At 66.8% G+C, this 46,003-nt stretch carries 37 protein-coding genes and 2 pseudogenes; 21 read left to right on the top strand and 18 right to left on the bottom strand.

The window, feature by feature from the left end; translation table 11 throughout:
• Positions 1–87: 87 nt before the first annotated feature.
• Positions 88–954, bottom strand: a complete 867-nt coding sequence (locus QRO93_RS11460) for a methylglyoxal synthase (protein ID WP_053509524.1) — start codon at positions 952–954, stop codon at positions 88–90.
• A gap of 157 nt (positions 955–1,111) precedes the next feature.
• Here QRO93_RS11460 and QRO93_RS11455 point away from each other — a divergent pair, with 157 nt between their 5' ends.
• Positions 1,112–3,532, top strand: coding sequence for an ATP-binding protein (locus tag QRO93_RS11455; RefSeq protein ID WP_180878564.1), 2,421 nt, complete (start codon positions 1,112–1,114; stop codon positions 3,530–3,532).
• Here QRO93_RS11455 and QRO93_RS11450 read toward each other — a convergent pair.
• From QRO93_RS11450 to QRO93_RS11440, 3 genes are all read right to left on the bottom strand, one after another.
• Entirely contained in the window at positions 3,518–4,963 is a 1,446-nt protein-coding gene (locus QRO93_RS11450; protein ID WP_180878565.1) for an FAD-dependent oxidoreductase, read from the bottom strand. The two genes, QRO93_RS11455 and QRO93_RS11450, sit on opposite strands and share 15 nt — an antisense overlap.
• Positions 4,964–5,024: 61 nt before the next feature.
• A complete protein-coding gene (gltB, locus tag QRO93_RS11445; protein WP_180878566.1) occupies positions 5,025–9,479 on the bottom strand; it encodes a glutamate synthase large subunit in 4,455 nt (1,484 codons plus the stop codon).
• A 175-nt stretch (positions 9,480–9,654) separates the two neighbouring features.
• A complete protein-coding gene (locus QRO93_RS11440) occupies positions 9,655–10,044 on the bottom strand; it encodes an I78 family peptidase inhibitor (protein ID WP_040009243.1) in 390 nt (129 codons plus the stop codon).
• Between the two features lie 111 nt (positions 10,045–10,155).
• Here QRO93_RS11440 and QRO93_RS11435 point away from each other — a divergent pair, with 111 nt between their 5' ends.
• On the top strand, positions 10,156–11,208 hold the full coding sequence (locus QRO93_RS11435) for a DNA topoisomerase IB (RefSeq protein WP_180878567.1): 1,053 nt from the start codon (positions 10,156–10,158) through the stop codon (positions 11,206–11,208).
• A 33-nt stretch (positions 11,209–11,241) separates the two neighbouring features.
• On the opposite strand, the gene QRO93_RS11430 is transcribed toward QRO93_RS11435, so the two are convergent.
• On the bottom strand, positions 11,242–11,550 hold the full coding sequence (locus tag QRO93_RS11430; protein WP_053448409.1) for a hypothetical protein: 309 nt from the start codon (positions 11,548–11,550) through the stop codon (positions 11,242–11,244).
• A 196-nt stretch (positions 11,551–11,746) separates the two neighbouring features.
• Between QRO93_RS11430 and QRO93_RS11425 the strand changes: the two genes are divergently transcribed.
• The 16 genes and pseudogenes from QRO93_RS11425 to QRO93_RS11355 all read left to right on the top strand — a co-directional run bounded on the left by QRO93_RS11425 (position 11,747) and on the right by QRO93_RS11355 (position 26,367).
• On the top strand, positions 11,747–12,865 hold the full coding sequence (locus tag QRO93_RS11425; RefSeq protein ID WP_180878568.1) for an SDR family oxidoreductase: 1,119 nt from the start codon (positions 11,747–11,749) through the stop codon (positions 12,863–12,865).
• Positions 12,866–12,933: 68 nt separating this feature from the next.
• The gene (locus tag QRO93_RS11420) at positions 12,934–13,347 is read left to right on the top strand and encodes a hypothetical protein (RefSeq protein ID WP_097048126.1); all 414 of its coding nucleotides are present in this window, start codon (positions 12,934–12,936) and stop codon (positions 13,345–13,347) included.
• Positions 13,348–13,426: 79 nt separating this feature from the next.
• Positions 13,427–14,215, top strand: a complete 789-nt coding sequence (locus tag QRO93_RS11415; protein ID WP_180878569.1) for a hypothetical protein — start codon at positions 13,427–13,429, stop codon at positions 14,213–14,215.
• A 45-nt stretch (positions 14,216–14,260) separates the two neighbouring features.
• Positions 14,261–14,359: pseudogene (locus QRO93_RS21615) on the top strand (hypothetical protein); the annotation flags it as partial.
• 34 nt (positions 14,360–14,393) lie between these two features.
• Positions 14,394–14,588, top strand: coding sequence for a hypothetical protein (locus QRO93_RS11410; protein WP_049398575.1), 195 nt, complete (start codon positions 14,394–14,396; stop codon positions 14,586–14,588).
• Positions 14,589–14,971: 383 nt separating this feature from the next.
• Entirely contained in the window at positions 14,972–16,234 is a 1,263-nt protein-coding gene (locus QRO93_RS11405; protein WP_053448414.1) for an HlyD family secretion protein, read from the top strand.
• 69 nt (positions 16,235–16,303) lie between these two features.
• Positions 16,304–16,912, top strand: a complete 609-nt coding sequence (locus QRO93_RS11400; protein ID WP_141401631.1) for a 2OG-Fe(II) oxygenase — start codon at positions 16,304–16,306, stop codon at positions 16,910–16,912.
• Positions 16,909–17,508: a DUF6817 domain-containing protein gene (locus QRO93_RS11395; protein WP_053448416.1), complete on the top strand. Its 600-nt coding sequence runs from the start codon at positions 16,909–16,911 to the stop codon at positions 17,506–17,508. Before QRO93_RS11400 ends, QRO93_RS11395 begins: the two co-directional genes overlap by 4 nt.
• Positions 17,505–18,092, top strand: a complete 588-nt coding sequence (locus tag QRO93_RS11390; RefSeq protein ID WP_154582886.1) for a hypothetical protein — start codon at positions 17,505–17,507, stop codon at positions 18,090–18,092. The genes QRO93_RS11395 and QRO93_RS11390 overlap by 4 nt, the downstream gene beginning before the upstream one ends.
• Positions 18,089–19,132, top strand: a complete 1,044-nt coding sequence (locus QRO93_RS11385; protein WP_053448418.1) for an MvdC/MvdD family ATP grasp protein — start codon at positions 18,089–18,091, stop codon at positions 19,130–19,132. The genes QRO93_RS11390 and QRO93_RS11385 overlap by 4 nt, the downstream gene beginning before the upstream one ends.
• Positions 19,133–19,224: 92 nt before the next feature.
• On the top strand, positions 19,225–19,398 hold the full coding sequence (locus QRO93_RS11380; RefSeq protein ID WP_154582884.1) for a hypothetical protein: 174 nt from the start codon (positions 19,225–19,227) through the stop codon (positions 19,396–19,398).
• Positions 19,399–19,481: 83 nt separating this feature from the next.
• Positions 19,482–20,477: a 2OG-Fe(II) oxygenase gene (locus tag QRO93_RS11375; protein ID WP_053448419.1), complete on the top strand. Its 996-nt coding sequence runs from the start codon at positions 19,482–19,484 to the stop codon at positions 20,475–20,477.
• A gap of 181 nt (positions 20,478–20,658) precedes the next feature.
• The gene (locus tag QRO93_RS11370) at positions 20,659–21,642 is read left to right on the top strand and encodes a hypothetical protein (protein ID WP_180878570.1); all 984 of its coding nucleotides are present in this window, start codon (positions 20,659–20,661) and stop codon (positions 21,640–21,642) included.
• Between the two features lie 54 nt (positions 21,643–21,696).
• Positions 21,697–23,823, top strand: coding sequence for a peptidase domain-containing ABC transporter (locus QRO93_RS11365; protein ID WP_053448420.1), 2,127 nt, complete (start codon positions 21,697–21,699; stop codon positions 23,821–23,823).
• 153 nt (positions 23,824–23,976) lie between these two features.
• Entirely contained in the window at positions 23,977–24,363 is a 387-nt protein-coding gene (locus QRO93_RS11360) for a BlaI/MecI/CopY family transcriptional regulator (protein ID WP_180878571.1), read from the top strand.
• Positions 24,364–24,366: 3 nt separating this feature from the next.
• Entirely contained in the window at positions 24,367–26,367 is a 2,001-nt protein-coding gene (locus QRO93_RS11355; RefSeq protein WP_180878572.1) for a M56 family metallopeptidase, read from the top strand.
• Positions 26,368–26,409: 42 nt separating this feature from the next.
• Here QRO93_RS11355 and QRO93_RS11350 read toward each other — a convergent pair whose 3' ends face one another.
• From QRO93_RS11350 to QRO93_RS11335, 4 genes are all read right to left on the bottom strand, one after another.
• Entirely contained in the window at positions 26,410–26,724 is a 315-nt protein-coding gene (locus QRO93_RS11350; RefSeq protein WP_164241529.1) for an I78 family peptidase inhibitor, read from the bottom strand.
• A gap of 75 nt (positions 26,725–26,799) precedes the next feature.
• Positions 26,800–27,822 carry a ribonuclease H-like domain-containing protein gene (locus QRO93_RS11345; RefSeq protein ID WP_180878573.1) on the bottom strand — a complete coding sequence of 341 codons (1,023 nt, stop codon included), beginning with the start codon at positions 27,820–27,822 and terminating at the stop codon, positions 26,800–26,802.
• Positions 27,819–30,308, bottom strand: coding sequence for a DEAD/DEAH box helicase (locus QRO93_RS11340; protein WP_180878574.1), 2,490 nt, complete (start codon positions 30,306–30,308; stop codon positions 27,819–27,821). Before QRO93_RS11340 ends, QRO93_RS11345 begins: the two co-directional genes overlap by 4 nt.
• 93 nt (positions 30,309–30,401) lie before the next feature.
• Entirely contained in the window at positions 30,402–30,830 is a 429-nt protein-coding gene (locus QRO93_RS11335) for a hypothetical protein (RefSeq protein WP_180878575.1), read from the bottom strand.
• 236 nt (positions 30,831–31,066) lie between these two features.
• On the opposite strand from QRO93_RS11335, the gene QRO93_RS11330 reads away from it, so the two are divergent.
• Complete coding sequence (locus tag QRO93_RS11330) at positions 31,067–31,588, top strand: hypothetical protein (RefSeq protein ID WP_180878576.1); 522 nt, start codon at positions 31,067–31,069, stop codon at positions 31,586–31,588.
• Between the two features lie 40 nt (positions 31,589–31,628).
• Positions 31,629–32,303, top strand: coding sequence for a hypothetical protein (locus tag QRO93_RS11325; protein ID WP_053448428.1), 675 nt, complete (start codon positions 31,629–31,631; stop codon positions 32,301–32,303).
• 71 nt (positions 32,304–32,374) lie between these two features.
• Here the strand turns inward: QRO93_RS11325 and QRO93_RS11320 are convergent, their stop codons facing one another.
• The 9 genes and pseudogenes from QRO93_RS11320 to QRO93_RS11280 form a co-directional block, all read right to left on the bottom strand.
• Positions 32,375–34,183, bottom strand: coding sequence for a hypothetical protein (locus QRO93_RS11320; RefSeq protein WP_180878577.1), 1,809 nt, complete (start codon positions 34,181–34,183; stop codon positions 32,375–32,377).
• Entirely contained in the window at positions 34,180–36,336 is a 2,157-nt protein-coding gene (locus QRO93_RS11315) for a hypothetical protein (RefSeq protein ID WP_180878578.1), read from the bottom strand. Before QRO93_RS11315 ends, QRO93_RS11320 begins: the two co-directional genes overlap by 4 nt.
• Positions 36,333–37,454 (bottom strand): BatA domain-containing protein, encoded by a 1,122-nt coding sequence (locus QRO93_RS11310; RefSeq protein ID WP_180878579.1) that lies wholly within the window; start codon positions 37,452–37,454, stop codon positions 36,333–36,335. Before QRO93_RS11310 ends, QRO93_RS11315 begins: the two co-directional genes overlap by 4 nt.
• Complete coding sequence (locus tag QRO93_RS11305; protein ID WP_180878580.1) at positions 37,451–38,347, bottom strand: DUF58 domain-containing protein; 897 nt, start codon at positions 38,345–38,347, stop codon at positions 37,451–37,453. Before QRO93_RS11305 ends, QRO93_RS11310 begins: the two co-directional genes overlap by 4 nt.
• Before the next feature lie 7 nt (positions 38,348–38,354).
• Positions 38,355–39,338 carry a MoxR family ATPase gene (locus QRO93_RS11300; RefSeq protein WP_180878581.1) on the bottom strand — a complete coding sequence of 328 codons (984 nt, stop codon included), beginning with the start codon at positions 39,336–39,338 and terminating at the stop codon, positions 38,355–38,357.
• 16 nt (positions 39,339–39,354) lie between these two features.
• Positions 39,355–40,062, bottom strand: coding sequence for a DUF4159 domain-containing protein (locus QRO93_RS11295; RefSeq protein WP_180878582.1), 708 nt, complete (start codon positions 40,060–40,062; stop codon positions 39,355–39,357).
• Positions 40,062–41,396 (bottom strand): TldD/PmbA family protein, encoded by a 1,335-nt coding sequence (locus QRO93_RS11290; protein WP_053448434.1) that lies wholly within the window; start codon positions 41,394–41,396, stop codon positions 40,062–40,064. The genes QRO93_RS11295 and QRO93_RS11290 overlap by 1 nt, the downstream gene beginning before the upstream one ends.
• Positions 41,397–41,417: 21 nt before the next feature.
• A complete protein-coding gene (locus tag QRO93_RS11285) occupies positions 41,418–43,052 on the bottom strand; it encodes a TldD/PmbA family protein (RefSeq protein ID WP_053448435.1) in 1,635 nt (544 codons plus the stop codon).
• A gap of 30 nt (positions 43,053–43,082) precedes the next feature.
• Positions 43,083–44,714: pseudogene (locus tag QRO93_RS11280) on the bottom strand (TldD/PmbA family protein).
• Between the two features lie 653 nt (positions 44,715–45,367).
• Here QRO93_RS11280 and QRO93_RS11275 point away from each other — a divergent pair.
• On the top strand, positions 45,368–45,982 hold the full coding sequence (locus tag QRO93_RS11275) for a DUF938 domain-containing protein (RefSeq protein WP_180878729.1): 615 nt from the start codon (positions 45,368–45,370) through the stop codon (positions 45,980–45,982).
• Positions 45,983–46,003: the final 21 nt, after the last annotated feature.

Genomic DNA, 46,003 nt, shown 5'->3' with positions numbered 1-46,003 from the left:
CTGCATGGCTCACCCGCCCGGCCAAGCACGGCTTTGCCTTCAGATACCGCCAGCCACGAGGGGCTCAGCCGTTGGCCGAAACCTCCATCACCCCGCCCGCAGCGCCGCCGCCGTCGCCCAGCGTGCCGCCACCCGCGGCGCGGTAATGCACACCGCCTGGTCGGTCACCGTGGTCACCGCCCGCTCCAGCAGCTGGATGTCCGCCTCGTGCTGGCGCGCCACGTGTGGGTCCTCGAAGAAGATCGCGCGCTGGCAGCGGCCTTCCAGCACGCGGTCGGCAATCTGCGCATCGCCGCCCATCGGGCCGCTCTGGTAGCGCGTCACCCAGGGCGTGTCACTGGGCCAGCCGCGGCTCCAGGCCAGTTCATTCAAGCGCTGCCCGGTGGTGCCCGTCGCCACGCGTTCGCCGAATCGCGCCAGTACCGCGAAGTGCTCGTCGGCGAAGGCCAGCATCGCCGGCTTCATCGCATCGTGGGCGATCAGCGCCAACGTATGCCCTTCGAAGCCGTGCAGGTCATCGGCGCCGGCGTCTGCATCCAGGCCCGCATGGATACGCTCCACCTCCACCCAGTCGCGCGCAGTGGCCACGGTCGAAATGAACGGCTTGCCGTGGATCACGCACTGTCGCTTCAGTGCAGTGGCTTCCGGAAACACGGACGACGGATCGACCGGGTCGATCAGATAGATCGCACCATCCAGCGTCCGCTCCGGGCCCATGCCGACCACCTCGGCCACCAGCTTCATCAGGCCGCCTTCGCGTCCGTAGGGATAGCGGTGCAGGCCGTCGTACCCGGCCAGGAATCCCTGCCGCCCGATCGCGTCATGGGTGCGGCCGACCGCGTGCAGCGATACGCCGAGTTCACGCAGTCCGGACTCACTGGCACGCAACCAGCGGAACAGCGCCGCCCGCGCGTCGTGGTGGTGGAGACGGTTGGCAGCCAGGCCGATGCGCATCGAAAGCTCCGCAGGTACGGGTGAAAGCGGCAGTGTATGTCGGCATTAGCCCTGCCGGATGCATTTGCAACTTTCTTCATTGCCGCCTGCTGACACGCCGCTAGCGTGGCAGGCAGCGGTACCGCTGTGCGGCCGTTTCTCCCGCCGGCGAATGAGGATGCCTGCCGTGAACGTCGTTGGGTTTCCCGCCGCTGCCGTCATGGCATGCCTGCTGCTGCCAGCCACTGCCTCTGCCTCTGCCGCACGTTGCGGCTCGCCGCTGCGCATCGCCTGGCCATCCGACCGCGCGCCGTTGTCCGCCAATGTGCATGGACAGGCGAGCGGACCCGGCGCGGACTACCTGGCATTGCTGGCTGCACAGCGCCCGTTGCTGCCGCAGCCGCTGCCGGCCGTCGCGGTGGTCGAGGGCAGGGTGCCCGGCAACATCCAGGCCCTGCTGGGCTGGCCACGTTCGCAGCTGCCCCCGGGCTGGGTGGCCAGTGCCCCCTTCCTGCAGTTGCCGCAGGTGATCGTACGGCGCCGGGATGCGCCGCCGGTGCTGGGAATGGCGGCGCTGCGCGGGCGCACCGTGGCCAGTCCGGACCCCGAGCCGTTGGCCGCGCTGCTGGCCGAACAGGCACCCGGCGCACAGCTGCTTCCTCCGGCACCGCTCGATGACGCGCTCTCGCTGCTGGGCACCGGCCTGGTCGATGCGGTGATCGCCAATCTCGGTGAGGTCGAGGCCGCCCTGCGGCGCTACCGGGGAGATCCACTGGTCATCGCTGCACCGGCCGGCTTCGACGATGCGCTGGTGCTGGCCACGGTGCCCGACTGTGCGGGCGTCATCGATGAGTTCGAGCAGGCAGTGTCCAGTTTGAGTGGCGCACGACGCCAGGCGATGCGTGCGGCCTGGTTGCCGGCGGTGCCGCGAAGCCAGTCGTCACTTTCAGCACTGCACTGGCTGGTGCCGGCCTCGCTGATCCTGCTGGCGCTCGCGCTGGTGTACGCGTTCGGCTATTGGCGCGTGCACCGCGAAAGCGAGCGACGCCGCGTGGCCGCCCAGCGGCTGCAGGAGGTGACCTCGAATCTGCCGGCGGTGGTGTTCCAGGCGCGTCGCTCGGCAGAAGGCCACTACAGCATTCCGCAGATCGCAGGGGATGTACATGCGCTGTTCGGGATCAGCGTCGAGACCGCGCTGATCGATCATCGGCGTCTGCTGGCCGCGGTCCACCCCGACGATCATGCGCGGCTCACGGAAGCGGTCGATGCGGCCGCGCTGGCGCGCGAGCCGATCGATGTCCTCTTCCGGACGCAGTCGCCGCAGGGCTGGCGTTGGGTGCATTCGCATGGACGACCGCTGCCGCGTGGTGGCGGCGTCGTCGAGTGGAGTGGTTACTGGATGGATGTCAGCGAAGTGCAGTCGCGCACCCTTGCGCTGGCACAGGCCAGAGGCGAGGCCGAGCAGGTGGCGTTGGCCAAGACCCACTTCCTGGCGACGATGAGCCACGAGATCCGTACGCCGATGAGCACCCTGCTGGGGATGCTGGAACGGTTGGCCGACAGCGACCTGGATGCGCGCCAGCAGCAGGTGCTTGCCACGGTGGGCGATGCGGCGAGGATGCTGCGGCAGATCCTCGACGATGTGCTGCACAGCCAGCGCCTGCAGCCTGCGCCATTGCAGCTGCGGCCGACCGATCTGGCGGCGATGCTGCGGGCAGTGCAGCAGCTGCTGATGCCTGTTGCGGCCAGCCGGGGCCTGCATCTGCGCATCGAACTCGATCCGGCGTTGCAGGCCGGGCTGCTTGCTGATGGCCTGCGCCTGCGCCAGATCCTGTTCAATCTTGCCGGCAACGCGCTGAAGTTCACCGAGCACGGGAGCGTGGACCTGCAGGTGCGGGTGCTGCAGCACTTGGAGGATGGCCAGCGGCTGCGCCTGCAGGTGAGCGACAGCGGTGTGGGCATCAGTCCGGAACGGCAGCAGGCGGTGTTCGCCGCCTACACCCAGGCCGAGACGTCGACGACGCGCCGCTTCGGCGGAAGTGGCCTGGGCCTGGCGATCTGCCGCGAACTGGCGGCGTCGATGGGCGCCGAACTGCAGCTGCGCAGCAGGCCCGGCGAGGGCACGACGGTGTGGATGGAGCTGGACCTGGCGGCCTGCGAGCAGCCTGCGGAGGCATCACCGCCGCCGGCCGCAGCGGTGCCGGCGCTGCCGCCCGCCTGGGTGCTGGTGGCCGAAGACCATCCCACCAACCTGCACCTGCTGGAGCAGCGCCTGCGCGGCCTGGGGCTGCATGTGCATGCCTGCACGGATGGCCGCAGGGCCCTCGAGGCCTGGCAGGCGTGGCCGTTCGATCTGGTGATCACCGACTGCCACATGCCTGACATGGACGGATTCACGCTGGCGCGCGCGATCCGCGCCGATGCCTGTGCAGCCCGTGCGCGGGTTCCGATCATCGCGCTTACCGCCAGCGTGCTGGACAGGACGCGCGAGGCCTGCCGCGACGCCGGCATCGAGCATTTCCTGGCCAAGCCGGTAGAAGCGCCGTCGCTGCACGCGCTGCTGGCCGTACTGCTGGTACCGGACTCAACCCGCCAGTAAGCGCACGATGCTGGCGGCAGCGTCGCGGCCTTCGGCCACGGCGGTCACCACCAGGTCGGCGCCGCGCACCGCGTCGCCCCCGGCGAACAGGCGCGGATGCGCGGTCTGGAATGGCAGGCGGTCCTTGCCACCGGCCACGATGCGGCCGTTCGACCGGCCTTCCACGCCGTGCTCGGACAACCAAGTCGGCAGGGTCGGCGAGAAGCCGAAGGCGATGATCACCACGTCGGCTTCCAGCAGCGATTCGCTGCCCTCGATCGGCACGGCGTTCTGGCGGCCGTTTGCATCGGGTTCGCCCAGCCGGGTCTCGACCACGGTCACGCCGATCACCTCGTCATCGGCGCCGGCTTCGATCGACAGCGGCTGGCGGTTGAACAGGAAGCGCACGCCCTCCTCACGGGCGTTGGCCACTTCGCGCGCGCTGCCGGGCATGTTGGCCTCGTCGCGGCGGTAGGCGCAGGTGACCTTGGCCGCGCCCAGCCGCACCGCGCTGCGCACGCAGTCCATGCCGGTATCGCCGCCGCCGAGCACCACCACGCGCTTGCCGTTCAGATCGGGCAGGGCGATGGTGTCCTCCCAGCCGGCAATCGGCCGACCCTTCGGATCATCGCCGCCGACGATGCGGCTGTTCTGCACCAGGAACGGCAGCGCCGGCAGCACGCCCTTCAGGTCCTGGCCGTCCAGGCCGCCATCGGTGTAGCGGTAGGCACCGGTGCCGACGAACACCGCATCGTGGCTGTCCAGCAGCTGCTGCACGCTGACATCGCGGCCGATCTCCACGCCCAGGCGGAACTGCACGCCCATGCCTTCCAGTACTTCGCGGCGGCGGTGGATCACGTCCTTGTCCAGCTTGAAGCTGGGAATGCCGAACTGCAGCAGGCCGCCGATCTGTTCGTAGCGGTCGTAGACCACGGCGGTGATGCCGGCGCGCGCCAGGCGGTCGGCACAGGCCAGGCCGGCCGGGCCGGCACCGATCACCGCAACACTCTGGCCGGTGGGCTGCACCGCGCCCAGGTCGGGGCGCCAGCCGCTGGCCAGGGCGGTATCGACGATGTACTTCTCCACCGCACCGATGGTCACCGCGCCGAATTCCTCCAGCGTGCAGCTGCCTTCGCACAGGCGGTCCTGCGGGCAGACGCGGCCGCACACTTCCGGCAGCGGGTTGGTGCTGTGGCACAGCGTGGCCGCTTCGTGGATGCGGTTCTCCTGCACCAGCTGCAGCCACTGCGGGATGGCGTTGTGCACGGGGCACTTCCAGCTGCAGTACGGGTTGCCGCAGTCCAGGCAACGTCCGGCCTGGTACTGGGCGTCTTCCTTGCCGAACTTGCCGTACAGCTCGCCCCAGTCGCCGGAGGTGCGCAGTTCCACCGGGATGCGCTGCGGCATGGTGCGGGGCAGGTCGAGGAACTGGAAGGCGTGCTTGCGGCTCATGGCTGGCTCTGGAATGCGAGGGGGGACGTTGCCGGCCAGCGGCCGGCACTACCGGGCAAAATCACGCGGCGCGGCGCAGGGTTTCAGTCAGCGACTCGATGCTGGCGGCCTTGGGTTTGACCAGCCAGAACTTGCCGATGTAATCGCGGAACTCGTCGAGGATCTGCTGCGCCCAGATGCTGCCGGTCAGCTCGCGGTGGCGGCCGATCAGGCGATGCAGGTGCTGGCGATAGTTCTCGAAGCCCTCGGCCGACACGCGGTGGATGTCGATCAGCTCGTGGTTGTAGCGATCGACGAAATCACGGTCCACGTCCAGCACATAGGCCAGGCCACCGGTGAAGCCGGCGCCGAAGTTCAGGCCGACCTTGCCCAGCACCAGCACCACGCCGTCGGTCATGTATTCGCAGCAGTGGTCACCGGCACCTTCCACCACCGCCAGCGCGCCGGAATTGCGCACCGCGAAGCGCTCGCCGGCACGCCCAGCCGCGAACAGTTCGCCTCCGGTGGCGCCGTACAGGCAGGTGTTGCCGATGATGGCGGTGCTGCGTGCCTCGAAGCGCGCGCCGCGCGGCGGTCGCACCACCAGGCGGCCGCCGGCCATGCCCTTGCCGACGTAGTCGTTGGCCTCGCCTTCCACTTCCAGGTGCAGGCCGCCGACATTGAAGGCGCCGAAGCTCTGCCCGGCACTGCCACGGAAGCGCAGTTCCAGCGGTGCTTCGGCCATGCCCTGGTTGCCATGCGCGCGTGCCACCGCACCGGCCAGGCGGGTGCCGATGCTGCGGTCGGTGTTGTGGATCAGGAAGCGGTGTTCGCCACCGCGCTTGTGCTCGATGGCCGGGGCCAGCAGGCCATCCATCTGCGTGGCCAGGCTGTCCGGCGATTCGTACAGGCGCTGCGCGGCGCAGTGGCTGCCTTCGTAACGGGCATCGGCCAGCAGGCGCGACAGGTCCACGCGCACGCCATCGCGCGGCGCGGCCTCGATCTGCCGCAGCAGGTCGGTGCGGCCGACGATTTCCTCCAGCGAACGCGCACCCAGGTACGACAGCCAGCCACGCACTTCCTCGGCCAGCAGGCGGAAGAAGTTCTCCACGCGCTCGGGCTGGCCGGTGAAATGGTTCTCGCGCAGGCGCTCGTCCTGGGTGGCCACGCCGGTGGCGCAGTTGTTGAGGTGGCAGATACGCAGGTACTTGCAGCCCAGCACGATCATCGGCGCGGTGCCGAAGCCGAAGCTGTCCGCACCCAGCAGCGCGGCCTTGACCACGTCCAGGCCGGTTTTCAGGCCACCATCGGTCTGCAGCAGGGTGCGCCCGCGCAGGTCGTTGGCCAGCAGCGCCTGGTGCGCTTCGGCCACGCCCAGTTCCCACGGCACGCCGGCATAGCGGATCGAGCTGACCGGCGAGGCGCCGGTGCCGCCGTCATGGCCGGAGATGGTGATCAGGTCCGCGCCGGCCTTGACCACGCCGGCCGCGATCGTACCCACGCCGGCGTGGCTGACCAGCTTCACCGACACCAGCGCGGTCGGGTTGACCTGCTTGAGGTCGTAGATCAGCTGCGCCAGGTCTTCGATCGAATAGATGTCGTGGTGCGGCGGCGGCGAGATCAGGCCGATGCCGGGGCGCGCATAGCGCAGGCGCGCGATCAGTTCGTTGACCTTGTGGCCGGGCAGCTGGCCGCCTTCGCCGGGCTTGGCACCCTGCGCGACCTTGATCTGCAGCACCTCGGCGTTGACCAGGTATTCGGCGGTGACGCCGAAGCGCCCCGAGGCCACCTGCTTGATCTTGCTGCGCCGCGGCGTGCCGTAGCGGGCCGGGTCTTCGCCACCTTCGCCGGAATTGCTGCGGCCACCCAGGCGATTCATCGCAATCGCCAGCGCCTCGTGCGCCTCCGGCGACAGCGCGCCGAGACTGATTGCAGCGGTATCGAAGCGCGGGAACAGCGCACTGGCCGGTGCCACTTCATCGAGCGGCATGGGCGTGGCGGCCGGCACCAGCTGCAGCAGGTCGCGCAGTGCCGACGGCGGCCGTGCATGCACGGCATCGCAGTACTGCTGCCACGCACGCGGGTCGCCACTGCGCGCCGCGCGCTGCAGGGTGGTCACCACGTCCGGGTTGTACATGTGGTATTCGCCGCCGTGCACGTACTTCAGCAGGCCGCCGACATCCACATCCTGCTGCGCATCCCAGGCCTGCGCGCACAGCTCGCGCGCGTCGGCATCCAGGCGCGCGAAACCGGCGCCACCGATGCGCGAGGCGGTATCGGGGAAGCACAGGTCGACCACCTCCGGTTCCAGGCCGATGATCTCGAACAGCTGCGCGCCGCGGTAGCTGGCCACGGTGCAGATGCCCATCTTCGAGATGATCTTCGACAGGCCCTTGTAGACGCCCTTGCGGTAGCGGCGGCCGATCTGCGACTGCTCGCCGCCCTTGCTGAGCTTGAGGATGCCGCGGCGGCCGAGGTCGAACAGGGTCTGGTAGGCCAGGTACGGGTACACCGCCGTGGCGCCGAAGCCGAGCAGGCAGGCCATGTGGTGCGGGTCGCGCGCGGTGCCGGTCTCGACGATCAGGTTGACGTCACAGCGCAGGCCCAGCTGCGAAAGGTGGTGGTGGATGGCGCTGGTGGCGAGCAGGGCGTGCACCATCGGCCGACCGGCCACCGGGTAGCGGTCGGACAGCAGCAGCATCACCATGCCCTCGCGCGCGGCCTGCTCGGCTTCGGCGCAGATGCGCTCGATACCGGCGCGCAGGCCTTCGTCTTGGCTGTAGGACAGGTCGAGCAGGCGGTTGGCCTGCACGTATTGCTCCATCTTCAGCAGCTGGCGCAGCTTGCGCTGGCTGAGTACCGGCGAGTTGAGGATGACGTGGTTCACCGTCTCCGGGCCGGCATGGAAGATGTTGGTCTCCTTGCCGAGCTGGGTGGACAGGGACATCGCGCAGTCTTCGCGCAGCGGGTCGATCGGCGGGTTGGTGACCTGCGCGAAGGCCTGGCGGAAGTAGTCGTAGAGCGGACGGCTGCGCTGGCTGAGCACCGCCATCGGCGTGTCATCGCCCATCGAGCCGGTAGCTTCCTGTTCGGTCTCGGCCAGCGGCCGCAGCACCTGCTCCACCTCTTCGCTGCTGAGCTGGTAGAGCTTGTGGTAGCTGCGCAGGGTGCCTTCGTCGAAGGGCTCTTCCACCAGCGACGGATCGATCAGCTCGGTCTGCAGGTAGGTGACGCCCTGCTGCAGCCACTGCTTGTACGGTGCGCGGCCGCGGTTGATGCGGTCGATGGCTTCCGAATCGAGCAGGTCGCCGCGCTTGAGGTCGATGGCGATCATCTCGCCCGGGCCGAGCTTGCCCTTGCGCACCACGCGCTCGGTCGGCACTTCCCACACGCCGGCTTCGGAGGCGACCAGGAAGTGGCGGTCGGCGGTCAGCATCCAGCGCGCCGGGCGCAGGCCGTTGCGGTCGAGGGTGCATACGGCATAGCGGCTGTCGCAGGCGACGATGCCAGCCGGGCCATCCCAGGGTTCGCTGTTGAGCCCGTGGAACTCGTAGAACGCCGCCAGGTCCGGGTCCTTGAACTCCAGCGACTGGGTGGCCGGCGGGACCAGGATGCGCAGCGCCTGGATCAGCTCCATGCCCCCGGCGACCATCAACTCCAGCATGTTGTCCAGGCTCTGCGAGTCCGAACCGTGCATGGAGATCACCGGATCGAATTCGCCGATATCGAAGCGCGGCGTCTTCCACACCTTGCTGCGCGCCTGCGCCCAGCGCCGGTTGCCTTCGATGGTGTTGATCTCGCCGTTGTGGGCGAGCATCCGGAACGGGTGGGCCAGCGGCCAGCGTGGCAGGGTGTTGGTGGAGAAGCGCTGGTGGAACACGATCGCGCTGGAGGCCAGTTCGCGGCGCTGCAGGTCCGGGTAGAAGCGGCTGAGCTTGTCCGGCAGCACCATGCCCTTGTAGCTGATCGCATCCGGGGTGAGCGTGGTGACGTAGAAGTCGGCATGCGCGCGCAGCTGCTGTTCGCTGCGACGGCGCGCCAGGAACAGGGCCAGCGCGAAGCCGGCGTCGTCCTGGCCGATGCCGGCGTCGACGAACACCTGTTCGATGCGCGGCAGCGTGTCGCGCGCCAGCTGGCCACAGACGCTGTCGTCGGTGGGCACCTCACGCCAGCCGGCCACCTTGCAGCCCACGGCTTCCACCTGCGCCTGCAGCTGGGTGCGGCAGGCCTGCGCGGCGTCGGCATCGTGCGGCAGGAACACCAGGCCAGCGGCGAAGCGCGCGGCGACGACGATGCCGGCTTCGTTGGCCAGCAGTTTCAGGAAAGCATCGGGGCGGCGCAGCAGCAGGCCGCAACCATCGCCGGTCAGGCCGTCGGCGGCGACGCCGCCACGGTGGGTCATGCGCGAAAGCGCGGCGATGGCGGTATCAACCAACAGGCGCGAAGGTTGATCGTCGAGCTGGGCGACCATGCCAAATCCACAGGCATCGCGCTCGGAGCGCGGGTCGTAAAGCCCTTGGCGGTTGCGGGGGGCCATCTCTACCTCGATGCGGAATGAATTGAACGGGGACACTCAAGCCCGCCCAATCCCTGGAGCGCATCGTGAGGCCACCGGATGCCTCGACTAGATCACAGGTTGCTGCAACGCCGCAATACACGGTTGCAGGTGCAACAGAAAGCGCCGGCACGCCCGTGCCGGCGCGGGGCCGGACTCAGCCGCAGCGCGTGCCGCTGACTGCGCCCTTGTCGTCCACTTCGATGTTGAGGCGGTCGCCGAGGAACTCCATCGTGGCCACGTCGTTGGGCTTGAGCACGCGCACCTGGCTGGCGCCGGCGTCTTCCTGGGCCTGCTTGCCCAGCGCGTCGGTGTAGGCCTGGCCGACCAGGCTCTGCACCTGGCTGGCGTCGCAGGTGCCGACCGGCGGCGCCTCGGTCGCCTTGCCAGCGTCGTCGGCCGGCGCCTTGGCGGCTTCGGCGGCCTGCTGGGCATGGGCGGTGGCCGAATCCTGTTCATCCAGCGCCGGTGCCTGGCAGGCGGTCAGGGCCAGCACGGCCGGCAGCAACAGGGCGGAGAGCGAACGGGCGCGAATCGGGAACGACATCATGACTCCGGAAGGGGTTGTGAAGACCCGAGCATAGCGGCGAACCGACCCTCACGTGTTTGTCTTGCGTTATCGACAGGATCACCGCGCCGCACCCGCGACACTCAGCGCATGCCAAAGCCCTCCACTCCGGAACAACAGGCCGCGCGTGCCGCCGGCCTGCGCTATGTCGATGACACCCAGCCCGGCATCGGCCGCCGCCGCGCCGGCAAGGGCTTCAGCTACCGCGATGCCGACGGCCACGCGCTGCGTGATGCCGCCACCCTGCAACGCATCCGTGCGCTGGCCATCCCGCCGGCCTACACCGCGGTATGGATCTGCGCACATGCCAACGGCCACCTGCAGGCCACCGGTCGCGATGCGCGTGGGCGCAAGCAGTACCGCTACCACGCCGACTGGGCGAAGGAGCGCGACGCTGGCAAGTTCGACCGCATCATCGCCTTTGGCGAGGCCCTCCCCTCGCTGAGGCGGCGGTTGTCGCGCGATCTCAAGCGGCCGGGTTTCCCCAGGGAAAAAGTACTGGCGATGGTGGTGGCGCTGCTGGCCGACACCCTGGTGCGGGTCGGCAATGAAACCTACGCACAACAGAACCGCTCGTTCGGACTGACCACACTGCGCAACCGCCATCTGGAGCTGCTGCGTGGCGGGCGGGTGCGCATGCGCTTCCGCGGCAAGTCCGGGCAGCTGCAGGAGGTGACCGTGGGCGACCGCAGGCTGGGCCTGTTGGTGCGGCGCCTGCAGCAGCTGCCGGGGCAGGCGCTGTTCCAGTACCGCGATGACGACGGTGCGCTGCAGCCGGTGGATTCCGGCGCAGTGAACGACTACCTGCGCGAGGTGATGGGCGAGGACTTCACCGCCAAGGATTTCCGCACCTGGGGCGGCACCGTGGCGGCGGTGCAGACCTTCGCCGCCACCGAGCTGCCGGAACCGGCCAGCCAGCGCGCGCTGGCCCAGGCACAACGGGCGGTGGTGTGCGAGGTGGCGGCGTTGCTGGGCAACACGCCGGCGGTGTGCCGCAAGGCCTATATCGACCCGTGCGTGTTCGCCGGCTGGGAACGCGGCGAACTGGCCAAGCTGGCCGGCCTGCGCGGCCCGCGCCAGTGGGAGCAGGCAACGCTGAAGGTGCTGCGCCGGGCGCGGCGGTTGGCCAACCGCAGCGCCTGAACCCTCGGTAGCGTCGAGCTCGCTCGACGGCTGTTATCCGCAGTAGATCGCGGTGATGTTGTTGGTGCGGCCCTTCTCGATGGTCAGGCGGTCACCGCCTTCGCTGGCCGGCGGCACCCGCGGACCGTCGTGGCGCAGCACCCGCACGTGCAGGCTGTCGCTGTCCACGCGTGCACGCGCAACGGTGGCGTCCGAAGCGGCCAGGCCCAGCGCACCGCGCACCATGTCGCTGTGGCACTGGCCGGAAATCACGCCGTCGATCGGCTGCACCTGGGCCATGGGCGCGCTGCTGCAGGCGGCGAGGGCGAAGCAGATGGTGGCGGTGGCGATTGCATGTTTCATGGAGGCGTTCCTTGTGTGGTTGCGTGCAGCCTGCGGCGGCGCACGTAGTGGCGGAATGAATACCGTGCACATCGTGGACACGGCGTATTCACTGCAGCCGAAAGCAGGGGTGGAGACACTGCAGGAGCGGCATGCGCCGCCCCCGGTAGTGCCGGCCGCTGGCCGGCAGCCCCTTTCCCTCCCGAGGAGACCCTGCATGGCCACCATCAAGAAGACCCCCGCCCGCCGCAAAGCCTCGCCCAAGGTGCGCAAGGGCAGCACCGCAAGCCAGACCGTCGCCGATTCCGATCGCCCGCGCGTGGTGAAGACCGCCACCCGCAAGGCCGCCGCCGGTGATCCGCGCGCGGCCCGGGTGGCTTCGCGGCAGCGGCGCCTGCAGGACCAGGAGAAGGCCAAGGACGCCCGCGCGGCGAAGAAGGCCGCCAAAAAGACCACGAAAAAGACTGTCACCCAGGCGGGTGCGCGCAAGCAACCGGAAACGATGCCGGCCCAGCATGTGGCCAAGCCTGGCCATGAGCATGCACTGCAACTGGCACCGCGCTTCCTCGCCCCGGATTACGTGGGTAGCGGCAAGCTGCAGGGCATGCGCGCGATCATCACCGGTGGCGATTCTGGTATCGGCCGTGCGGTGGCAGTACTGTTCGCACGCGAAGGCGCCGATGTGGCGGTACTGCATTTGGACGAGGCCGAGGACGCGGACATCACCCGCCAGCACGTGGAGCGCGAAGGCGGTCGCTGCGTGGTGATCGCCGGTGACGTGCGTGATCCGCGCTTCTGCAACAAGGCGGTCAAGCAGGTGGCCGAGGCGTTCGGCGGCATCGACATCCTGGTCAACAACGCCGCGTTCCAGCTGCATTGCGAGCGGCTGGAAGACCTGGAAGACGCGCATCTGCAGGAAACCCTGCAGACCAACATCGGCGGTTACATCCAGATGGCGCGCGCGGTGCTGCCGCACCTGGGCGAGGGTGCCAGCATCATCAACACAGGATCGGAAACGGGAATCTTCGGCAGCAAGGCGCTGATCGACTACTCGGCCACCAAGGGCGCGATCCATGCATTCACCAAGGCGCTGGCCAGCCAGCTGCTGCCACGTGGCATCCGGGTCAACTGCGTGGCGCCGGGGCCGGTGTGGACGCCGTTGAACCCCGCCGACAAGCAGGCCGAAGATGTTGCGGAGTTCGGCAAGGACAGTGACATGGGGCGGCCCGCACAACCCGAAGAACTGTCGCCCGCCTATGTGTTCCTGGCTTCGCCGGTCTGTGCCAGTTACATCAGCGGGGTGATCCTGCCGGTGATGGGCGGTCCGCGCGGCTGACGCGGCGGCGGTGCCGGCCGCTAGCCGGCAGCTATCCTCGGCGCATGCGAACAGAGGATGGGGTGGGCATGGACGGCACCGCTGAATACCTGTGGCTGCCGCCGGGCGCCACACCGCCCGAACGGGCCTGCTCCCCTTGCCGGGCCATTGTTGCTGTCGAAGCCGCCGTGGAGGCGGACTGGCAGGCGCCGATGAGCGATTGGCTGGTGCGCAGCGGTTGCCGCTACATGATGGCCTGGGGCATCGAGTGCAGCGGTTGGGATGATGCGGTGGACATGGCATCGCCGGAGGTCGAGTGCGCCGACTTCGTGATGACCACCTGGCATGATCGCGACACCCTGGCGGAGGTGTCGGCGTTCTGCGCCATTGCCCAGCACTCTACGCTGGAGCTGCCGCACACTCGGGTGTTGCATGTTGCTGGGGTGGCCGACCGGGCGCGCGTGCTTGCAGGTGTTCAGGGCGCTGTTGCAGCAGATGCGTAAAGATCGGCGATGCGCGGAATGAACCGCTGCGGTTGGCGCGTGGGAGCTGCATACTCGGCCCACCGGGCAGAAACGCCACATGGAAGATCACAACGGAGTTCGCACTCCCTGCACGATGATCAGCCTCGGCAGACCCTTCAGTCGCTTGGCCAGTGTCCTTGCGCTACTGCTGGCTTTCGCACCCTTCTGCATGGAAGCAAGCACTTTTGACATCGGCCTTGATGGAAAAAGCCCTTACCCGGAGCACTCATGCGACCAGATACTGGAGCTCCAGAGAAACTCTGATGGCCGAATGCTGCTTCGCGATGAACTGGATGCATTCAAGACGGTGCTGGTCGAGCAGGGCTGGCCCACCTATCGCACCTCGGGGCCAGCCCTGATTGATGCGGCCGGCAAGCTGCTGGAGCGCTCTGGCCTGGATTGCGAGTTCCAGAAGTACATGCTTCGCGTTCTTGATCAGCAAGTCGGCGATGACATCCGTCCTGCAATCTATGCACGGCTTGCGGATCGCATCCATGCTTCCCACAATTCCAGCCAACTGTACGGCACCCTGCAGCAGCGGCTCGACGATGTGGCTACGGTTGATCCGCCAGTAGCCTCGTTGGGCTCCCTGCTGTTCTTCCGTGACTTCTACGGTCTGCCCAGCCTGGAGGAGGACCTGGCCTCGGGCGGCATCGATTACGAAGTGACCTTGTCACAGCCACCGGCGACGTACACCTGGCCCGACATCCGGACGCTGCTCGGTGAGCTGATCCAGCCCGATCAATCCTTGCGGGCAGCGCTGAGCGCTGCCCGCAGCAAGGGCGTTTCAGCAAAGGTCGAGCTGCTCAAGGAGGAGATCGCTGCCTCCGATCGAGAAGGCCTGTGAAGGATCAAGCAGGTATTCGAAGGCGTAGGCTTTCCGACGCGGGACATGGCGGGCATTGATGGTGTCTCTAGGGCCTTCCTCCTGGTCCAGCACGCGGATGAGGATCCAGCGTTCCAGAGGCGTGCGTTGGAGCTGGCCAAACCATTGATGGAGTCACGCGGCATGTCGCGACGCCAGTATGCAATGCTGGCTGACCGGGTTTCCCCTGGCAGAAGGCGAGCCGCAACTGTACGGCACGCAGATGACCCTTCAGAACGGCGTGTACGTGCTGCAGCCTACGTCCGATCTTGATGGTCTGGACAAGCGTCGATCGCAGATGGCGCTTGGCCCTTATCAGGCGATGCTCGATAGTGCCAACGCCAGTCGTCCTTGATTGAAATGTTGCGCCAACATCCTGGGCTTCCAGTGTTGAAGTATCCAGTTGATCTGCAGCATCGAATTGAAGTTTCGAGGGGATTCCTTGGCAGACATGTGGCTGGAGGTGGCGGCCGGGCGCGCCTGCTTGCTTGCAGATGTTCAGGGCGCTGTTGCGAAATACTCGCAGCGCAATGCGCACTTTTGATGTGGAGAACGTGATCGCGCGGACACGCGGAATCCGCAAATTCACACACAGAAGGAGTGAATGCATTGGATCATTTTCATGAACACTCGAAATGTGACGAGGTTATCGATGTCGCAATTGCCTTTACTCAAGTGTTGACGTGATGCGCTCGATGATCGATAAAAAGGCCCAACGCAACGGGAAAGGATGCCCCGATGTCACGACATCTTTTTCGCAGGGAAGTGATGCAGGCGAAGGGAAATCGTTGGCTGGGCCGCATCAACATGGTGCAGCCGATTCCGCTTTGGCTGTTTACCGCCTTCGCTGCCTGCTCAGCTGTTTCCGTCATTCTCTTCATTGCACTTGGCAGTTATACAAAGCGTGCCCGGGCCATGGGACAGCTTGTCCCTGTCGAAGGCATGTCCACTGTCATGGCACCCGCAAGCGGTGTCGTCTCTCTTCTCAAGGTCAGTGAGGGAGAGAATGTGCGTGCAGGTCAGGTGGTTGCCGTGCTCACCGTGCCAAGGGCAACGGTTGGCGAAGGTGATACCTCCGCCGCATTGGAGAAGCGCATCCGCGAGCGGGTCCAGGGATTGAAGGATGTGCAGGCTGCGGATCAATCCCAGCTCGATGCACAAAGTGACGGTCTCATTGCGCAGGTGGCTGCGGCGCAACGCGAGCTGGCGCAGTTCAAGGAGGAAATCCAGACAAGAAGCAGGCAGGTCGTACTGGCCGAAGAGACACTCTCGCGGCTGGAGAGACTGCGCGAAGGCAGTTACGTAAGCGAACTGCAGATCAAGCAGCAGCAGACACTGGCGCTTGAACAGCATGCCAGTGTGCAGGCCCTGCAGCGCCAGGCAATCACAACACAACGACTCATAGCGCAGTTGCAGGAGGCCATGCGCTCGCTGCCGCAAAAGCGTGAAGCCACCAGAGCCGGTCTGCGGGGCGCATTGGCCCAACTTGAACAGGAACACGTCGAGCTGCTCGCACGAGGTGAGCTGGTGCTTACCGCGCCGGTGGATGGAACGGTTGTCACGCAGGTGCTGAAGCCGGGCCAGTCGGTGACCATGGGCCAACCTCTGCTGAGTATCCTGCCGCAAGACGGCCGTCTGGAAGCTGGCCTGCTGGTGCCCAGTCGTGTCATCGGCTTCATTGATCCCGGCGATCGCGTACTGCTGCGTTACCAGGCGTACCCCTATCAGAAATTCGGTCACCATGAGGGAACAGTGCAGCGCGTCAGCCGCAGCGCGCTTACTGGGACAGAGCTGGAAATGCTGATGCCCGGCTCGACGATCCAAGGCGAACCGATGTACAGGGTCACCGTCGCACTCTCCAGTCAGGAGATGGACGCTTACGGTCGCATCGAGCGACTCAAGCCCGGCATGACACTTGAAGCTGACATCCTTGGCGAGCGCAGCAGCTTGGCCGAATGGATCTTTGCGCCACTGGTCGCACGAAGCAAACGGATCTTCTAGAGAAGGTCACCTCCACTCAACCCGTCCTGCCGTTGAAACCGAACGGGCGGACACGCAGAGGAAGCAGCGATGGAACTAGAGCAGCGGGAAAGGCTTGGGAGCGTACCGGATCTGGGCGATGTCGATGTTGTCGATGACCTGGTACCAGACGAACTTCGGCGCGACATCCTGCGACTGGTCCGTAAACCCATCTGGGCGTATGGATGGAAGTCGGTCAAGTCTGAAGACCGCTTCAGCTTCTGGCATGCGCATTTTGCCGGAGGCGACAAGGAAAGCCGTCAGGGGTGCCTGGCCGAACTTGCTGCAAACGAAGCTGCACGACCGATCCACGAGCTGTGGGAGTGCCTGTCGCAGACGGTGCTGGCCGGCCATGAACCCCTTCGTGTGTACGCCAATGCCCATACCTACGGCGTGGAGGGCTATGTTCATACAGACAATGCAGACAAGGAAAATTACTTCACTGTCGTCTACTACGCCCACGGAATCTGGCATCCCAACTGGTCGGGCGAGACAGCTTTCGTGGTGCCGGAGACGGGTGACATCACCCATGCTGTCTACCCGCGACCTGGGCGCCTGGTGGTGTTCCGGGGCGCCACGCCACACGTTGCACGTTCACCCAGCCGGGACTGTCCCGAGCTGCGCATCACCGTCGTGTTCAAGACCCAGCTCGCACAATGACCTTGCCCGTCGCCAACATGCCGGAGCGGCCCTCCCTGCAGATGCTGCAGGAGTACCTGTCACTCCTGCGCGCTGACCAGGTGCCGCACTCGGGGCGAACGCTGAAGGATCATCTGGAAGGAACGGGCCGCATTCTGCGGGAGTGGGGATGCGACGAGGCGGTATGCATCGCTGGCATGTTCCACAGCATCTACGGAACGAACGTGTTCGGATTCAAGCGTCTTGGGTGGAGTGATCGGCCGCTGGTGGGTCGGATGCTGGGCGAACGTGCCGAGCATTTGGTGTATCTGTTCTGCGTCAGTGATCGGCCCGGTGCGTTCCTCGAAGCGCTGGGTACCGGCATCATTCGCCACAGAACAAGCGGCGAAAGCTTCAGTGCGGGCGTGGATGTCTGTGCGGCGTTGCTTGAGATCGAATCCGCCAACCTCATCGAGCAGGGATGCGGCGAGCAGTTCCTGAAGCGACTGTCCGCATGGGTGAGCGCATATCCAGACCTTCCGCTGAGCGTTGGCCTGCGCTCGCTCCTTGCTGGGTACGCGGCGGCTGGAAAGGCGCCCGCCGCCCCTGGCAGGCCGACAGCGGAGGAACTCCATTGAACGCTTCATCCATCCGTCGGAAATTTGCAGTTGACCGTTTTGCGCGGCTTGAGCAGCTGGTGGCGGCAGAAGTGATGGATCTCTACTTCCAGTATGCGAAGAGCTATGCGCGCATGCCGAAGTACTATGAGCTGGAAACAGAAACCGCGTCGCTGGGGCGATATGCCGACGCCATGGGCGAGGTGCTGCTGGCCAAACTGTTGCCTGAGGTGGAAGACTGTGTAGGAAAGCGGCTGCATGCCACTTACTCGTTCCTGCGCTTCTACACGCCTGAATCGAGGCTGCGCAGACACACTGACCGCACATCCTGCGAATACACGCTGACCTTGACCGTTGGCAGCGAAGGTACACGGGCGCCCTGGCCGATCATGATTGAGACCCAGGAGGGTGTGCAGGCGTTCGACCTGGCTCCAGGTGATGGGCTCCTGTTCTCCGGACGTGAGCTGCCCCACTGGCGCGAATGCCTGCCAGTGGGAACCTGGCTCCAGCTCTTCCTGCATTACGTCGATGCAGACGGGCCGCATGCAGCGAACCGGTTCGATGGACGGAAATTTCTCGGACCGACGAGGCGATCAGTAGCATGACTGTTCTCATCAATGCTGGAACGCACGATACACACGCCAAGGCCGTCGTTTGGGGCTTGCGACGCAAAGGAACGACCGTGTTTCATCTGGCGAGCGACAGGTTCTGCCAGACAACGGCCTTCAGCATCCGCGTAGGGGCTGCGCAAAGTGGTGCCACGCTCGCGATCGACGGAGAAACCGTAGCCCTTGATCAGCTGTCGGCAGTGTGGCATCGCCGCCCGTTTGAGGCGCTGCAGAACGCTGGCGTTCAACCAGAGGATGAGGTGTTCGCCCGAGGCGAATCGCAACTGATGCGCGAGGGGTTGTATCGATCCCTGGAGCTTGTGCCGGCAGTGAATCCATTGGATGCCCTTGTCCGGGCCGAAAACAAGATCCATCAGCTGAAGCACGCGGCCGAGCTTGGCTTCCAGCTTCCGGCCACGTTGATAAGCGGCTCACCTGAGGATGTCCGAGGTTTCCTTGCCCAACACGCGGAGTGCATTTACAAGCCGCTACGCGGCCATGTCTGGAAGTCCGATTCTGCTCGACGCGCGACCTACACCGCCAAGGTCAGCGAAGCAGATCTCCCGGCGGATTCACTGCTGCGCGCCGCCCCAGGCATCTATCAGGCCCGCGTGGAATATGCTTTCGAAGTCAGGGCGCAGTTTTTCGGCCGCCAGTGCGCTGCGATCCGTATCGAGCAGCCGACGGATGGCAGTCTCGACTGGCGGCGCAGCCAGGGCACGATTGACACCTGCGAAGTGGTGGATGTCCCGCTCGACCTGCAGCAACGCTGCCATCGTCTGATGGAAGCGCTCGGCCTCGTGGCGGCGGGGTTCGATTTTCTCGTTACGGACGATGGGCGCTGGATCTTCCTTGAGATCAATCAGGCCGGACAGTTCCTTTTCGTCGAACAGTGGTGCCCTGGATTGCCGATGCTGGACATGTTCTGTGAGTTCATCCGTGCACCGTCGCTGCAGTGGCGATACGACATGGGACATGCGCATCGCCGGATCTCCTATTCGGAATTCATCGAGAGCACTTCAGTGATTACGTCCTGACCCCGGCAGGTGGGACGTCAACCCATTGCGTCAGGCGCCTGGCGTGATCCACCGACAACACTCCTGTTGTCGAAAATCGAGGAGAAAATGGCATGAAGAACGAAGATATCAAGAAGGATCTGGAGTCGCGCGTGCTTGGTCACATTCTTTCCCAGGAAGAAATGGAGCAGGTAGGCGGCGGCGATGGCGATGGAATTCCGACGCTCCCGCCGGTGAAGACGACGCCGGCCAGTGACAACGGAACCACGCATCCGGTCCTTGAGTAACTGAATACGGCGAGTGCTGCGATGCCTGGCCGTCAAGGTGGGCGTCGCGGCCTCGCTTTTCCGGAGAACGGAGCTGAAGCGCAATGCAGCTGGAGCATTCCATCCTGAAGGGCCATTGCCCGCACCTGGCAATCATCGACGTTGCCGCTCGGCTCGCGGGGTGCTCAGTGCAGTCTTCTGACGTCGCGCTGCTGGGCGCACCCCGCAGGTACACGGAAACTTTCTCCCTGCAGCGAGCTGCAGGCATCCTTGGTGATCTGGGCATCGTCAGTGTCGCGGTTCGCACCGACCTCGGCGGATTGGCACAACTGCGATTTCCCGCCCTGGCCCAAGTGCGGTCCGGTACACGCCAGGAGTTCGTCGTAGTGAGCCGCATCGACGATCATGCGATCGTCTACTACAGCGGCCGCCTGGGATGGCAGTTGGACGGCCTGAGTTCGTTTTCCAAGCGCTGGACAGGCGTAGCTCTCACCCTTGAGGCTGCTGTCCGTGGGCCTTGCCGCGTAGGTAGGGACGCAGCGCTGCTTTCAGATCTTGAGATTCAACTCATCCAGGATTTCATGACGGTGGACGAATGCGAGGAACTCATGGCCAGCGCGTCACCTGCGTTCCGCAAGAGCATGGTCAGTGCGGATGGCAGCTTGCAGAGTGAGGTCATGTCCAGCGGCCGCACAAGTGAATCGGCGGCCTGCTCGGGGGACCTGTGTGCCCGCATCACCGATCGCGCGGCGGAGCTGCTTGGCTGTGCGAGCACGTTGTTCGAGCCGATCCAGTGCGTCAGGTATGAGATGGGACAGAAGTTCGCCCCACACTATGATGTTCCCCTGGATGCAGGACTGCCAGATCAGTCCACGCGCGCATGGACACTTCTTGCGTACCTCAACGACGGGTTCGAAGGCGGGGAAACCCTCTTTCCTGCCTTCGACCTGAGTGTGCGCCCTCTTCGTGGCGCCCTGCTCATGTTCCGTAACCGTGGCCGACAACAGCGAAGCGTCAATCCGGGTGCGCTGCATGCGGGCCAACCGGTGACCCGCGGGAGCAAGTATGCCTGCAATATCTGGTGTTCAGATGCCAATTAGATGCCTGATCGCGGTCTTCTTTCTGTTCCATGCAGCCGTCGCCCCCGCCTTGGCCGATGCTGCTCCAAGCCTGCCTCCGGTTGCGCAACATCCAGTGTCATCGAAGCCAATGGTGCTTCCGAAGGCCACGGAACTGCCTGTCGGCCCCGCGGGCACCTGGCGGTCTCCAGTGTCTAACGGCGTGGATCGGCAGATCGCGGTACTGAGTGCGCCCGCCGGCGGATTCAAAGTGGTGTATGCGCAGTATCTCCGCGGCGACATGGACTCATCACGGCTGATGCAGATCCGGTCCTCTGATGGTCGCCTCATGGACCAGCCTGAGCCGCTGTCGTTTGGTTCAGTGCTGGAGGATGCTCCGGTGCTCGTTCACATCGATAACGATGCGTGGCTCTACTTTGCAGGCAGTGACGCTGATTTCAGCAATATCACGCTTTGGCGCGCGCGGGCCACGCCGCAGGGGTTTGGGGCGCCACAGCGGCTGCCGGATGTCCCGGGACTGACCCAGCTGGTCCAGGCACCTCGATGGGTGCAGGCAGAAGGCGATCTCTATCTGACATTCCGTGGAATGGGAACCGGTCCTCGCTGGATGTCGATGCGCAATGCCCGATCACCATCGGAGTTTCAGGGGGCGGCATCGACACCCGTGGCGTATCCGCGCGTGGTGCCGCTGGGCCAGCATGGCTGCTTCATGAGTTATCAGAAGGCGCCCGAAGGTGGCTACATGACAACGCTGTACAGCGTCAGCCCCGACTGCAGAACCTGGTCCGGCCCTGTGGAGCTTTCGCCAGCAAAGTCTCCGAACAAGCCGGATGTCCACGACGGGTTCGCGCTGCCTCGACAGGACGGCGGCGTGGACATCTACTATGTCTACCCTTCCTACAAGGGCGCCTCAGCGCGGTTTCCCGTCAGTTTCGATCTGTACAGGCGCGCAGTGGATGTGCAGGGCAGGGCAGGTCCCGAGCAGCTCCTGACGGAACGGCTTGCCTACAATCCATTCGCTCCTTCCGCGCATCGAATGCCGGATGGGTCTGTCCTGGTCTCGTTCTCGGACATCGAGGCGCGCGGCGATGCTGGTGTGACCAAGGGACGACTGACGCTCTTCCGGATTTCCGGAGATGCGCCGATGGAGCCTGAGCGCCCTGGGCACCGCGACAGTGACAGCTGACGTGATCGTGTCGTCCGTCATGCCCCTTTCCCGGCAATCCAAGCGGCTGCGCACATGAAGGTCATCCTGCAGTCTGAAAGCGCCGAATGCGGGTTGGCCGCATTGGCGATGGTGGCTGACCACCATGGCCAGCACGGTGGGCTGGCCGTGCTGCGCCAGCGGTTTAATCTTTCGCTGAAAGGGCTGCGTCTGGATCGGCTGGTTCAGATCTCCCAGCAGATTGGCTTTTCGGCGCGCGCGATTCGAGTCGAACTCGAAGAACTGGGGAAGCTGACGACTCCGTGCATACTGCACTGGGACATGAACCATTTCGTGGTTCTGAAAACGGTGCGTGCATCAGGGATCGTCATTTGTGATCCCGCCGTCGGTGAGCGGAAACTCAGCTACCGCGAGGCATCGGAGCACTTTACCGGCGTTGTGCTGGAGCTGACACCGACGGCCGAGCTCAAGCCCGTGAAGCGCGCACCGGCGATCAGCCTGCAGCAATTGACTGGCGCGGTGCGCGGCATGTGGCGCTCGTTGGCCCAGGTTCTGATTCTGTCGCTGGCGTTGCAGGTTTTCGTCGTGCTGGCGCCATTCCTGCTGCAATGGGTGGTGGATCAGGCACTTGTCTCGGCGGATCGTGACATGCTCACCGTCCTCGGGATTGGATTTGGCATCGCCCTGCTTCTGCAGGTTGCAATCAACCTGCTGCGTGGCTGGTCTGTGGTCTATCTTTCCACGCATTTCGGATTGCAGTGGACGAACAATATTTTCGCCCACCTGATGCGTCTGCCGTTGGCATTCTTCGAGAAACGTCACCTTGGTGACATCACCTCACGCCTTGGCTCCATCCGTGAGATCAGGACGGTCATCACCACCAGTTTCGTGGAGGGCATCATTGACGGTCTCATGGCGATCATGACCTTCGCGCTGATGCTCATCTACTCATGGGAACTGGCGATGGTGACGCTGTGTGCCGTGGCCGTCTATGCGGGTGCCCGATCTCTGTCCTACCGTGAGTTCCGTAATCGGACCGAGCAGCAGCTGATGGTCGGTGCCCGGCAGCAGACGCATCTGCTCGAGTCACTCCGCGGTATACAGAGCCTGAAGGTAGCGGGTCAGGAGCCGCAGCGGCGTGCTGCCCACGAGAATCTGATGGTTGACACCGTCAACGAAGAGTTGAGGTTGGCCCAGATGGGCCTGGGCTTTACGAGCATCAACCAGCTGGTGTTCGGCATTGAGCGGATCGCCGTGATCTGGATCGGTGCGTTGCTTGCGATGTCAAATGTGTTCACCGTCGGCATGCTGATCGCTTACCTCGCATACCGGGAGCAGTTTTCGCAGCGTGTCGGCAATCTCGTCGACAAGTGGGTTGAGTTCCGGATGCTGCGCCTGCATGGTGAACGTCTGTCGGACATCGTACTGTCCGAGCCCGAGGATTGCGGAGAGGGAATCGCCCCGGCCTTGCCCGGTGAGATGGGCGTGGAGGTTGAGAATCTTTCCTTCCGCTATGGCAACGGTGAGCCCTGGATATTCCGCAACTGCAGTTTTGTTGTGAAGCCAGGGGAATCGTTGGCGCTCATCGGTGGATCAGGATGCGGCAAGACAACGCTCATGAAGCTCATGCTCGGTCTTCTTGAGCCTACGGAGGGAAGTATCCGCATTGGTGGACAGACGCTGCGCGGCGCTGGCGCTCGGCGCCTGCGTGAAGCCATCGGCGCGGTAATGCAGGATGACCAGCTTTTCGCCGGCAGCATTGCAGAGAACATATCCTTCTTTCAGGGAGCTGCCGAACAGGAGCGTGTGGAGCACGCGGCGCGGCTGGCGGCGATCCATGACGATGTAATGGGCATGCCCATGGGCTATCACAGCCTGATAGGCGACATGGGAAGCACATTGTCCGGCGGGCAGAAGCAGCGGCTTATTCTTGCCAGGGCGCTTTACCGTGAGCCCAGCGTTCTGTTTCTGGACGAAGCGACAAGCCATCTTGATGTCGCCAATGAGCGTCTGGTAAATGATGCTGTCGATAGACTTCGTCTGACGCGGATCATTGTCGCCCATCGCCCCGAGACAATAGAGCGGGCAGATCGGGTGATGGTGGTTGAAAACGCCGACGTCGTGCTGGCGACCCGAGTGCGAGCGAGCAATCTCAGGCTGAAGGCTGCGCAATCATCCGGACAGGTACCGGAGAGCCACTGAGCACGTGGCTTTGGATCCCGTTATCCCTTGATGCTGGATTTGGCTTGCATCAGCGTCGCGTCGCTACCGTTCGTCGGACCATGACTTCCGGGGGTTGACTACAGTTGTCGTCACGCTGACAGTGACGACACGTGTAGTCAAGGGAGTGGTGTCATGCGTGGCAAGACGATCGGGGACCAGGAACTGGCCCTGCTGCAGTACATCGATGAACATGCGCCGGCCAGCGTCGGCGAGGTCGCCAGCGGCTACGGCGAAGCCCGTGGCCTGGCCCGCTCCACTGTGCTGACGATGATGGAGCGGCTGCGCGCGAAGGGGTATCTTCAGCGCCGGCAGCAGGACGGCATCTACCGCTACCAGGCCACCCGTGGCCCGGAGAGCGTGCTGCAGGGTGCCGTGGCCCAATTCGTCGACAACACCCTGCAGGGGTCGGTGTCGCCGTTCGTGGCCTACCTGTCGCAGCGCCAGCAGGTCAGCGACAACGAACTGGCCGAGCTGGAAGCGCTGGTCGCCCAACTCCAATCGCGTCGCCACGAGGGCTGAGCCATGGACACCACGATGCTGATCCCGTTGTTGGAACGGCTGGGCTGGACCAGCCTGCAGACCGTGCTGCTGGTGGCCCTGGTGTACGGCGTGTGCCGCGCGCTGCCGTCGCTGTCGGCGGCGACCCGCTGCCGCCTGTGGTGGCTGGTGTCGCTGCAGGCCGTGCTCGGCCTGTTCTGGAGCCAGCCGCTGCAGCTGGCCTGGTTGCCGGCACCGCAGGCAGTGGCGATGACCGCCACCGATGTGGCTGCCGACATGATCTACCCGCTGGCCCCGGAAGCCTCTGCACAGCTGCTGGCCGCGATGCCGATGCCTGCCGCGGACGTGCCGGCGGTGGCGTGGTGGGCCGTTGCGCTGGCCGCGCTGTGGGTGTCCGGCGTGCTGCTGATGGCATGGCGCACCTTCGGTGAGTGGCGCCAGTGCCGCGCGCTGCTCGCGGCGGCCTATCCCTGCCAGGACGAGGCGCTGGTACAGGCCCTGCAGTTGGCCTCCGAAGCGCACGGCGTGCGCCCTGCACCACGGCTGTGGATGAGCACGCAGGTGGACTCGCCGCAGCTGGTCGGGCCGTTCCGTCCGGTACTGCTGCTGCCGGCCGGCGACAACGCCCTGCAGGGCGATGCGCTGGACCTGGCGCTGACCCACGAGCTGCAGCATCTGCAGCGGCGTGACCTGCAGTGGGGCCTGCTGCCGGCGCTGGCCCAGCATCTGTTCTTCTTCCACCCGCTGCTGCGCCTGTCGGTGCGCGAATACGCCCAGGCCCGCGAGGAAGCGGTGGATGCGGCAGTGGTCGGCCAGCACGGCGCCAGCCGCCAGGCCTATGGTCGCCTGCTGCTGCAGTTGGGCGTGGCACCGCAGCCGCACCTGGGCGTGGCCAGTGCCGCGCCGAGCACCACCAGTCTCAAGCGCCGCCTGATGTCGCTGCAGCCGCGCCGGGCCTGTCCGCGCATCCTGGCGATGGCGTTGACCGCTGTGGTGCTGGTGGTGGGTGTGGCGCCGATGCGCCTGGTTGCCGCGCCGGTGCCGCCGGCACCGCCCGCGCCGCCTGCGGCACCGAAGGCCGTGGTGCCGCCGCCGCCGAAGGCTCCGAAAGCACCGCCCGCACCGCCTTCGTCCGCGCGCGTTCCGGCCGTGCCGGTGGCGCCCGCGCCGCCTGCCGAGCCGGCTGAGGTTGAGGCCTTGTCAGGTCCGGATGATGCAGATGTGGCGGTCGACGTGGATGCGGATGTCGATGTCGATACCGGCATGCACAGTCAACATACGACCTCCCGCACGACCTCCATCACCACCTACGGCCGCCTGGACCTGGGCAAATCGCCGCCGCAGGCCTTCGTGCTGGTCGATGGCGATTCGACCTTCGCCAACGGCGGCATGGACGACGTGACGGTCGCCCGCAGGCAGCTCGGCAAAGGCCCGGCGCTGTGGTTCCGCCAGGGCGACAAGCGCTACGTGGTGCGTGATCCGATGATGATCCAGACCCTGCAGCGTGCCTACAGCGGCGCGGCGGATCTGGGCCGCCAGCAGAGCGAACTGGGCCGCCAGCAGAGTGCGCTGGGTCGCCAGCAGAGCGAACTCGGCAAGCAGATGGGCGAGATGGGCCGCCTGCAGGGTGAGGAGGCACGCCGCATGGCGCTGGCCGCCGCCGAGGCTGCGCGCAGCGCGATGGCAGCGCATGACATCAACCGCGAAGCGGCGGCAGAAGCGGCGAAGGCGGCGCGGGGCGCGACCAACGATGCGGCCGTTGCACGTGAGGCTGCACGTGAGGCCGCCGCAGAGGCACGTCGTGCGATGCAGGAAGTGGACAACGAAACCGCGCGGGCCAGCCACACCCGCGGCATGCAGCGCCTGGCCAGCCAGCAGTCTGAACTGGCCAGCCGCCAGGCGGCGCTGGGCAGCCAGCAGGCCGCGTTGGGTGAACGCCAGGCACGCGTGCATGAGCAGGCGTCGCGGCAGGCGCAGCAGGTGATCGCGCGTGCACTGGCGAGCGGCAAGGCCGAGCGGCTCTGATCGGTGGTGCCGGCCGCTGGCCGGCACCCTCCCCGAGGCCGATCAACCGCAGCTGGCGCGCTCGATCCGGTTCTGACCGTCCACCTGCACGGTCACGCGGTCCTGGCGGAAGTCCATGGTCACCGCCATGCCCGGCTTGACCACCCGCGCGTTGCGCGCGCCGCTGTCGGCCACCAGCTTCTTGAGGGTGGCCTCGTCGGCGGTCTTGCCGGTGAAGGCCTCGAGCGCCTCCGGCCTGCATTCATGCGCGGCGTCGGCCACTGGCGCTGGCGCGGCATCGTGGGTGGTGCTGCTGCCGGCGTGGCTGCAGGCGGCCAGCGGCAGGATGGCAAGCAGGGCAAGGGGGCTGAGGCGCATTGTCGGGCTCCACGCGTGGATGGTGGCGCCAGTGTCACCGCCCTCCCCGTCAGGGCATGTCAACGGGGTTTCACGCTACTGCCCGACCAATGCCAACGTCTCGCGCTCGCGCTGTTCTTCGTGCACCAGCCGCTGCAGCAGCAGGGCCAGGGTCACCACGTCCTGGTGGTTGTGGTCGGCCACCCGGCGCAGGTTGACTGCATCGCCACCACGCAGGAAACGCAGCCATGCGCCCGGGGCTTCCGAGCCGGGCAGGTCGTCTTCGCGCACCACGCGCAGCAGCTGGCGTTCGATGGTGGACAGCTTGCAGTTCTCCCACGTCCCACGATAGCGGCGGCGAGTGGGATAGAGCAGATCGACATGGTCCAGCGCGCTGATCGGGCAACGCTGGCGTGCCAGCCGGTAGCGCGCCTTCAGCAGCGGCGCATCGTAGCTGCGGCCGTTGTAGCTGCAGAACACGGTGGACGGCTGCAGCCAGCGGGCGAAGGTGGCCAGCATCGCGTCCTCGGCGGCCATCGTCGCCATCAGCAGCTGGCGGATGCGCAGGCCTTCGCCGCGTTGCGGGCACACATGCCAGTCGGCGGCCCCGATCATGAAGGCGCGGGTGCCGGTGCCGCCGGCCAGGCCGGTGGTTTCGGTATCGAAGAACAGCAGGTCGAGCGGGGATACGTGTTCGCCTTCGCGGCGGGCGAAATCCAGCGACAGCGGCTGCGACGGAATCGGCTGTGGCTGCAGCGACTCGATCAGGAACAGGCCCGGTGCGATTTCCTCGCCGGGCAGCTGGCGATCCTGCGCGCTGGCGCGTGCCGGCGCGACTCCACCCCGCGAACGCAGGCCGAGCAGGCGATGCAGGCTGCCCACCTCGGGCCGACGCAGCGGTGCGGGGGGCGCAACCGGCGCCGCCGCGCCGGTCGGCTTGTGGCGGATTTCCTGTTCGACCCAGGCGAACACCGAGCGCTCGGCAGGCGGTTGCCGTGCATCGTTGGCGGCCACCGGGGCCGGTGCCGCAGGCGGTGGCCCGGGCACGGCCGGCGTGCTCGCCTTCGGGTCGCCGGCCTGCTTCCGCAGCAGGCGCAGCTTGTCCAGGCTCAGGCTCACGGTGCCAGCAGCTCCATCGGGTCGCGGATGGTCACCACCACGTCGGGCACGTGCTGGCAGGCTTCAGCATCGAACAGATCCAGCACGCGCAACGCCAGCGCACGCGGCGAGGTCTCATCCTCTTCCTGCGCGGCCAGCACCGGGCCGACACAGGCCGGGCAACCGGCCTTGCAGTCGCAGCGCTGCACCAGTTCGCGCGCGCGCTGCACCAGTTCGGCCTGGCGCTGCCACAGCGGCTCGCTGAGGCCAACGCCACCGGGGAAGTTGTCGTACAGGTAAACAGTGGGCACGAACTCCTGCAGCAGCTCGACAACGCCAGGGTCGCCCTCGCTGCCGCGCAGCTGGCCACGGCCGCTCTGGTCGGCGATCGCGAACCAGGAACCATCGCCGTTGCCCACGGACTTCTGCAGGTCACGCGCATCGGCCATCACCGCCACGGTGGCGACGATGTGCAGCGCATACGCCGCGCCGAGGAAACCATCGAGCGCATCCTGCTTGCTGGCGAACGCGCGCAGCAACAGCGCCTGCGGCAGCTGCCACCACACCGCGGTGGTATGCAGTTCCTGGTCGGGCAGGTTCACCGGGCCGTAGCCGATGTTCTCGTGGGTGTAGTAGCGGATCTTCTTGTAGCCGGCGACGCGGCGCACCACGTGCACCTCGCCATGGTGCGAATCGCCACGGCCGGCCACGCTGCCGTCGAAGCGGTCCAGCACCTTGAGCTTGGTGAAGTCGATGCTGTCGGTGTAGTAATCCACATGCGTGCGGGTGACGTAGGCCTTGCGGCCTTCCCAGTCCAGCGTCTCTACCTGGTAGGGCGTGGACTGCACCATGTGGATGGCACCCTCGTACAGGGTGAGTGCGGCAGCGGAATAGTCGACCTCGGCGATGATCTGCTGGCGGCCATCGCTGCGATCGACCACCACGAAGTTGCCATCGGCCACCGCACGCAGGCTGACTGCGTTCGCCGGATAGCTGTCGGCGATCCATTCCCAGCGTTCGCCTTCGCGGTGGATCACCTCGGTTTCAGCCAGCGCTTCCAGGAACACTTCCGGATCGATCGGGCCGAAGCCATCGCCGACCCGGAACGGCAGCTCGAAGGCTGCGCAGCGGATGTGGTCGAACAGGATCAGCGGCTGGTCCGGCGCGATGCGCGCGTGCTCGGGCGAGGCCTCGGCGAAGAAGTCCGGATGCCGCACCACGTACTGGTCCAGCGGCTGCGAGCTGGCCACCATCACTCCCAGTGCCGGCTGCTGGCGGCGGCCGGCGCGACCGAAGCGCTGCCAGGTGGCGGCCACGCTGCCGGGGTAGCCGTTGAGGATCACCACGTCCAGGCTGCCGATATCCACGCCCAGCTCCAGCGCCGAGGTGCTGACGATGCCGTCGATGTTGCCGGCGCGCATCGCACGCTCGGTCTCGCGGCGTTCGGTGGGCAGGTAGCCGCCACGGTAGGCGCGGATGCGCGGCGGCTTGCGCGGGTCGTGGTCGAAGATGTCCTTCAGGTACTTGGTCAGCACCTCGACCATCAGCCGCGTCTGCGCGAACACCAGGGTCTTCAGCCCGGACTTGATCGCAATGCGTGCGATGCGGTTGCTCTGCGAGCGTGCCGAGGCGCGCAGGCCCAGGTCCGGATTGATCACCGGCGGGTTCCACAGCAGTACCTGCTTGGGCCCGCTGGGCGCGCCGGACTCGGTAATGGCGGTGACCGGCGCCTCGATGAGGGCCTCGGCATGCGCCTGCGGATTGCCGATGGTGGCCGAGCACAGGATGAACTGCGGTTGCACGCCGTAGAACGCGCAGATGCGCTTGAGCCGGCGCAGCACGTTTGTGACGTGGCTGCCGAACACGCCGCGGTAGGTATGCACTTCGTCGATGACGATGTAACGCAGGTTCTCGAAGAACTGCGCCCACTTGGTGTGGTGCGGCAGGATCGCCTGGTGCAGCATGTCCGGGTTGGAGACCACGATGTCGCCGTGCAGGCGGATAGCCTGGCGCGCGTCGCCGGGGGTGTCGCCGTCGAAGGTGAAGGCTTTCACCCCCAGATCGCCGGCGCGGTTGAGCTCCAGCAGCTCGGCCACCTGGTCCTGGGCCAGCGCCTTGGTCGGGAACAGGTACAGCGCCTTGGCCTTGTCCTGCATCGCCGCGCTGACCACCGGCAGGGTGTAGCACAGCGACTTGCCGCTGGCGGTGGGGGTGACGATGGCCACGTGCTCGCCGCGCTGGCTGGCCTCCCAGGCCTCGGCCTGGTGGCTGTAAAGCTGCTCGATGCCGCGTGCCCTCAGCGCTGCAGCCAGGGCAGGTGGTACCGCATCGGGAATGGGCGCATAGCGGCCTTCGCGGCCGGGAATGGCGAAGCTGCCGGTGATGCGGTCCTGGTAGCGGCGCTGCAGGCGCGCACTGAGCAGGGCACCGTCGCGGGCGGGCAGGCCGTCGCGGGTAGCGAGCTTCTGCTCGGCATCGGCGGTGCGCTTGGCGAGTTCGTAGGCCATGGAAAGTGGAGCCGGGACGTTTTTCGAGGGGTCACATGGCACCACATTCACGTCTCAGGATGTGAGACATCGCGCGCGAAGGGCGTGAACCGTTCAGTGCCGGACGCGCCGTGAGCGTGATCGGGGGGCGATCTGCACGCCGTTGAGGCGGACAATGACCGCCCAACGGTCGGCAAGCACCACCTCCGCTTCGTTCCAGGCGGCCATGTGGTCGCGTGCAGCGGACGGAAACAGCACGGGAATGCCACCGAGCATGCCATCGTTGAACGGGTGCCTGGGGCGGTAAGCGCCCCCTATGAACGCGCCGCGCAGCAATCGAACCTGATCGTCGTGGACGATGCCCGTCATTGCGCGCAGGGGCGCCAGAGCGGCGTCCTCGTCAGCGTTCAATGTGCGTAGCACGCTGGCCCTGCGCAGCGCACGCAGCCTGCTGCACACGCGTGCCGTCCATTCGGCAACGGCCGCAACCACCATCGCCAGCAGGATTGCCACGCCAACCAGCACTGCCGCGCGCGACATCATCAGGCGACCGGCTGCTGGAGTGAGACGGTGAAGGGAGCTGACATGGGGGTTGCCGTAGCGGGAACAGCACAGGATGCAGGCCCTGCCCCGCGGGGGGAATGAAGTTTGTTGCAAACTTTGGCGGTCCTGGCCGTGCATCGGCCAGGCGTGACCCACCCTGAATGCCCCGGCGGATGCCAACGAAATCTGAAGCCCGCATCCGTATCCTTGTTCACAGGACGCAACCAACAGGGTGGATGGCGGTGGCAGGACGTGGATCGCAGGGCGCACTGCTGGCTGGCCTGTTGCTGGTTGGGTTTGCGCGCGCGCACGCGCAGCAGGCCGTGCCGGTGCCCGATCCCGCGCCCGCTGCCCCCGCAGATGCTGCGGCGGCAACCACCGCGCCGGTGTCCACCACCCCGCCGCAGGACAACGTCACCACCCTCGGCGAAGTGCGGGCGCTCAAGCCCGAAGACGACCAGCCGCTGGACCTGTACCGCTTCAAGAACCCGGTGAAGTTCGGTGACAACCGCTTCAGCCGCGACTGGAGCGAGCCGCCGTCGCCCGAACAGGTCAGCATGAGCGGCGGCTACATCATGATGGGCGTGGTGAAGGGCGTGATGGCGGCGGCCAAGGGGGTCAACAAGCTGACCGGCGGGCCTTCGCAGATCCAGGCAGCGGTCGCGCGGCCACCGCCGGAGCTCAGCGCCGAGCAGCAGCAGCGCGCGCTGCGGTTCTCGCAGCAGCAGGATGCCGGCGACGCGCCTCCGGTGAAGTAACGACGGTATATCCTTCGGCCTTCTCCATGGGGGCGTTGCCATGTTGCTGCGTTCGTTCGTCCTGCTGGCGGCCGTGCTGCCGATCCCTGCCTTCGCTGCCGGCATCGCCGGCGACGGCGCGTGCCGCAACGGTGCATTCCCCTCCGAACAGAGCCAGTTCGCACTGGCGCGGGTGGTGGGCACGCAACGCCTGTACCTGCTCGGTGACATGGACGGCTGCCCGGCCAAGGGCGAGCCTGCCTGCCGGCAGCGCAGCTACGTAGTGAACGGCGATGTCGTGGTGACCGGGCGCGACCTCGGCCGCTACCGCTGCGCGTACTTCCCGAACAGAGTGGGCGGCAGTGCGGGCTGGGTGGAGCGCAGCACGCTGCAGCCGCTGCCGGTGGCGACCCCCTCGCTGCAGGACTGGGTTGGTCACTGGAAGGATGGCGACAATGGCCTGCGCATTTCGGTGCAGGGTGGGCAGCTGCAGGTGGAAGGCGATGCCTACTGGCCCTCGGCCAACCCCACGCCGGAACAGCGCCCGTATGGGCCGAACCTGGGCCAGGTGGAAGCGCGCGCGATCCCTCGCGGTGCGGATGTGGAATTTGCCGAGGACACCTGCAGGGTGCACGTGCATTCACTGGGGGACGTACTGATCGTGTCCGACAACAGCGAGTGCGGTGGCATGAACGTGCGTTTCAATGGCGTGTACCGGCGCGCCGGCAAGCGTTGAAAGAGGGATGAAGGGTGGGACCAGTAGATCCACGCCATGCGTGGATGCTGTCTGCGATCCCATCGCTGGATTCAGCGCCGCCGTTCCAGCCACCACAGCAGCGAGGCGCACAGCACGAACGCCAGCCACCACGGCCAGCGCGATCCTGGCACGGGTTGCATCACTGATGCGTTCGCCGGCGTGCTGGAGACCAACGCCTGAGTAGTCGCATCGATCATTGCCTGCCGATGCAGCGCGGTCGCGGCCTTTGGGTCGAACACATAGCGCCAGACGATGCTGTCGCCATGCTGCAGGCGCTGCCAGCCTGCGTCACGTGGCCACCAGCCGGCGCAGCGCAGGGTCGAGGTCGCGCCATCGACGACCAGCGGTACTCCGTCGCCACCTTCGTTGAAGACCTGCAGCGGCGCCTGCACGCCGCACAGCGTCTGCCGTTCGCCTGCCCAGCTGATCGGCTGCGGTGACCAGAGCGCATCAGCGCTGCCCTGTGCACGCGCCAGCGTGGCCACCACGCTGCTCCACAGTTCGCCGTGGCGGTCGTCGCGCCCGGCCAGCACCCAGCGCCAGCTGTCGGTCATCGGCAGCAGGCCGATGCGGCCCTTGCCAGCCGCGCGCCAGCCGCCGATGGCGGTGCCAGCACGATCCTGCAGAAGCGCGCTGCTGCCCGGCACCTGCAGCGCCAGGACTTCCAGCGCGGGTAGGGAGGCACTGTGCGAACGGCGGTCGGCCTCCTCACCGTAGCCGGTCGGCAACGTGCCGGCGGCGAGTGGGCCGCGTCGTGCGGCGAGGATCGTGCTTTCGCCATCGCCGGGAAGTTCAAGGAGGCGGCTGCTGCCATCGCCCTGCACCGGCAGGCCCAGATCGTGCAGTCGCTGGCGCGCGCTGGCCGAAGGCGCGCCTGCACTGCGCACCAGCACGCCGAGTCCCTCGCGCAGCGCCTGGCGCACGGTGGCCAGCTGGCCTGCACTCAACGCTGCCAGGCTGCGTTCGTCCAGCAGCAGCAGGTCGCTGCGTGCCAGTGTTGCAGCATCGAGCGAAACCGCGCCATCACCCACGCTAAGCCCGGCGCCGGTATCGGCCTGCACCTGCACGCGGATGCCGGCATCGGCGGCCCAGCGGCGCAGGTACTTCAACTCCGCGCCCGGCGCACTGGCACGCACCAGCAGCCGTATGGGGGCGGCCGGCAGGGTCTGCTGCGGCACCGGCGCGCTGTCCACCACATGGCCTTCGGCATCGAGCAGGCGCAGCTGGAACACGCTGCGGCCTTCGGCGCGGGCGATGCCGCTGAGCTTCACGCGCCCGTCCTCGGCAACGTCCGTGCGATCAACCACGCTGTCGGCGGGGTCGAGCAGCTCTGCTTTCGCTTTGGCCACGCCACGCGCCTGTGCCTGGACGTCAAAACGAGCACCGGGAGCGACATCGGCCGGTGGTTGCAGCGCGATCCAGCCACGCGGCTCCGGTGCCGCCTGCCAACGTACATCCGGCGGCAACAACGCATCGCGATCACGTGCGGCCAGACCCGCACCGACCAGTGTCAGTGTGGACGCCGGATGCTGGCGCAGCGCGGTGGCCAGGTCGGGAACGCGCTGTGCGCCGGCCACGTCGGCAGCTTCGGGCAAAAGCAACAGCGGGCCTGCGCTGGCCGGGAGCGCGCCGGCCTTGCCGGCATCGGTTCCGAGCACGACCAGCCCGCCTGCGGGTTGCTGGCGGGTGGGCGGCACCAGGCAGAAATACAGCAGCGCGGCGACGAAGATCTGCAGTGCGATCACGATCCACCGGCGGCCAGGGTGCGCGGTGTTTCCACGCAGCTGGCGCACGCTGGCGATGACCACGATCAGGGCGAGTGCCAGTGCAATCCACAGGTTCACAGCGGAGGCGTTCATGGCTGCGCCTCCAGCGCATCAAGGTAACGCTGCCCCATCGCATCGGCGGCACTGCGCCGCATCGCCTGCGGCAGCGGACGCTGCAGCGCCCGCCACAACTGTGCACGAAGGCGCTGGCGACAGTCGTGGCAACCGGGCTCGATGCGCAGCTGCTCGATGGCCGCAGCCAGATCGAGTGCATCGGGCAGGTAGGCCGCGTTGCGCTGCTGCCAGGTCGCGAGCGCATCCAGATCCGGCGCGCCGGTGTCGTCGCCGAGACGCTGCCAGGCTTCGACGATGGCCGGATCGGGCGGGGTGCGGGCGGCCAGCGGCAGTTCACGACTGGCCAGCCCGGCACGGTCACCGCCGAGGCGGCGGCCTTCATCGATCGGTGGCAGCTCCGGTCCGACCCGGGCCAGGTAGATGCGCTCGGCCTGCTGCACCTGCTTGATGAAGCCCAATGCCTTGTAGGCGAAGGGTAATGCCTGCTCCGGTCGGCCCTGGCGCAGTTCGCCTTCGGCCGACCACATCTGGTCAAGCGCCGCCTTCAGCGTGGCGCGGGTCTGCGGGTCGAGCAGGGTGGCCGCTTCGGCATGGTCGTGGGTATGCCCATACTCGGAGAGCACATCGGTGGCGCTGCCGAACACCGGTGGCGTATCGGCGTTGGCAGACTTGCCGCCGTGATCGTGGCCATGCTCATCGTGCGCTCCGGCCTCGGCACCATGGTCGTGATCGTGGTCGTCTGCGGCGGGCGTATCGCTGGTGGGCAGGTCGCTGGTCGGCGGCGGCTTCGGCGCACCCTCGCTTTCCTCGCCCAGGAACTGGCCGTAACGCAGGCGCAGGATGCGCTGGTCGACACCGATCGCATCGCTGCGCTTCACGAAGTCTTCGGCAGCCAGGCCGCGGCGCTGCCGGATCAAGGCTTCGGCATCGATGATGATCTGCCGCTGGCTGCGGAAGTAGGCCGGCAGGGTTTTCTTGATGCGGCCTTCCAGTTCGGCACCGAGTGCCACCTCGGCGCTGGGCAGGCGCAGGATCACGCTGCTGCTGCGCCCGGTCTGCGCCGTCGGCGCATGGTTGTCGCGCACTTCCAGCTGCGCGATCACATCGTTGCCGGGTTGCGCGCCCAGCGCGGCGAGGTTGAGCGTATGCGCGAAGCGGCGTGCAGTCGGTTCGCCGCTGCCGGTGAGGCCGACGCTGCGCCTCACGAAGGTGATGTTCTCGCCGCTGCCCTGGGTGGTGGTGATCGACAGCGTTGCCTGCGCGGCCACGCCATAGTCGTCGCTGGCCTCGAAGCGCAGCGCCCACTGGCGCTGCCCGGGCGTGCCCAGCACAAGGCTGGCGGCCGGTTCCAGCACGTGCACGCTGGGTGCACGGTCGGCGACCACGTCCAGCCGATACAGACGGGCTTCGGCCAGCGCCGGTTCGCTCACCACGCGGTACAGCGCCGGCGCGCGCGCCACATCGTGGGCCTGCCATTGTCCGTCCTGCGCGCTCAGCGGCAGGCGTCGGCCATCGTGGAACTGCAGCCAGGCCTTGTCCGGCGCACGGTCGAAGCGCAACGACCACGACAGCCGGCTGTCGGCGGCCACCTTGGCATCCAGCGCATTCCGGGTGAGCGTGGCCTGGCCGGTATAGGCCGGCGCGTCGATGCGCAGGCGGGTGGACTGCAGGCGCAGTGGGCCTGCGGCGGCAGCGCTGCCTTGCGCTGCAGGCGCAACGGCCGCGGGGCGGGCGTTCGTGCGCGGCCAACCCAGTGCCAGCAGCGCGATGGCCAGGCCCGCGATCCAGCACAGTGCCAATGCTCTGCGCGGCCAGCGCGGTCGCAGCTCCGGCATGCTGCGCTCCAGCGTGGCCAGCACGTGCGAGCGTTGGCGCTGCTGCAGCGGATTGAGCCTGGTGGCCTCGGCGAACAGCAGGTCAGCGCTGTCCTCGCTGGCACCGCTGCCATCGAGCTGGCGCTGCAGCCATTGCCGGTCCAGCTGGCGGGCACGTGCGGTGGCGAAGGCCGCGCAGGCGAGAAGGCCGACCGTGCCGACCACGCAGGCGACATCGAAGCCGGCCAGGCGCAGCGCCAGTACCGTTGCGGCCAGCGCCCACGGCAGGCCCAGCAGCAGGGTGATGAGCGCACGGCGGCGGCGCGCGCGTTGCCAGGCGTGCTGCAGGGTGTTCATGCGGCCACCCTGCGTTGGGCACTGCTGGCCATCCAGCGTTCCAGCGCGAACAGCAGCACGATGGCCAGCAACAGCCAAGGCGTCGGCTCACGCGGCGGTGGTGTTACAGCAGGCAACGCGGCCCGGTGCGGCGCCTGGTCACGTGCATCGCCCAGCCGCGGAGCCGTGGGCGGCTGTAGCGCCAGCAGCAGGGCACGTGGCAACTGCGGATCGCGCAGCGCAGCGTTGCTGGCGGCATTCCAGTCGCCGGGCAACGACAGCAGTTGGCCTTGGCCGATGCGTTGCTGCCATAGCAGCGGTACGCCCTCGGCGTCGCGCAACAGGATGCGGGCGCTGGCAGCAGGCTTGCCGGCACTCATGACAAGACCGCCGTCGCGCAGCCACGCCTGCCAGTTCGCCGGCAGTGCATCGTTGCGGCTCCACACGCCAATCTCGCCGCGTTCGGGCACAACATCCTCCGCCAAGGGCGAGGGCAGTGCCTGCACGCCCCACGCGCGCTGCAGTGCGTTCAACCAGTGCTGGGTAGTGGCGGATGCCTCGCCGTGCACGCGTAGTCGAGGCAGTGCCACTGCCGTCTGCGGCGGTGTGACCGGCATCGGCTGCGTGTGCCATTGCACGTCGCGCGACAGCTGCAGGCGGGCGCCATCCAGGCCAGGCAAGGGATCGGGAACGTGCACGGTCAACGCGGTGCCCGCGGGCAGCTGTGCGTCCAGTTCACGCAACAGGCTGGGCAGCGATGCGCTGGATACCGGTGGCGCATGATCGATGGCGGGGAAGCCGGGTGCCAGCCAGTGCCAGTTGCCCTCTTCGGCGGTGTCGCGCAGTGCGGTCGCGTCCAACCCCGGTGCCACGACCGTCCACGCCGCGGGGAGCGGGGCAGGGCCGGTCAACGCTGGCCGCGCCAGCAACAGGGCCAGCGCGGCCAGCAACAGCAGGCGCACCAGCAGCAGCGGCCAATCATCAAAGCGGATGCGCTGGCGCGGCCGGATCTGTGTGCGCAACCAGCGCAGCGCAGCGAAATCCAGCGGCGTATACGGATGGCGCCGGGCGAGGTGGATCAGCAGCGGCAGCAGCCAGGTGGCCAGCGCCGCCAGGCCCAGCGGGAACAACAGGTTCATGCGCCGCTCCCACGGCCGAACAGCGCCTGCAGCGGTTGGTCCAGCGGCTGGTCGAGCCAGCCGCTGGCATGGGCGATGCCCCCGGCCTGCAGCCGCGCCTGCAAGGCGGTGCGTGCAGCGGCAAAGCGCTGCAGGTAGTCGGCGCGGATCGCCGCGCCGTCGCCCAGCAGTTCGTCGCCGGTTTCGGGATCGCGGAAACGATGGCCGGCATCAAACGGGAAATCCCGCTCGTCGGCCGTCAGGATCTGCAGCAGCCCCACCTCGCGGCGCGCGCTGGCCAGCTGTTCCAGCAGGACGATGCCCGCCTCATCGAAACCATCGCCGATCGCCAGCAGCAGGTCGCCCGGGCGCACGCGCTCCCACAGCGGGCGCAGTCGATCGGCGGCGGGCCAGCTGCCGCGCGCCTGCAGCGCATGCAGCTGCAGATGTACCCGGTCGCGCTGTCGCGCACCGCTGGCGGCAGGCACCAGTTGAAGCCCATCGCCATTGATCACCAGCAGGCCAAAGCGGTCACCCTGCTGCAGGGCCAGTTCGACCAGGCAGGCGGCCACGCCGCGCATATGGTCCAGGCGCGTGCGCTGCGGTGCTGCGCGATCGGCCTGGCTGGCCGAGGCGGTGGCATCGAGCAGCAGCCAGGCCGTGATCGGGCTTTCGCGTTCCGATTCGCGCACGAAGAAGCGATCCGAACGCGCGTACAGCTTCCAATCGATCTGGCGCAGCTCGTCACCCGGCTCGTAGGCACGGTACTGCGCGAACTCAAGGCCGGCGCCGCGGCTGCGGCTGGCATGCTGGCCGATGCCGCTGGCACCACTGGCCAGGCGTGGCCGCAGGCGCAGCATGCGCAGGCGCGCACGCAGTTCCGGTGGCAACGTCAGCGGCATGCCTGCACTCACGCCTGGATCAACCCGGGAACGGCACGGCCTGCAGCAGGGCGGCGACCACGTCGTCGGCACGCTTCTGCTCGGCCTCGGCGGCGAACGACAGCAGCAGGCGGTGGCGCATCACCGGTGCGGCCAGCGCCTGCACATCCTCGCGGGTGGCAGCGAAGCGGCCCTGCAGCAGGGCGCGTGCTTTCGCCGCGAGCACCAGCGACTGCCCGGCACGCGGGCCGGCACCCCATTTCACCCACTGGTTGATCGCGGCCGGCGCGCCATCGCCGGGCCGGCTGGCGCGCACCAGGCGGGTGATCCAGGCCAGCACGTCGGGGCTGACATGCACCTGGCGCACCGCGGCCTGCAACGTGATCACCGCCTCGGCGTCCATCACCTTCGGTACCGCGTCGGTGGCGCCGCCGGTGGTCTGCTCCAGGATCTGCCGTTCCTCGTCCTCGCTGGGGTAATCCACCAGCACGTGCAGCAGGAAGCGGTCCAGCTGCGCTTCCGGCAGCGGGTAGGTACCCGCCTGTTCGATCGGGTTCTGCGTGGCCAGCACGAAGAACGGCGCAGGCAATGCGTAGGTGGTGCCGGCGTAGCTGACCGTGCGTTCCTGCATCGCCTCCAGCAGCGCGGCCTGGGTCTTGGGCGGGGTGCGGTTGAGTTCGTCGGCCAGCAGCAGGTGGGTGAAGATCGGGCCCTGCTGGAAGCGGAAATGGCGATGGCCGGTGCCGTGGTCTTCTTCCAGCAGTTCGGTGCCGAGGATGTCGCTGGGCATCAGATCGGGCGTGAACTGCACGCGCCGGAACTGCAGCTCCAGTGCCTGCCCCAGCGAGCGCACCAGCAGGGTCTTGCCGAGGCCTGGCGCACCTTCCAGCAGGCAATGGCCGCCGGCCAGCAGGCCGATCAGCAGCTGTTCGACCACGCTGTGCTGGCCGACCACGGCACGGGCCAGGGCGCCGCGCAGCGCATCCAGGCGCGGCAGCAGGGAATCGAGGTCGGGGGTGGTCATGGGCGTGCAGGTCCTGTCAGTTGTTCAGCGCGTACATCACGATGTTGACGCCGAAGCGGGTGTTGTCTTCGGCCAGGAAACGCTTGTTGCGCCAGTCGTAGTCCCACTCGCAGCCGTAATCCTTGTTGCTGTAGAGCAGGCCCAGGCGGCCATCGACCTCGATGCCCTTCAGGTAGTCGTGCACCAGGTCATCGCCCCAGCCGTTGAGCTCGAAGCTGGTGGCGGGCGGGCCGTCCGGGAAGCGGAAGAAACTGCGGTACAGCGCGTGGCTGCTGGGCAGCTTCTGCAATGCCTTCGGCCCGAACAGGCGGCCCATCTGCGCCTCGAACGAGGTGGCGAACAGGCCATCGATGTCGTGGTTGCAGTCGTCGACGAACACGAAGCCGCCATTGCGCACGTAGCGCACGAAGTTCTGCCGCTCGGCGGCGTTGAACTCGACCAGCGTGTGCCCGGCCAGGTAGCAGAACGGCGCTTCCAGCATGCGCGGGTCGGCCAGTGCCACCACGTGCTCCTGCGGGTCCACGCGCAGCGAGGTGTAGTCGATCAGCGAGGTGATCAGGTTGGACGGCATGCGCGCGTCCACGTCCCAGTCACCGGAGTCGTACTGCAGGCGGGTGAACCAGAAGTCGTAGCGCGAACTGCGCGGGCCTGCCTGCGCCCAGGCCGGCAGCGCCGCCGCCGAAGCGGCAGCGGCCAACCAGCGCAGGCAGGCCCGGCGATCCATCAGACGGCGTCGGACAGCGAGGTGAAGGTGAAATCGCGCAGCTTCATCGGCGGAATCATCATCACATAGCTGGATTCATCACCGGCCACGCGCACCGGCTTGCCCAGCTCTTCGATGTTGTTGAGCATGATCACCGGCGACTCGTTGAACCGGAAGTTCTTCACCGGGTGCTTGATCTGGCCGTTCTCGATGTAGAAGGTACCGTCGCGGGTCAGGCCGGTCAGCAGCACGGTCTGCGGATCGACCATGCGGATGTACCAGGTGCGGGTGACCAGGATGCCCTTCTGGGTGCCACGCACCAGCTCGGCGGTGCTCTTGTCGCCACCGCTCATCAGCAGGTTGCCCGGGGTGGCCTTGGCGGTCTTGCCCTGCTTCTGGGCCCAGAAGCGCGAGTAGTCCAGGTTGGCGATCTTGCCGTTCTCGATGATCGCCATGCGCTCGCGTGGCATGCCTTCGCCGTCCCACGGCAGCACCGGTGCATCCGGATGCCATGGGTCGGCGATCATGGTCACGCGCGGGTCGTAGACCTGCTCGCCCAGCTTGTTGCCACCGCCCTTCTTCGACAGGAAGCTGCGGCCTTCATCGGCCGAGCGTGCACTGAAGAAGTTCATCATGAAGCTGATCAGGCCCGCGGCCGCCGCCGGTTCCAGGATCACCGTGTACTTGCCCGGCTCCAGCGCCTTGGCTTCGGCCGATTCGGTGGCCTTGCGCATGGCGATGCGGATGTCCTGGTCGGCCTTGAAGTCCGCCGCGTCTTTCAGGTTGCGGCCGACCCAGCCCGAACCGCGGCCGTCTTCGGTGCGCACCGTGCAGGTGTAGTCGAAGCTGGTGGTGCGCTGGTAGGCGAAATTGCCGTTGCTGTTGGCGGTGGCCTGGAAGCCCTGGCCATCCTCGAGGAAGCCGGCGGCAATCAGGCCATGCCCGCGGCACGGCGCGATCGAATCGGCGGCAACCTTGGCACGGAACGCCGGATCAATCGCCGCGGTGGATTCGCTGAAGGTCGGGCTGGCGCGGTAGCTCTGCTTGCCGATGGCCGGCATGAACTCCGGGTTTTCCGGTGCCAGGCGCGCCAGGTCTTCGGCACGGCGCACCACCCGTTCCAGCGCGGCGTCGTCGAACTCGTTGATCGAGGCGGTGCCGACGCGCTTGCCGAAGGCAACGGTGACCGCCAGCTCGGTGTTGTCGACGATGCCACTGGTGGAGACATTGTTCAGCGCGAAACGGATGTTGCCGCTGATCGCGCCGGCCAGCACGGCAGTGCACTCATCGGCCTTGGACAGGGCGATGACCTTGTCGAGGATGGCCTTGGCCTGGGCTTCGGTGAAGATACTCATGGTGTAAGGGCTCCTGACCGGTCAGCCGAGGCTGCGTGCGGTATTGATGACGTTGATGCCGTTGAAGCGCGCGGTCGACGAACCGTGCGAGACCGCCGAGACCTGGCCCGGCTGGCCCTTGCCGTCGAAGAACGAACCGCCCAGGCGGTAGTCGCGCTCGTCGGCCACGGCGGTGCAGGCATTCCAGAATTCCGGCGTGCGGATCTGGTAGGCCACGTCTTCCAGCATGCGGGTGATCTGGCCGTTCTTGATCTCGTAGAACAGCTGGCCGCCGAACTGCGCGTTGTAGCGCTGCTGGTCAATCGAGAACGAACCGTCACCGATGATGTAGATGCCGTTTTCCACGTCCTTGATCAGGTCCGGCACGCTCAGCGGCTGCTTGCCCGGTGCCATCGACACGTTGGCCATGCGCTGGAACTGCACGCTGGACCACGAGTCGGCATAGCAGCAGCCGTCGGACTCGGTCTTGCCGAGGATGTGGGCCTGGTCGCGGATGGTCTGGTAGTCCACCAGCTTGCCGTTGCTGATCAGGTCCCAGCGCTTGCACTTCACGCCTTCATCGTCGTACGCCACCGCGCCGAGGCTGCCCGGCTGGGTCTTGTCGGCGAAGATGTTGACGTGCTCGCTGCCGTACTGGAAGTGCTGTTCGCGCTTGTCCAGGGTGGCGAAGCTGGTGCCGGCATAGTTGGCTTCGTAGCCGAGCACGCGGTCCAGTTCCAGCGGGTGGCCGATCGACTCGTGGATGGTCAGCCAGGTGTGCGACGGGTCGAGCACCAGGTCGTACTTGCCCGGCTTCACCGACGGTGCCTTCAGCTTCTCCTGCGCCTGTTTGGCGGCGGCGATGGCGTCCTCCTTCATGTCATAGGAGGTGCTGTAGTTGACCACGCCGTTCGGGCTGACCACCTTGCCGGCGGCGGCGCCATCGAGGTACTCGTAGCCCAGGCCCATCGGCGAGGACAGGCCCTCGCGGGTACGGAACTTGCCGCTGGCCTTGTCGATCGCGGTGATCGTCATCGGTGCCCAGATGCGATGCACGTCCTGGTCGATGTAGGAGCCATCGGTGGAGGCGAAGTACTTCTGCTCGTTGACCAGGAACAGCATCGAATTGACGAAGCTGGCACCGGCGCCCATCGCGGCGGCGTTGACATCCAGCAGCAGGTCGACCTTGTCCTTGATCGGCACCTCCATGGCGTTCTTGCGGATCGGCGTGCGCCAGCTCACCTCGCCCACGCCCGGCGCCTTGGCCAGCTGCACCGGTGCGGTCTGCACGCCGGCATTGGCCTTGGCGATCGCTGCCGCCTGCTGCGCGGCCCTGGCCACGTCGGCGGTGCCCAGCGCATTGGTGGCGGCGAAGCCCCAGGCACCGTTGACGATCACGCGGATGCCCACGCCGGTGGACTCGGTGTTCACCACGTTCTGCACCTTGTCCTCGCGGGTGATCACGAACTGGCGCAGGTAGCGGCCGATGCGCACGTCGCAGTAGGTGGCACCGGCACTGCGCGCGGCCTGCAGGGCGGCGTCGGCCAGGCGTTTCTTCAACGCCGGGTCGAGGCTGGACTGCAGCTGCTCGGCGGCGATCACCTTGCCGAAGAAGGAGGGCACGATCAGCCCGCCCGCGGTAAGCCCGGTCAGGGCCAGGAAGTCACGTCTTTGCAAGGCTGCTCTCCATGTCGAAGGATGGGTGGCTCAAGCGCCGAGACTGCGCGCGGTGTTGATGATGTTGATGCCGTTGAAGCGGGTGGTGGACGAACCGTGCGAAACCGCCGAGACCTGGCCGGGCTGGCCTTTGCCATCGAAGAACGAACCACCCAGGCGGAAATCGCGTTCATCGCAGATGGCGGTGCAGGCGTTCCAGAACTCCGGCGTGCGGATCTGGTAAGCCGCGTCCTCGACCATGCCGGCGATCTTTCCGTCCTTGATCTGGTAGTACAGCTGGCCGCCGAACTACGCGTTGTAGCGCTGCTGGTCGATCGAATACGAACCGCGGCCGTGGATCCAGATGCCGTTCTCCACGTCCTTGATCATGTCCTCGACGCTGAGCGGCTGCTTGCCCGGCGCCAGCGAGACATTGGCCATGCGCTGGAACTGCACGCTGGCCCAGGAATCGGCATAGCTGCAGCCGTGCGATGCGTCGCGGCCGAGGATATGAGCTTCATCGCGGGTGGCCTGGTAATCGACCAGGATGCCGTCGCGCACCAGGTCCCAGCGCTGGGTCTTCACCCCTTCGTCGTCATAGCCGACCGCGCCGAGGCTGCCCGGCTGGGTCTTGTCGGCGAAGAAGGTGACGATGTCGCTGCCCCAGCGGAACCCTGCATCGCGCTTGTCCAGCGTGGCGAAGCTGGTGCCGGCGTAGTTGGCTTCGTAGCCGAGCACGCGGTCCAGCTCCAGCGGGTGGCCGACGTTCTCGTGGATGGTCAGGAACAGGTTGGACGGGTCCAGCACCAGGTCGTACTTGCCGGGCTTCACCGACGGCGCCTTCAGTTTCTCGCGTGCGTGGCGGGCAGCGGCGATGGCGTCCTCGACCGGGTCGTAGGAATCGCGGTAGGCGGTGATGCCACCGGGCAGCTGGACCTTGCCGCGCGCATCACCCTCGAGGAACTCGTAGCCCATGCCCATCGGCGAGGACAGGCCGGCGCGGGTGCGGAATTTGCCGCTGGCCTTGTCGATGGCGGTGGCGGTGAACGGCAGCCAGATGCGGTGGATGTCCTGGTCGATGAACGAGCCATCGCTGGAGGCGAAGTACTTCTGTTCGTTGACCAGGAACAACGTGGAATTGATGTAGTCGGCACCCGCATTCAGCGCGGCGGCGTTGAGCGCCAGCAGCAGCTCGACCTTGTCCTGGATCGGCACTTGCATGGCATTGCGGCGGATCGGCGTCTGCCAGCGCACCTCACCCACCGACGGCGTCGGTGCCAGCTGCACCGGACGGGTCTGGATGCTGGCGTTGGCGCGGGCAATCGCAGCGGCCTGCTCGACCGCCGCGCGTACCGCCGCCTCGGTCTGTTGATGGGTGGCGGCGAATCCCCAGGCACCGTTGACGATCACCCGCACGCCCACGCCGGACGACTCGCGGTTGGTGACATTGCCGACCTGGTGCTCGCGGGTGATGACCGACTGGTTGAGGTAGCGGCCGATGCGGACGTCGCAGTAGCTGGCCTTGGCGTTGCGCGCGGTGGCCAGGGCGACCTCGGCCAGGCGCCGGCGCTGGGCGGTATCGACCGGGGCCAGCAGCTGCTCGGCCGCGATGGCACGGGAATGCGGCAGCAGCAGGCCGGCCAGGCCCAGACCGGAAACAGCCAGGAACTCACGTCGTTGCACAGCGTTTCTCTCTCTCGCTTGCGTGCGGCCGGCAACAGGCCGAGCCGATCACGTCAACCCCTCGACTTTCGCCAGCGCAGCACGTCCGGGCAAGTGACTGCAGTCATGGTTGGGGAGGGTTTCGGCAGGGCTTGCAGCCCTGCACCCGCCGAATCAACGCCAACGTCAAAAGCTGGCATTCCGAGGGGTGGCGGGGCGGTGTCGGAGTGCGGGGACGCCGCAAGTACGTCCGTGTAGGCTTGGCAGCCGCATCCATGCGGCTGACACCCCGCACTCCGACACCGCCCCGCCTCTGACAGATTCCCTGTGCTGTTGGTAGGTGTCGACCTTGGTCGACACATCTGTCAGATATCGAAATGAATCGAATGAGATCTGACAGATCTCCGGAAATTGTCGAAGGGGGATGGGTCCGGTTGCGGGGGTGTCCGCGGCATGGATGCCGCGGCCAAGCCCCCAAGGACGGGTTTACGGCGTCCCCCGCAACCGGACCCATCCCGCCATCCCACAGGAAGCCCGATTCTGCCTTTGCTGTTGCTCCGGCTCCGGCTCCGGCTCCGGCTCTGGCTCTGGCTCTGAGCAGGTGCAGGGCGCAGCCCTGCTCAGTCATCCCCCCTCGTGCACAATGGAGCCGACCCCGCCTGGACACCGTCCTGATGTCGAGCAAGCCGTATTCAGAAGCCTGCGAGCGCAACCGCGAACCGATCGCCACCGCACTCGACCCGTGGATGGGCGACCGCCACCGGCTGCTGGAGATCGGCAGCGGCACCGGCCAGCACGCCGCGTTCTTTGCCGAGCGCTGGCCGTGGCTGCGCTGGCAGCCCAGTGATCATCCCGACCACCTGCCTGGCATCGAGGCATGGCGCGCCGAAGCGGCCTTGCTGAACCTGTTGCCGCCGCTGGCGCTGCAGGTGGAACTGCCGCCGGCACCCGGCCTGAGCTTGCCGCAGGGCAGCACATTCGACGCCGCGTTCAGCGCCAACACGCTGCACATCATGGGCTGGGAACACGTGCAGGCGCTGTTCTCCGCGCTGCCACCGGTGCTGCGCCACGGCGCGCTGCTGGCGGTGTACGGCCCGTTCAACTACGGCGGCCGCTACACCAGTGACAGCAATGCGCAGTTCGATGCCTGGCTGAAAGCGCGTGATCCGCGCAGCGGCATCCGCGATAGCGAAGCGGTGCACGCGCTTGCTGCCGACAACGGGTTCACCCGACTGGGCGATGTGGCGATGCCGGCCAACAACCGCCTGCTGCTGTGGCGGCTGGGCTGAATCGCGGGTAGTGGCGGGCGG

Origin of the sequence: Stenotrophomonas maltophilia group sp. Smal17 (assembly GCF_030237045.1) — a bacterium.
In the GTDB taxonomy this organism is placed as follows: Bacteria; Pseudomonadota; Gammaproteobacteria; order Xanthomonadales; family Xanthomonadaceae; genus Stenotrophomonas; species Stenotrophomonas forensis.
This window is presented reverse-complemented; position numbering and strand designations above follow the sequence as displayed.

Excerpts from the sequence above, each read along its gene's own strand:
- QRO93_RS11460 (WP_053509524.1), bottom strand. The coding sequence starts at position 954 with ATGCGCATCGGCCTGGCTGCCAACCGTCTCCACCACCACGACGCGCGG.
- QRO93_RS11455 (WP_180878564.1), top strand. The coding sequence starts at position 1,112 with ATGCCTGCCGTGAACGTCGTTGGGTTTCCCGCCGCTGCCGTCATGGCA.
- QRO93_RS11450 (WP_180878565.1), bottom strand. The coding sequence starts at position 4,963 with ATGAGCCGCAAGCACGCCTTCCAGTTCCTCGACCTGCCCCGCACCATG.
- gltB (WP_180878566.1), bottom strand. The coding sequence starts at position 9,479 with ATGGCCCCCCGCAACCGCCAAGGGCTTTACGACCCGCGCTCCGAGCGC.
- QRO93_RS11440 (WP_040009243.1), bottom strand. The coding sequence starts at position 10,044 with ATGTCGTTCCCGATTCGCGCCCGTTCGCTCTCCGCCCTGTTGCTGCCG.
- QRO93_RS11435 (WP_180878567.1), top strand. The coding sequence starts at position 10,156 with ATGCCAAAGCCCTCCACTCCGGAACAACAGGCCGCGCGTGCCGCCGGC.
- QRO93_RS11430 (WP_053448409.1), bottom strand. The coding sequence starts at position 11,550 with ATGAAACATGCAATCGCCACCGCCACCATCTGCTTCGCCCTCGCCGCC.
- QRO93_RS11425 (WP_180878568.1), top strand. The coding sequence starts at position 11,747 with ATGGCCACCATCAAGAAGACCCCCGCCCGCCGCAAAGCCTCGCCCAAG.
- QRO93_RS11420 (WP_097048126.1), top strand. The coding sequence starts at position 12,934 with ATGGACGGCACCGCTGAATACCTGTGGCTGCCGCCGGGCGCCACACCG.
- QRO93_RS11415 (WP_180878569.1), top strand. The coding sequence starts at position 13,427 with ATGGAAGATCACAACGGAGTTCGCACTCCCTGCACGATGATCAGCCTC.
- QRO93_RS11410 (WP_049398575.1), top strand. The coding sequence starts at position 14,394 with ATGCAATGCTGGCTGACCGGGTTTCCCCTGGCAGAAGGCGAGCCGCAA.
- QRO93_RS11405 (WP_053448414.1), top strand. The coding sequence starts at position 14,972 with ATGTCACGACATCTTTTTCGCAGGGAAGTGATGCAGGCGAAGGGAAAT.
- QRO93_RS11400 (WP_141401631.1), top strand. The coding sequence starts at position 16,304 with ATGGAACTAGAGCAGCGGGAAAGGCTTGGGAGCGTACCGGATCTGGGC.
- QRO93_RS11395 (WP_053448416.1), top strand. The coding sequence starts at position 16,909 with ATGACCTTGCCCGTCGCCAACATGCCGGAGCGGCCCTCCCTGCAGATG.
- QRO93_RS11385 (WP_053448418.1), top strand. The coding sequence starts at position 18,089 with ATGACTGTTCTCATCAATGCTGGAACGCACGATACACACGCCAAGGCC.
- QRO93_RS11380 (WP_154582884.1), top strand. The coding sequence starts at position 19,225 with ATGAAGAACGAAGATATCAAGAAGGATCTGGAGTCGCGCGTGCTTGGT.
- QRO93_RS11375 (WP_053448419.1), top strand. The coding sequence starts at position 19,482 with ATGCAGCTGGAGCATTCCATCCTGAAGGGCCATTGCCCGCACCTGGCA.
- QRO93_RS11365 (WP_053448420.1), top strand. The coding sequence starts at position 21,697 with ATGAAGGTCATCCTGCAGTCTGAAAGCGCCGAATGCGGGTTGGCCGCA.
- QRO93_RS11360 (WP_180878571.1), top strand. The coding sequence starts at position 23,977 with ATGCGTGGCAAGACGATCGGGGACCAGGAACTGGCCCTGCTGCAGTAC.
- QRO93_RS11355 (WP_180878572.1), top strand. The coding sequence starts at position 24,367 with ATGGACACCACGATGCTGATCCCGTTGTTGGAACGGCTGGGCTGGACC.
- QRO93_RS11350 (WP_164241529.1), bottom strand. The coding sequence starts at position 26,724 with ATGCGCCTCAGCCCCCTTGCCCTGCTTGCCATCCTGCCGCTGGCCGCC.
- QRO93_RS11340 (WP_180878574.1), bottom strand. The coding sequence starts at position 30,308 with ATGGCCTACGAACTCGCCAAGCGCACCGCCGATGCCGAGCAGAAGCTC.
- QRO93_RS11335 (WP_180878575.1), bottom strand. The coding sequence starts at position 30,830 with ATGATGTCGCGCGCGGCAGTGCTGGTTGGCGTGGCAATCCTGCTGGCG.
- QRO93_RS11330 (WP_180878576.1), top strand. The coding sequence starts at position 31,067 with ATGGCGGTGGCAGGACGTGGATCGCAGGGCGCACTGCTGGCTGGCCTG.
- QRO93_RS11325 (WP_053448428.1), top strand. The coding sequence starts at position 31,629 with ATGTTGCTGCGTTCGTTCGTCCTGCTGGCGGCCGTGCTGCCGATCCCT.
- QRO93_RS11320 (WP_180878577.1), bottom strand. The coding sequence starts at position 34,183 with ATGAACGCCTCCGCTGTGAACCTGTGGATTGCACTGGCACTCGCCCTG.
- QRO93_RS11315 (WP_180878578.1), bottom strand. The coding sequence starts at position 36,336 with ATGAACACCCTGCAGCACGCCTGGCAACGCGCGCGCCGCCGCCGTGCG.
- QRO93_RS11310 (WP_180878579.1), bottom strand. The coding sequence starts at position 37,454 with ATGAACCTGTTGTTCCCGCTGGGCCTGGCGGCGCTGGCCACCTGGCTG.
- QRO93_RS11300 (WP_180878581.1), bottom strand. The coding sequence starts at position 39,338 with ATGACCACCCCCGACCTCGATTCCCTGCTGCCGCGCCTGGATGCGCTG.
- QRO93_RS11295 (WP_180878582.1), bottom strand. The coding sequence starts at position 40,062 with ATGGATCGCCGGGCCTGCCTGCGCTGGTTGGCCGCTGCCGCTTCGGCG.
- QRO93_RS11290 (WP_053448434.1), bottom strand. The coding sequence starts at position 41,396 with ATGAGTATCTTCACCGAAGCCCAGGCCAAGGCCATCCTCGACAAGGTC.
- QRO93_RS11275 (WP_180878729.1), top strand. The coding sequence starts at position 45,368 with ATGTCGAGCAAGCCGTATTCAGAAGCCTGCGAGCGCAACCGCGAACCG.